The following is a 56,812-nucleotide window of genomic DNA, read 5'->3' as shown; positions in this document are numbered from 1 at the left end:
CATCGTCGAGGGCACCGTGCGGGAGCTCGTTCGCTGCAACGACGCAGGTTTCCAGGCGCTGCTGGGCGACGGACAGCGCGTCAAGGCCCGACGAGTCCTCGTCACGACCGGGCTGCACGACGAGCTTCCCAACATCCCCGGCCTGGCCGACCGTTGGGCCAAGGACGTCCTGCACTGCCCGTACTGCCACGGGTGGGAGGTCCGTGACCACCCGCTCGGCGTCCTGTGGCATGGACCGGACACCGTCCGGTACGCGCACATCGTGCGCCAGTGGACCCACGACCTGGTCCTGTTCACCCCTGAGGGTGCCCTGACCGCCCAGGACCGGTCCCAGCTCGTCGCCCGCGCCATTGGCGTCGTCGAAGGCGAGGTCGACCACCTTGTCATCAAGGACGACGCCCTGCACGGAGTCGCCATGAGCGATGGACGCGTCATCCCTCGCCACGCGGTCTTCGTCCCGCCACGGTTCGCTCCGCACTCCGACCTCCTCGCCGGTGTCGGGTGCGACCTCGACGAGCACGGCTGGGTCGCCACCGGTGCAAACGGAGCCACCACCGTCCCCGGACTGTGGGTCGCCGGCAACGTCGCAAACCCGCGAGCCCAGGTCATCACCGCCGCCGGTGAAGGGTCGGCCGCTGCCATCGCGATCAACAACGACCTCGTCGACGCGGACATCCGCGCAGCCGTCGACCTCTTCAACCAGGGTTTCGTGCCCTGACCCTGCCCGCTACACCACCCCTTCGACACCACCTCTTCGATACCACCTCACCATCACCACATCAGGAGTTCCGCCATGCCCAACCCCGCCTCAGCATCTCCCAGCGCACCCGCGGCACCGCCCCGCATCGCACCACCGACCAAGCACCAGCTCGCCCTCATGATCTGGCTCTGCGTCTTTCCCACCCTGACCCTCATCAACCTGGCCCTGGGCGACTGGCTGCGCCCGATGAACCCGGTGCTGCGCACCTTCGTCTTGGCCACGATCGCCGTCCCCATCGTCATCTACGGGCTCATGCCGCAGCTGCACAAGGTGCGGGCCCGCGTGGCCACTCGCGGCACCGGCCGCTGAGCCGCCGGCCGGACATACCGGTAGGGCGTTTCACAGACCGCCCGGACCCTCGGAGTCCCCCTGCCCGAGGGTCCGGGCCCTTGCTCGCCACCAATCATCGCTTCGTCGCGGATGTGCTTCGGCGCAGGCAGAAGCTGTTCTACGCTGCAGACAGCCAGCCGGGGTGTCGCGAACGGAGCAGGCATGTCAGGTCCCCTGCTCACCACCAAGCTCTTCATCCCTCCGCCCAAACCCGGCACGCTCCTGCGGGCCCGCGTCAGCGACCTGCTCGACCAAGGCCGGGGTGCCAAGCTGACCGTGGTCGCCGCCCAAGCCGGGTTCGGCAAGACCACCGCCCTCGCGAACTGGGTGCACCACCGCTGTGAGCCGGGGCTCGTCGCGTGGCTCTCCCTCGACGCCGGCGACACCAACCCCGGCACGTTCTGGACGTACGCCGTCACCGCCCTTGCCGGCCCCATCCCCGACCTGCGCGCCAACGTCCTGCCGCTGCTCGAAAGCTCAGCGCCCCCACCACAGGCGGCTTTGACCGAGCTGGTGAATCGGCTCGCCGAGCTTGAGCACGACGTCGTCCTCGTCCTCGACGACTACCACCTGGTCGACAACCCCGACATCTCCGACGGTGTCGCGTTCCTGTTGACGCACCTGCCGCCGCACGCGCATCTCGTGCTCGGGACCCGCACCGACCCCGGCCTGCCCATGAGCCGGCTGCGAGCTCGGGGTGAGCTCGTGGAGATTCGTGCAGCCGACCTTCGGTTCACCGACGCCGAAGCAGCCAGCTATCTGCAGCATGCCGGTGTGGACCTGGACCCGGCCGAGGCCGCCATTCTCGAACGGCGCACCGAGGGCTGGGCGGCGGCACTTCAGCTAGCCGTCCTGTCGATGCAGAACCGCGGCGACGTCAGCAGCTTCCTCGCCGACTTCGCCGGCGACGACCGGTTCATCGTCGACTACCTCGTCGAAGAGGTCCTGGGCCGCCAACCTCGGGCCGTTCGAGAGTTCCTCCTGCGCACCTCTATCCTGGAACGGCTCAGCGGTCCCCTGTGCGACGCGGTGACCGGCAACACCGGCGGTGCCGACACCCTGGAACGGCTCGAACGGGAGAACCTGTTCGTCGTCCCGCTCGACGCGCGACGCCAGTGGTACCGCTACCACCACCTGTTCGCCGACGTCCTGCGGACCCACGCGTCAGCGGACCCGACCAGCCCTCGATTGGCGACACTGCACCAGCGGGCCAGCGAGTGGTACTACGCAGACGGTCAGCCGGTCGCGGCCGTAGGGCACGCCCTCGCCGCGGGCGACCCCTCCCGGACTGCGGCGCTCATGGAGAGTGCCATCCCCGGCCTGCTGCGTGACCGTCAGGAGGCAACCATCGTGGGCTGGGTGGAGGCCATCCCGCGTGACGTCGTCCGCGGCCGCCCCGTCCTCGCCATCGGCTTCATCGCAGGGCTCATGGCGGTCAGCCACGTGAGTTCAATACCGCAACGCCTCGACGACCTCGAAGCCGTTCTCGCCGAAATGGGAGCTGCCTCGCCGGCCGAGGCTGGTGTGGTCGTCGAGGACCCCAACGAGCTCCTCCAGGTGCCCGGCAAGGTGCAGCTCTACCGTGCGGCCCACGCCTTGCTGACTGAGGACCTGGAAGGGACACAGCGGCACGTCGCCCTCGCCACCAGGACGGCAGCCGCCGACGACTTCCGGACCCGCGCGGGCGCGTGGGGCCTGTCCGGGCTCGCGCACTGGCGCACAGGGACCATCGAGGAAACCCACTACTGCTACTCCAGGTGTGTCGAGGAGCTCCTCAAGGCGGGTCACATCTCCGACGTGTTGGGCTGCATCACGACACTGGCCGACATCCGCATCGCCCAGGGCCGGCTCAGCGACGCGGAACGGACCCTGCAAGGCGGTCTCGACCTCACCTTGAACACCGTTGCGGTCCCTAGGGGCGCCGCGGACATGCACACAGGTCTGGCGCAAGTCGCTGTCGAGCGCGGTCAGCTCGACAAAGCCGACGAACACCTGCGTCGCACCCAGCAACTCGGCGAAGCCGCTGGGATGCCGCAACACGCCGCGCAGGTCAGGGTGACCATGGCGCTGGTGCGCGCAGCCCGAGGTGATGTCGACGAGGCGTTGGCCCTGCTCGACGAAGCGGAACGCGTCTACGTCCCAGACTTCAAGCCAGACGTCCGCCCGGTGCACGCCACCCGCGCCCGGCTGCTCATCGCCCAAGGGCGACTGGACGAAGGGCGCGCTTGGGCGGACGCCCACCAGCTGCGACCCGACGACGAGCTGTCGTACGTCCGCGAGTACGAGCACATCACTCTGGCCATGCTTCTTTTGGCTGAGAACCGGAGCACGGCTGCGACGAGCCTTGCGACGACTCGCTCGTTCCTGACCCGGCTGCGCGGTGCGAGCGAAGCCGGCGGGCGGCTCGGTGCATTGCTTGAGGTCACGATGCTCGAAGCGTGCGCCGCGCTGGCTGCCAGCGACCGGCACGCCGCCGCCGACCACCTCCGGTTGGCCCTGAGGTTGAGCGACCAGCAGCGGTTCGCCCGCCCGTTCACAGACCACGCAGTCGACCTGCCACGGCTCGTCGCGCTGCTGACCTCGGAGGAGCAGCAAACGCCGTGGGTGCGGACGGTGCGCGCTGCCTGCGCGCCTGAAGGGTCTGGCACCGCACCGGCCCGGACAGAGCCGTCACGGCAGAACTTGGTCGACCCGCTCAGCGAACGCGAGTTGGAGGTGCTGCGCCTGCTCGCCACCGACCTCAGCGGGCCCGAGCTGGCCCGACACCTCGTCGTGTCCCTGAACACGGTCCGGACGCACACGCGGAACGTGTACAGCAAGCTCGGAGTCAGCGGCAGACGCGCCGCCGTGACTCGCGCCCGCGAGCTCAACCTATTGAGCCGTCACAAGGACTGACTGCCGCCTCCGGAGGGACGGTCGAGCCTTCAGCGCAGCGCCTTCACCGGCAGCACGGCGAACGCCCCCGCAGCAGCGCACGCGGCGGCAACGGCGAACAGGATGCCGTAGCTGCCCGTGCCGAAGGACAGGATGGCCGGCGCCAGCGCCGGCGCAAGCGTGAACGGGATGGCTCCGGCGTAGTTGAAGACGCCGAGGTCCTTGGCGGCGTTGTCAGGGTCGGGCAGCACCTCGGTGACCAGGGCGAGGTCGACGGCGAAGTACAGCCCGAAGCCGAGTCCGCTGACGGCCAACGCGGCCAGGTACATCGGGAAGGTTCCGGCAACGCTCAGCATCAGCATGGCGAACGCGTACACGAGCGCGGCAGCGCACACGAACACCTTGCGCCGCCCAGCCCTGTCGGAGATGCGACCACCAACCAAGGACGCCAAGACGACCGCAGACGACTGGGCGACGGTGCCTTGGAAGACCAGGTTCGGGATGTCAGCCTCGGCGCGGTGTAGGCGCTCCAGGAGGAAGTACACCTGGTACGTCGTCAGGAACGCGTACGCCATGACCAGCAGGAACCGGCTGAGGAACGCCCAGGCGAAGTCCGGGTGGCGGCGCGGGTTCACGACGAACGTGGTGGCCACATCCCGCAGCGTCCACGCCGGCCGCGTGTCAGCGTGCAGCGTCCGGTCCTTGAGGGTGGCGGCGAACACCGCGATGAACAGGCCGCCAAAGGCGCACGGCAGCAGGAACATCGCGAGCTCGTGGCCGGAGAACAGCTTCACGACGAACGTCGCGCCGATGGACGCGATGGGCAGACAGATGCCGAGAACACCTGAGACCAGACCGCGCTGCGCCGAGGGAACCTGGTCGGGCAGAACAGCCACGTGCACCGCCAGGACCGCGTTGAAGAACAGTTGGGCGATGCACCATCCGAGTACCACGGTGGGCACGTTGCTCGCGGTCGCTACGAGCAGGATGCCGCCGGTCCCGCCAAGCAGGCCGCCAACCATCCACGGGCGGCGCATACCCCACCGTGAGGAGGTTCGGTCGCTCAACCGGCCGAACAAGGGGTTACCAACTAAGGACACCGCTGAGCCAGCGCCAGCGACCAACGCCAGGCTTGCGGGGGCCTCGTCCTTGCCCACGAGGTCGTTCACTTTCAGGGCCAAGGTCACCACGAGCGGAGCCAGGAACAGAAGCGACGTGCCCAAGTAGGACAGCGTGTACAGGAGCACAAAGCCCCACCCAACGCGTCCCTGTGGGGCAGGCGCTCGAACCGTGGCGCTGGACGTGTCTTGCATGTGCGGTCTCCGGGAGGAACTGCGCGGCCATCCGAGGCCGGGCGCCCATCCACGGTAGGCAGCGGCGATGGCGAGCACCAGATGCGCGACGCGTAAACCGCAGGTCATAGCGCCTGCGCTGGCCTGATACATCCCCTTTGGGGCGTTCAGGTTCAGCCGACGACTCGTCATGTTCACCGTGCGGTTTCACCAGATGCGGTGATGGCCGCTCACCACATGTGCTCCTAGCTTGCGGCGTATCGAACCAGTCCACCGCCGCCAGCGCCCACCAGGCGCACACCCTTCGGGAGAGCCAGAGCCATGACGCACCAGCCAGCCCCAACCGGGCCCGACCGCGCCTGGTACGAGATTCGCCTCCAAGGACACCTCGGCAGTCACTGGGCCAGCAGGTTCGACGGCATGACCCTGACCCCGCTCGAGGACGGCACCACCCTCCTCCGCGGGCCCGTCGCCGACCAAGCCGCCCTGCACGGGCTGCTCCGCCAACTCGGCGACATCGGCATCACCCTGCTCTCCCTGCAACAGCACGACCGCGACCCCTCAACCGCTGCAACCACCGAACAAGGAGACTGACATGACCACCACCCAGCAGGCCCGCACCATCGAACGCCCGCCGGCAACGGACCCGACGCGCCGCGCCGCCACCATCGTCGGCTGGATGTTCGTCGTCACCTACATCACCTCGATCTCCGCCAAGGTGTGGTTCTACCCGCCGCTGTTCGACGGGAACTACATCACCGGGCCGGGCCACGACTCCCGCGTCCTGTGGGGCGCGTTCGCCGAGGCCATCCTCATCATCGCCAACATCGGCAGCGCCACCGCCCTATACACGGTCGTCAAGCGCAGGTACCCCAACCTCGGCCTCAGCTTCATCGCCGCCCGAATCATGGAGAGCGTATTCATCGGTGTCGGCATCCTCGCTGTCCTCACCGTCGTCACCTTGCGCCAGGACTACGCGGCCTCGGGTGGGCAGGCCACCGCCGGGCTGCCCGTCGTCGGAGACGCGTTCCTCGCCATGCAGCACTGGACGTTCAACCTCGGCCCGCAGTTCGTCGTCGGTGTCGGCAACGGCTGCATCCTCGGCTGGATGATGTTCCGCAGCCGTCTGGTGCCCCGCCGGCTCGCCGTCCTCGGCCTCATCGGCGGTCCCCTCATCGTCGCCTCCGGGTCCGCGGCCGTCCTGCACCTCATCGAGCCCGGTGGAGCGGTCCAGAGCCTCTCGGCTGCCCCGGAGTTCTTCTGGGAACTCGGCTTCGGCATCTACCTCATCGTCAAGGGCTTCAAGCGGACCGCCCTGACCCCCACTGCGCCCCAGTCGTAGCCAGCACGCTGCTGGCTCTGCCTCCGAGAGGACCTACTCATGCTCACCGTGGAACGGCTCACCAAACGCTACGGCCCGGCCGTCGCCGTCGACGACATCACCTTCACCGCCCGGCCCGGACGCGTCACCGGATTCCTCGGCCCCAACGGCGCCGGCAAGTCCACCACCATGCGGATGATGGTCGGCCTCACAAGCCCGACCACCGGCACCGCCACTGTCCTCGGACGCCGGTTCACCGACCTGCCCAACCCCGGGCGAGAGGTGGGGGTCCTGCTGGACGCATCCGCCCAGCACGCCGGCCGGACGGGGCGCGAAATCCTCTCCCTCGCCGCGCAGACCATGGGTCTGCCGGCGAGCCGGGTCCCGGAGATGCTCGCGAGGGTCAGCCTCACCGACACCGAAGCGCAGCGGCGCGTGCGCGACTACTCCCTCGGCATGCGCCAACGCCTCGGCATCGCCACCGCCCTCATCGGCGACCCCCAGGTCCTCATCCTCGACGAACCCGCCAACGGCCTCGACCCCGCCGGCATCCGCTGGATGCGCGACCTCCTGCGCAGCTACGCAGACCGCGGCGGCACTGTCCTCCTCTCCTCCCACCTGCTTCACGAGATCGAGGTCATCGCCGACGACCTCGTGGTCATCGGCCACGGCCGCATCGTCGCCCACGGCACCAAGGCCGACCTGCTCGCCACCACCGGCACCCTCGTCCAGACCCGCGACGGCGCCACCCTCACCGAAGCGCTCGACGGCGCAGGGACCGTGTACACCGAACATGGCGTGCGCAGCGCCACGGGCATCACCACTCTGCGCGTCGATGCCGACCCCGAGCACGTCGGGCAGCACGCCGCCCGCGCCGGTGTCGCCCTGCTCGACCTGCGCCCCGCCGAAGGCGCGGGCCTGGAGGAGATGTTCCTCGAGCTCACCGCCCAAACCCAGCGAGAAGGAGCCGTGGCATGACCACCACCGTCCTGACCACCCCCGCCACACCCACCACCACGGCGAGTCCCTCCGCCGTCTCGATCCGTATCCCGCTTCGGCGTCTGGTCGCCGTCGAGCTGCGCAAGTCTTTCGACACCCGTTCCGGGTTCTGGCTGCTCATCGGCACCGGCTTGGCCGCCGTGGCCGCCACCCTCCTGGTCATCGCGTTCGCCCCGGCTGGCCAGCTTAGCTACGGCATGTTCACCCTCGCCATCGGAAAACCCATGAGCATCCTGCTGCCGCTCATCGCCCTGCTGTCGGTCACCGCTGAGTGGAGCCAGCGCAGCGGACTGACCACGTTCACCCTCGTTCCGCACCGTGGCCGGGTGATCCTCGCCAAAGGCGTCGCCATGCTGCTGGTTGGCATCGTCGCCATGGTCCTCGCCTTCCCCCTTGGCGCACTCGGCAACGTTGCGGGCACCGCCATCCACGGGGTGCACCCGGTCTGGGACCAGAACGTCACCGACTTGGCCTACTACACGCTGGCGAACACGCTCCTCATGGCGGCTGGGTTTATGCTCGGCGTCCTCATCCGCGCCTCCGCCGGAGCCATCGTCACGTACTTCATCTACGCGTTCGTCGCCCCCACCCTTCTGACGTTCTTGGCCATGGGGCAGGAGTGGTTCCGCAACGCTCAGCCCTGGGTCGACCCGAACTTCACACAGGGCGCCCTGTTCAAGGGCGGGTTCAGCGCGCAGCAGTGGGCGCAGCTCGGTGTGACGTCCGCAGCCTGGTTGGTCGTCCCGCTGGCCGTCGGCGTGGTCACGCTGCTGCGCTCGGAGGTGAAGTGACCGTGGTCACGCCACCCACGAGCGGGGGTTCGGCGACACCAGGCCAAGACTCACCGGCGACCCACACCGGAGCTGAGGCCAGCCCGGTGTCCCCCGTGCACACGACTTCCACCCGGACGACGGCCCAGAGGACAACGACGATGAGGGCTCTTGCGCAGGATGCGTACGGGTCGCCGGACGTGCTGCGTCTGGTAACGGTTGCTGTCCCTCGACCCGGACCCGGCCAGGTTCTGGTGCGGGTGCACGCGAGCTCGGTCAACGCCCGCGACTGGCACATCATGCGCGGCGAGCCCCGCTTGGCGCGGCTGCTCGACCGCACTGTCTTCGGTCGTCACGCGCCGCGAGTGCAGACTCGCGGAACCGACTTCGCCGGCACCATTGTGGCTGTCGGCGAGGGCGTCACCGGGTGGCAGCCCGGTGACTGCGTCCTTGGGGAGGCCGACGCCGCCTGGGCCGAGTACACCGTGGCATCGGCAGACGCAATCGCGCGCATCCCGGAGGGTGTGACGGCCCAAGGGGCGGCCGCTGTGCCTCTCGCGGGCACCACGGCGCTCACCTGCCTCGACGCGGCCGGCGCGCGCGCCGGCGACCGCATCCTCATCAACGGCGCCTCCGGCGGGGTCGGCACGTTCGCCGTCCAGATTGCCCATGCTCGAGGCATGCATGTCACCGGCGTCTGCAGTTCCCGCAACGCGGCCCAAGCCCGCGCGCTCGGCGCCGACGCCGTCGTCGACTATGCGACCACCGACTTCTGCGCCACCGGGGACCGCTACGACGCCGTGGTCGACCTCGTCGGGAACCGGTCAGTGCGTCGGCTGCGCCGGCTCGTGCGCGACACCGGCACCCTCGTGCTGTCCGGAGGTGGCGTGCCCGGTACCGGACGACTCGTCGGCCCTCTTGGCTTGCTGGTCCGTGCCCAGCTCCTGTCCCGCGCCCCCGGCCCGCGAATCGCCATCCCGCAAGCACGACCCAGCACCAACCAGCTGGGCACGCTGAGCGCGCTCATCGTCACACACGGGGTGACTCCGGTGGTTGACCGAGTCTTCGACCTGGCTCAGGGTGCCGACGCTGTCCACTACGTCGAGACCGAACACGCCCGCGGCAAGGTTCTCCTGACGGTCTCGCCCTGACAGCGCTCAAAGGGCGCCTCGGTTTCCTCAGCACAGGCGCCCCCAAAGCCGGCACGGGCTTGAGCGGCGCGAGGTCAGGAGCAGGCGCCGCACGCTGGGGCCACTGCGTTGCGGCGCCGGCTGCCCCAACGGCACAGCGCTGGGGGTCACCGCCAACGCTCTGCGCGCCCGGCGACGAAGGTTCGCCACACGTGACCCCAGGGCACCACGGCGATGATGACGACGACCACTGAGCAGTTCACGATGACCTGACTCATGGCGTCGTCCACCGTTCCGGCCAAGGCCCGCGGCAAGGCGACCAGTGACAGCCACAGGACCTTCCAGGCGCTTTCGAACACCAGGACTGGCAGCATCCGGGTCGGCTGCCGCAGACCGAGGAAGGCGAGTACTGACATGGCCGTCAGGAGGCACACGGTCACACCTTCGAACAGGGGCAGGGTTCGAGCCTGCGGCAGCAGCGGCCACTTGACGATGACCAGCCCGACGAACATGAGCAGGTAGCCGGCGCGCATCGCGTTCAGCCGCCGAAGGGACAGGCCGGGCGCCTCGGTCGTGGATGCCGGAGGCAGGGCGGTGGTGGTCATGGCGGTTCTCCTTCGATGAGAACGAGCGTCAACCGCTCGTGGTGCAGCGAACGTAAGGCGGTCGTGGCACCGCTCGCGTCACCATGTCTGGTGACTGCGAATGTGAGCTGGCCACCTCACCCCGAACCCGCTGACCAGCGCCTACGGTCGCTCCTACACTCAGCAGGTGGCTGTGCTGGGGACCAAACTGCATGTGCCTGCCGCGCGCCCGAACCTGGTCCCACGCCAGCGGCTCACCGGCCGCATGACCGAGGGTCTGCCCCGGGTGGTCCTGGTCTCGGCGCCAGCCGGGTTTGGCAAGACGACGCTGCTCACCCAGTGGTTGCGCACCAGCGACGCCGGCCGGCGAGTCGCGTGGGTGTCCCTGGACGGGGGCGACAACGACCCCGCCCGGCTCCTCGAGCACGTCGTCGCAGCCCTCGCGTCCGTCTGCGAACTGCCCGAGACTTCGCGCCTCATGGCCGACGGCGGCACCCCACCGACCCAGGCCGTGCTCACCAGCGTCGTCAACGAGCTCGACGCCCACAGCGGAGCCACTGTCCTTGCCCTGGACGACTACCACGTCATCGACGCTGCGCAGGCGCACGCAGTCGCCGCGTTCCTGCTCGACCATGCCCCGCCGCAGCTGACCCTCGCCATCGCCACCCGTTCAGACCCGCCGCTGCCGCTGCCGAGGCTGCGAGCTCGCGGTGAGCTCCTCGAGCTGCGGGCCGCTGACCTGCGGTTCACCGACGACGAGACCAGCATGTTCCTCAACCGCGTCATGGGACTGGTTCTGTCGCCGGAGGACGTCAAGGCCCTCGCCACCAGGACCGAGGGGTGGGTCGCTGGCCTGCAGCTGGCCGGGCTCTCCCTACAAGGCGTGGAGGACAGTCGCGGCTTCGTCCAAGACTTCACCGGCACGAACCGGTTCATCCTCGACTACCTCGTCGACGAAGTCCTGGCCCACCAACCGGAAGCCGTCCGCCAGTTCCTGCTCGACACGTCCGTCCTGCACGAGCTCACCGGACCTCTGGCCGATGCGCTGACTGGCCGAAGCGACGGCCGAGCCCAGTTGGACGCGTTGGACCGCAGCAACCTTTTCGTCGTCGCGCTCGACGACCAACGCACCTGGTACCGGTACCACCACCTGTTCGTCGAGGCGCTCCGCGCGCGCCTGCTGGCAGACCACCCCGACGCCGTGCCGAAGCTCCATCGCGCCGCCAGTTCCTGGTACGCCGACCACGACCGACCGCTGGACGCAGTGCGGCACGCACTAGAAGCACTTGACCCGGGTCACGCTGCAAACCTGGTCGAGTGGGCTCTGCCCGACCTGCGCCGCACCCGCCACGACCAGTTCATCCGCGACTGGTTGACCGCCCTGCCCGACGACACCATCCGGCAGCGCGCGTTGCTGGCCACCTACCGCGCCTGGACCAGCCTCGTCGAAGGTGACCTGGAAGGTGTCGACGATTGGCTAGCCGCAGCGGAGACCGCCTACGCAGCCAACCCGCCCATGACCCCACTAGACGCGTCTACGGCTACCCGCGAGGAGCTGCGCACGCTGCCGGCCACCGTGGCCATCTTCCGCGCATCCGCCGCCCAGGCACGCGGGGACACCGCCGCCTCCCAGCAGTACGCGCGCAAGGCTCTCGAGCTCGTTGGCCCCGACGACCACATGGCCCGCGGGGGTGCCGCCGGGTTCCTCGGCATGGCCGCATGGGCCGACGGGAACCTTCGCGGCGCCGTGGAAACGTTCAGCACTGCCATGCGCAGCCTTGCCGCTGCAGGCGATGTTGCCGACGAGTTCGGCGGCACCGTTCCGCTGGGCAGCATGTGGGTGGCCCGTGGACGACCCGACGAAGCGCGGCGCCTGTTCGAGCGGGCGCTCGAAGGCGCTGAGAAGCACCCCGGTGCCGCCCTCGCTACGTTCGCCGACCTCCACGTCGGCCTGGCCGACGTCCTGGTGGAACACGGTCACCTTGACCGTGCCAGCGAGCACCTGACGGCTGCGTCCACCCTGGGCGAGGCAGCCTCGCTGCTGGAGAACCGGTACCGGCTGCCTATGACCACGGCTCGCCTGCGCCGAGCGCAGGGCGACCTCGACGCAGCTCTGCGCCTGCTGCAGGAAGCTAAAGACCGATACATGGCCGGCTTCTTTCCCGAGGTGGCGCCCATAGCCGCGCAGCAGGCCCGCGTCCATATCAGGCAAGGGCGACTTGCCGAAGCACGCGACTGGGCGACCTCGGTGGGAGTGGACCAGCAGTCCGCAGGCGGGTACCTCGAGGAGTTCAACCAGCTGACCTACGTGCGCCTGCTCCTCGCAGAGCACCGGGTCGAGTCCGACGCAGACACGGACGTTGGGCGCCTCTACGAGGCCGAGACGCGTCTGGGTTCCATCGCTGAGGGCGCCGAGATGGGTGGTCGCGGGGCGACCGTCATCGAAGTCCACCTGCTCCGCGCCCTTCTTCGTGAAGCCCGCGGCGATCGCCAAGCGGCCTTGGCCGAGCTCACGACAGCACTCGAGCTCGGTGTACCCGCAGGGTTCGTCCGTCTCTTCCTCGACGAGGGCGAGCCGCTCGAGGAGCTCCTGGCAGCGTCGGAACGACACCCACGAGCAGCGGCGCACGCCCGCACCCTCAGGCACGCGACTTACCGGCCCGGAGCCGCCCCGAACCCGGTCGACGGTGCCGTGGAGGCGCTCAGCGAACGCGAGCTCGACGTTCTACGCCTGCTCGCCACCACCCTCAGCGGCCCCGACATTGCCAAGGAGCTGTTCGTGTCCGTCAACACCTTGCGGACCCATACCAAGCACATCTTCACCAAGCTCGAAGTGAACACCCGGCGAGCCGCCGTCGAACGCGCCCGCGAGCTCGGCCACCTCTGACGCGGCCACGCGTCCCACGGCCTCCTCACGAGCGCCGGGCGACGGTCACCAACCAGATCACCACCGATGGTGATTCGCCCTCACCCCGCCGGTTCCTACCTTCAGGTCCGTCGGCACGACCGCCGACACCACCGAGCCAAAGGAATCCGTCATGAACGTCCCCACCTCCCGTCTCGGTCAGGGCGCCGGCCTTGCCGCCGCCGTCGCCGGAGCCATCTACATCGCCGTCCAGGTCAAGCACCCCGCCATGACCGTGGAGTCCGCCACCACCGCTGACTGGGTGGTCCGAAACACCGCCAAGACCGTCATGTCCGGGCTCGTCCTGGCCGGAATCGCCGGCATGTACCTGCGCCAGCACGCCAAGGCCGGCCTTGTCGGTCTGGTTGGCTACCTCACCCTGTCTGCCGGCTTCCTGATGATGTTTGCCACCACGTTCATGGCCGCGTTCGCACTGCCGACCACCGCCCGCCTCGACCCCGGCTGGACCGGAGACGTCATCGCAGCCGCCTTCAAGGGCAATGCCGACGGAGACATCGGCGCCCTCACCACCGTCTTCGCGGTCACCGGCGGCTTCTACATCCTCGGCGGCCTCCTGTTCGGCATCGCCACCTTCCGCGCCGGCGTGCTCAACCGCTGGGCCGCAGCCCTCCTCGCCGTCGGCAACGTCGCCACCGCCGCCCTCGCCGTCCTGCCCCAGTCCTTCAACCGGCCCCTGGCCGTCCCCACCGGCCTCGCCCTCATCGGCCTCGGCATCTCCCTGTGGAACGACCAGCGCAAGGTCACCTCCACCAGCACCGGCTCCGTCGTCGCGGCCGGGCACACCACCCCGGCGGTGACGGTCCGATGAACCGCCGGCAGCGGGGATGGCGCATCCCGGCCGCACTCATCACCCTGTCAGCCATCCCCCTCATGGCCGGCACCGCGAGAGTGGTCGAGCTCGCCGGAGGACCCGCACTCATCCCATCGGACCCGCGGTTCACTGCCTCCCCGCTGCCCGTCATCATCCACATCGTCGGCGCCGCCATCTACGCCCTCCTCGGTGCCCTCCAGTTCGCACCCAAGGTCCGCCAGCGACACCCACGCTGGCATCGAAGGGCCGGCCGCCTCACCATCGCCGCCGGAGCAGCCGTTGCCGGCTCAGCGCTCTGGCTGACCGTCTTCGTCCCACCACAACCCGACTCCGGACCACTCCTGTACGTGCTGCGCCTCGTGTTCGCGCCGGCGATGCTTACCGGCCTCACCCTGGGCATCAACGCCATCCGGCGCGCAGACGTCAAGGCACACCGGGCCTGGATGACCCGCACGTACGCCATCGCACTCGCCGCCGGCACCCAAGCATTCACCGAAGGCATCGGGGGCGCCGTCCTCGGTCACGGCCCCCTCGCCCTCGACGCGTCCCGCGGGGCAGCGTGGGTTCTCAATCTCGCTATCGCCGAATGGGCCATCCGCCGTCAACCCAGCATCAGCAGCCCAACGCCGCCCAAGACCACCGTCGGGAGCCACGCATGAACACGACCTACGAGATCCGCATCGACGGCCACCTCGACCCCCACTGGTCCAGCCGTCTAGGCGGTCTCAGCATCGCGCACCGCCCGGACGGCACGACCGCCCTGAGTGGACCCATCGCCGACCAGTCAGCCCTTCACGGCGTTCTCACCAGCCTCCGGGACCTCGCGGTGCCCCTGCTGTCCATCGACACTGCGCCCGCCCCACAGCCCTCGGTGTCGGACCCGCTCAACCGGGCGACATGGCCTCGAACGACCGACCGACTCACCATCCGTCGAGCTACCACGGACGACGCCGATGCGACCTTCGCCTTCCGCCAACGTGAAGACGTCGCCCACTGGCTGACCGAGCTCCCCACGGACCCGGTCCGCTACCGCGACAGGTTCGTGGACGCGCAGCGCCTCGCAGTCACCCTCATCATCGAGCGCGGCGGTCAAGTCATCGGTGACCTCATGCTCCGGGTCGAGGACGCCTGGACCCAGCAGGAGGCCGAACCACAAGGAAAGGGCCGCCAGGCTGAGCTGGCGTGGGTCCTTGACCCAGCTCACACCGGGCACGGTTACGCCACCGAAGCCGCACGAGAGCTCCTACGTCTGTGCTTCAACGACCTCGGTATGCACCGAGTCACCGCCACCTGCTTCGCCGACAACGCTCCGTCGTGGCGGCTGATGGAACGTGTCGGGCTGCGTCGTGAACTGCACGCGCAGGCGGATGCCCTGCACCGGTCAGGAAAGTGGATGGACACCTACGGGTACGCCCTCACCGCCGTCGAATGGACCCGCGCTGACCCGCGCTGACCACGGGCTAGGTCGCACAGCTAGGTCCAGGATTCCGCGTGCGCAGTGACCGTTTGTCGGGGCGTCTCACTGCCGCGAGGGCCTTGGCCGCAGACGCGGCGCCGTTGGGGTGCCGGGCTCTTGGTCGAAGATGCCGTCGATGGGTTCGGTGGGTAGGACCCCGGCAAGGCGACGGCTAGTGCGCAGCCGGGCAAGCGCAGGCTGTCGCATCGGGTGCACCGGCGTGGTGTTGCCGTCGTGGGTGAGGCTGCACCCGTCGGCGGCGACGTCGCGCAGGGCGGCGGCGTGGGCGGCGGGCTTTGTCTGCCAGAGGGCGTCCGTGCCGGGCGTGTGCAGGTCCCGGCCGGCAGCTGTCAGGGCCCACCGGTCTGCGACCGTGGTGTCCGGGTGGTCGGTTGCTTCGACAAGGCGGGCCCGGGCTGTGGCGGCAGTGACGGTGCCGGCGGTGAGCGCGCGACGCAGTCCGGCCAGGAGGCACTGGACTTTTGCGGTGGTGGTGTCGGTGACCTCCTGGTGGTCGGGGCACGCGGTGGCGTACGGCCGGCCGGGGTCCAGCAGGTGTGCCACCACTTGTGTGAGGGCGGCTGGCAGTTCGGCGTGAGGTGGGGGCGGCCGGCCCATCGGCCCAGGATGTCGGCGGGTGCGATGACGGTGGATGTCGCCGGGACCCATTCGACGATGTCGGCTGCGTGCTGGTCGCGGGTGCGGCCGGTGCCGCGGGCGGAGGGCTGGTCGCCGGTGTCGATGACCAGCCACAGCTGAACCCCGGCAACGAGCGCGACCTGGTGGAGCTCGTCGAGGACGTAGGTGGGCATCAGGCTGACGTCGTCGATGAGCAGGTGGCGCACGGGTCCGTGGACCAGGTGGGTCAGGGCGCGCAGCAGGTGGGTTTCGCCGACGGCGCGTGGGGTGGCGACGCCGACGACGCCGATGGCGTCGAGGAGGTCCTGGCTCAGGGATGGGACGAGGCGCCGTCTAGCGTTGGGGCGCGGGTGCATCCAGGCGGCGTCGTCATGGTGGGCGGCGTAGGTGCGAAGGGTGCGGACGAGGTTGCTCATCTCCTCGGGCGGGCAGAGAACGGCAACCGGGCCGGGTGAGGCTGTGTGCCATGGCGTAGCGGTCATCGCGGACGCCGGTGACGGGTTGGCTTGTGGTCGAGGTTGGGGTGGACCCCGTCGATGCTGTGGATGGCGTCGGTTGCGTCGGCGACGGTGATGGGACCGGTGCTGCCCCAGTCGTTGGCGAGGGTCAGCAGAAGCTTTGAACACTTGCGCCATGACCCGTGGGCGTACTCGCGGTCGAAGGTGAACAGGAGCCCGGGTCTGTTGCGGCGATGTGCCGGTGGTGAGCGGTCAGGAGCTCGAGCATGCGGCCGGTGGTGTGGTGGCGCAGTTCGATGCGTCGGTCGATGCGGCTGCCCACCGAGGGTTCGGCCTTGAGGTGTTCGAACAGGTTGGACCCGGTCCCGCCTGGAATGGAGTGACCTAAGTCAGACGAGCGGACACTCCACCGGAAACCCGCACCTTGTGGCCGACCGGCGCGAACTCCGCACGGTCCGGCTCATGACGACGATCAGCCCCATCCCCGAATCCCCTTCCGCCTCGGCGACCACGCACCCATGCAACCGCGGAGCCGTCATCGCAGTGGCACGCGCTGCCCGCTGTGGTGGCATCTGCGGTGAGGACCCGCCATCGCATCCCGGGTGCGGCTGGGAGTGCGTGGAGCTTTGGGCCGCAGCGGTGACGGAGGTGCGCTTGGCTGCGCTCTCCGCGCTTCCTGAGGACTGCGCACCCCTGGTGTAGTCGGTTGCCGGGAGGGCCTGTCCATACGACAGCGAGGGAGGGACGCATGATGCGTCCCTCCCTCGAGGTGTTTCACGGGTGCAGCGTCGCCAGACCCGCGGTGAGGGCGTCGTGCAGCCTTGTGCGCACCCTGGCCCCGGTGAGCAGCAGGCTCTCCAGGTTCTTCTTTGCCGCTCCGGCGAGCCGGCCGACATCGTCGAACTCGCTCAACAGAGTCAGCGCGTGCTGAAGCTGGGCCTGCGCCTTCGCGATGTCCACGCCGTCGTCGCCGTGTTGGCGAACGGTGACCAGGGCGACCAGCTCTCGAGTCGTGAGGTACACGAGGCTGAGCGTGTCCGGGTCGTCGGCTGCGACGACGAAGGAGAGGTCGTCCACACGGGCGAACCGTCCTCCTCCTGGCACCTCAGCGGGGGTGGGCACCAAGATCAGGCACCCCGCTGCTCCGCGAACCTCCCGAGCGGTGATGGCCTCAGCCTTGAGGGCCTGCGCGGTCATCGGTCGGGACCGCTTCTTGGCTTCGACCACGACGTGCACGGACGTGCGTCCATGCCCGGTGATGGCCGGCGACAGTGTCACCAACCCGTCACCGGTGCGACGCGTCGTGGCGTTGACGCCGCGTTGGGCGCCAACCGCGGTGAACTGGTCTCCTGCAGCAGCGCAGACATCGGCGATGAGTCCCATGGCGTGTTCTTCCCAGTCGGCGCCGATGGCCCGGCTGTTCTTGGCGGAAGCCTTCGTGGTCGCCTGGGCGGCCGTCAGGAGCCCGCGCACGGTCGTCATCTGTTCGCTTAGCTCCCGACGGGTGCCGTTGAGCTCAGCGAGGATGTCGCTTCGTAGGCTCTGTACCGGTCCTTCTCGGTCGAGGGACAGGGCGTTCCGGACCGACTCGGAGTGCTGCGTCAGGGCGGCGCGGACTTCGGCAGTACCGGTGTCCTGGACGGCCCGAGCCGCTTCTGCGACAGCCGCACGCACGTTGCCTGCTTCGGCGGACAACACGCTCTCGAGCTGGGCCGGCAGCCGACTCAGTGCATCTTGGGCTGCCTTGGCGACAGCCTGTTCGCCGTCCCTGAGCCGGTCCAAGGTCTGGTTCAACCCGGCAAGGGCAGCGGCGGAACGGTCATCGACGTTGCGTGCGAAGTCGTCCAGCGTGCGCTGGATGACGGCCGTGTCGGTGGCTGCGGCCCCGGTGGTGAGGGCGAGTAGCCCGACGGGGACCGCTCGGCGGATGAGGTCGGCCAGGGCGTCTGGGCCGTGCTCGGTGAGCTGGCGGCGGGCAATGGCGACGGTCTCGGGGTGAGGGACCACGAGGTTCGTCAGAACCAAGCTGTCGGCGGTGACGTCGACCAGGTCGTGTTCTGGCGTTGGAAGGGCGGAGAGGCTCACAGGCTTCCTCCCTTGGTCGGGACGGGCAGCGGCACGCCGGCAGGGAGCTCGAGGGCCGCCCGTCGACACAGTAGGCACGCGCTGATGGGCACGCCGCTTCCGTCGTGCAGCAAGGCGGACTCCCAGATAACCAGCTCGGTCAGCAGGGGCTCGCAGGTGGGGAACCGTTCGAGGAGCGCCTCCTCGACGTGCATCTGTGAAGCGCGAAGAGAGGCTTCCTCCTCGGACCCGTGGGCGGCCGCGGAAGCGGCGCGGTAGGTCAGTTGGATCCACAAGCGCAGGAGTCTGGACTCCTCGCGGCGGGACGGTGGTGTGGGACTGGCTGCGACGCGGGTGGCGCGCAGCGGCTGGTTTGGTGTCACGGTGAACTCCAGCGGAGATGACCACAGCGTGAGGGGCTCATGCCCCCACTGTCAGTGGGGGCCTTGTTGGTGACCCGATTGCCACTGTGGAGGCGGCAGGTTCACCCACAAGGGGGACACCCATTCGGGTTATTGCTGCCTCTCAAGGGCCACCCGGGTTGGCCCCAGTCCTACAGCCTCAACCTGTCCCTGTATGCCTCAGCCACTACCCCTCCCCCGACCTTTCGAGGTCACCACCCCGGCCTCCGTGTACCGCGGGCAGGTCTCGCGCCTTCGCGGTATGACGACTGACGAGTTCGCCACCGTCGACCCTTCGTTGGGCGCCGAGTTCGTCCGCATGCGCGTCGCCCACAGGGTTGTTCGCACGGTGTAGAAGTCCCGGTCCATCTCGATGAGTGCTGGCTCTTGTATCGCAGCCAATGCCGCTCACGGTCCTGCCAGCACGGTGCTGCGTGCACCCAACACTCTGGAGGACTCGTGAACAACCTGTACACCCCGAACAAGGTCTACCTGCCGCTGGCGCGGCTCCTGCCCGACGGCTGCCCGGTGACCCTCGACATCACCCGCTTCTCCATCGTCGGCGACCGCGCCGGCATCGCCGCCCAACGAGGCGTGCACCACTCGATCTACGGCTCCGACCCGGCCATCCAGACCATCAGCGCCTGGCCCGACGAAGCCTGGGACCCTCAGCACCCCGCAGTCGGGGCCAAGTACGGCATCCGGTGGGTACGCATGCAGGACCTGCACCACAACGCCACCGGCACGGAGCCCATCGCCGCGGTTGTCCTCGTCGACGGCCACCTGGTCGTCAGCATCACCCTGTCATCGACCACACGGCACATCATTCGCGACGATGGCGACGACGAGAACGGCTATTCGCGTCTGTGCCTCGCACTCTTCAGCCACTACCCCAGCCTCACCCGGGTCCGCTGGGCCGACGACGTCACCCGGGCCGGCCGTGACGCCGCCGACTGGGCCCAGCTCAAGGCCAAGGCGCGGGTGCGTGACATCCGCATGGTTCTTGGTGGGCGCGAGTACGACCTCAAGAACCCCGGGGACGAGCTCGCCCTCGGCGCTCTTGGTCTTGTCGCGTCCAACGACGACCCGCTGCGACGCCACAAGCTGACCGGCAAGCGTCTGCTCAAGTACCGCACGGGAGGCGCTGCCCTCTCGGAGAGGCAGATGCCGCACGGGTGGCGGCTGCAGCGGGACGAGCACGGACGCCCGGTGCGCGAGGGCGATAAGGGACTGCTGCCGGAGGGACAGCCCGAGCGCGTCCAAGCACTCGCGCAGCTCTACCGCATGGCCGCGAACGGAGCACCGTGGCACGCCATCGGCGCACAGCTCATCGACCTCGAGCAGGCGGGCAAGATCGAGCGCCGCTCCCACATCGACCCCGGCGCCACGTACGCCGCCATGGCCGGCAACCCCCAAGCCACGTACGACGCTGCCAAGAGCATCTTCGTCCGGTCCAACTTCGCGCCCGGCGCCGCACCGACTCCCGAGGACATCGATCGGTACGAGGCCGGTGAGGACCCCGGCGCTCTGTTCGATACCGACACCCTGCAGTTCATCGCCAAGCCCGAACTGGTCCGCACCGGCCGGTACCACCGCCGCCTCAAGAACGACATCCGCGGACGCGGTCTCGTGCTCGACGGCGTCCCCGCCACCTACGCCGACGAGAAGGACGAGTACGGCTGGTTCGACGTGTTGTCAGCGCCATGGCCCTGGCCGGTCGACCCGCAGACAGGAATGCCCATCCCGCGCTTCGGACTGTCCGACGAGACCTGCCGCAAGGTCGGAGCCCGCCTGCTGCGGGAGCTCCGGTCCCCCTCCCGACCAACCGGTGGACGCGCACACCAGGACGGCCAGCGACGGGTGCTTCAGCGCTTCGAGAACTGGACACGCGAGCCGGGTCACCCGGACGCGCGCTACACCGACGAGGCCACCGAGCTCGGCGTCGAGGCCCGCCAGAACAACAGCGGCCGCGAGAACTTCATCGTCCTGTTCCGACGTCAGTCCGTCGGCCAGTGCAAGGGACAGACCAGCTGGCACTGGGTGGGTGCCGGCGAGCACCGTCCCGACCACATCGCCGGGACAGGCAACCTCGCAGAGCTGACAGCCTCCGTCGCCGTCTCCCTGGACGCGGCAGTGGAGAAGGCTCTGGACCCGGAGACCCTGGCCCCAGCCGAGCTCGTCCGAGCCAGCATCGCCTCGATCGACCGCCGCCCGGCGCTACGAGCCCGGGTGACGGCAGCCGAAGCGGTCGCGCAGACGGCCTCGGAGGATGCAGACGCGCTGCGCATCCAGTCGGGCCGTCGCGCTGCCGCCCAAGACTTCCTGGGTGCAGACAAGTACGACGCGATGGCGGCCGACCGGGACAGGGACGCCGAGAAGGCGCTGCTGCAGGCTGCGGAGCTGACCCGCCAGATCGACGCACTCAGCGACGCGCAGGTCTCCGATAGGGAGGCCACGGCCGAGGCCAATGTCACGGTCGCCGCGTACCTGGTCGTCGGTCTGGAACGCGCCGCCCGGACCAACGGCCGCGGCACCCGGCAACTCGGCCTATTGGCCGACCGCGTCTTCCGCGACTGGGCGTTCAGCGTCCGGGGGGACGAGATGCACTGGCAGGCCGCCGCAGCGCTACCCCTGCGCGACGGCGGTGAGGCCGTGGTCCGACTGGACGGGGTCATCCGCAACGTGCGAAGCCGCCCCGGGAAGGCCCTGGCGACACCCCACATCGTCGCCCGCTATGTCTTCGACGAGGGCCGCAGCCTCGACGACGTCGCGCAGGTCCTCGAGGTGAGCCGCAAGCGGCTGCTCAGCGCCCGCATCATGCCCTGGCTGGTGCAGCACGGCGTCACCTCACGCGGTGCGAAGAACGCCCTCGTCGATCACCCGGTACACGCTGTGCGGCAGGTTGTCCACGCCCTCGTCGCAGGCGACGCTGACACCGTCGAGTCACTCCCCTGGCCCAAGCGCTGGGTGGACCTCCTTTCATCCACCTACCTCGACCCCACCCTCCGCTGGGGCGACGCCGCCTGTCCCGACGACGTGCGCTGGGTCCAGCAGCTCGTCGCCACCCTCGACCAGAGCGGCCAAGCCCGCACCGTCAGCGTCCGCGACGCCGCACTCGCCATGGGGGTCAGCGAAGACGCCGTCCGGGCCCTGGCAAGGCCCGTGCAGCGCTCGGAGGGCGTCAGCCGGCCGCAGTACCTGCGCTACCTGCCCGGCAGCCACAAGTCGCGCGTGCAGCTCATCCCCTGCCCGCACGGCTGCCGCCGCGCGTGGGCGGCGGCAGTCGCCCTCTTGCCCGAGGTGGCCGCCTCCGGCTTCGGCGTCCTGTGCACGACCTGCCGACGCGCTCCTAGCCCAGAGGGGCTGTGGGCCACAGTTGCGTTCCCCACCGCCTACCTGGAACCGGTCACCGGCACCGGTCTCGGGGGCTCTCTCAGGGCAGAGGCCCAGACCACGCCGACACCGCGGGCTACCGCCCTGGAACTTGTCACGTAGCCATCGTGACCACCAGATCGGTGGGCTCACCGAGTGCCGCCCGGCTTCTGCGAACGGTCCGGCCCTCCACCCGTGCACGCTCGAGTGGAGGGCCGAGGCAAACTGCTTCAGCTGTCGGTTCGGAACTTGCTGACGGCCTTCATCAACTTCATGCCTGCATCCCAACCAATCTCTTCGCCCTCGTACTCACAGCGGTACAGACCCTGGAGGTTCGACGGGACCGGCAGCCGCTTGTCCCAGAGCAAGATCACACGCGTGTCATAGAGGACGAATGCCGCACCAATCTCGATGAGGACATTCTCGTTGATGGTGTACGTACCGTTCTCATGCCTGCGACGCTCATCAGCGTTCACGCAGATGATTCCGGCGTCTGAGCGACGCATCGCCGCGAGCACCTTGTTCGGCACTGGGATAGCAGTGGACTCCTCCTCCTCTGCGACTTCAGCGACGATGTCAGCCAGATCCAACATTGTCTGAACCTGTTCGACGACCCGCATGTTCTGACCGTGCGCGATGAACACCCGCAGCTTGTCCCCAGCCCGTCGCGCGCTTCCGGAGGCACCCCGGGGTGCCGCCTCCTGCTGCTCACTGTCATGCGGCACCGGGCTCGCTTCGTCAGCTGAATCGATCGGCTCTGGCGCGCCAGCCCCCGCCTCAGCTGGGTCGTCCTCGAGGGAGGGCCCGGTCCACGGCGGAACGGACGGGCCCGACTCAACGAAGGACTTCACCGCTCCCTTGTTCAGCTCCAACCGCGTCTCAGTTCCGCGACGTCCGAGGACGTAGGAACCAAGACCTGCACCTTCCGCGAGATTGAAAAAGCACGTGACAGCATCCTTGATGGAGCCTTCGATAGTGGTACCGAGCGCCTCACTGTGGTGTTGGTGCCAGTGCGCGGTCAGGTCGTTCAGCGTGAGCGTGTCGAACTCCTGATGATGTGCCCACTCCACCGCGCCGCGGTACGGGCGCGTGCGGTCTATGACTGCTGACAGCACCTGTGCCTTTTCCTCCGGTTTGCGGGCGATGCGCCACCCCTCGTTCGACAGCAACACCTTCTCTCCCTGAAGTTCCACAAGCCCCCAGGTCTTGTATGCGTTCATCTTCCGCGGGTCGAGCGGCTTCCCCGTGATGATCGCCTTCGCATCGGCGATGGTTGCGCCGGTAGGTTTGTTCTTGAGGTACCCGATGATCGTGTCGACGTCATCCATGGTCGTTTTGACCGGTAGTCCCATTGCTTCCCCCTTGGTTGTCGTACATCCAGAATACGCGGCACAAATCGAATAGGAGGCAGATTAACGCGGCGACGCGCCGCGTTAATCTGGCGGGATGTTCACCGGCTCACACCGCGCACGAGCGTGCGCGACTCGCGAGCGAAGCCAACGTGACGATGCCGCTCGACTGCTGACGCCGCAGCGAGCCTTCTGCGCTGGAGTGCGCCCGGCGACACGCGCCCTCCAGCCGTCGGCGCGCAGCCCGTGGGACACCCCATGAATCCGCTGCGGTGTGGACTCAGCCGGACCCGAGGAGTGCCGCGGAGCCACTGTGAGTCAAGTGCGAGCCCATGCGAGACCCATGCGAGGCCCATGGGAAGGCTGACATCGCTCACCCCGGCCCGTAGATTCGCGAATCGGCGCCTCCGGAAACAACTTCGCCACGGTCGCCCCCAGCAGCCAGCCAGCGGACGCCCACGGCGTCCGGCTCGAACCCGACCAGGTCATTCGCGGATCGACCTCAGACCGAGGGCGCGGATCTGCATCAGCAACGCCCTGGGGCACGTCCAGTCACGGGAGGTAGCGCGCTCCCTTGGTCCGAAGCGCTTGTGAGCCGCCCTTACGCCGGGTGAGTCACCCTGGCGAAGTGTGGGCGACAGCCCTCTTCCGAGTCTGTGGCCGTTCAAGCATCAGCGCATCGACTGACCCCGTCATCAGGCGAACTTCGCCGACACTGCTCGCCGTGTCCGCCTCGAGCTGGCCGGCCCGTATCCACGCAAGCACGACTGACGACGAGACCCGGAGACGGCTTGCCGCCTCGTTCACGGACTCGGTGCGGCTCGCGATGGCCCGCACGTTGCCGAACTCCGCCACGAGCATTCCTCGGGCCTCCTCGCTGACGAGGTACTCCCTCGTCCGCTGGTCTCGGGGAAGCTCGATGCCCAGTCGGTTCATGGCGACATAGACCTGGTGGTAGGTAGCCCCCACCTCCGCGGCGACGTCGCTCAGGTGCAGCTTGGAGGCTTCCATGGACTGAAAGTTCTCGACATCGGATATCCGGGCGTACCACTGGTCGCGCCCATTCGGGCCGGGGTGAGTCTCCCCCGGGATGACACCGGCTGCGAGCCAGGTGCGCACCGTCGATACGGGCTGGCTCAGCAGGGAGGCGACCTGGGCGGCGTCGAGAACGGGTTCGGACAGCTCGTCCGCTGCAGGCACGTGAAGGGCGAGCCAACCGAGCTCCGCCAGTGCCCCACGGACGTGCTCCCGTCGCGCCCGGATGGGATTGTCCTTCCCCCAGCTCGGCTCCTTGGCTGTGGCAACAACGGTGAGTCCGTTCAGCTCAGCCTCGACCATCTCGTGGACGCGGCCAGCGACGGCTCGGCTCGCGGCATGGTTGGGCTTGTCAAGGGTGTAGGCCAGCCCGTGGACATCGTCGCCCGGAGCGTGACCAAACATCCTCAGCAGTGCGAGGCGATGCAGCCCTTCGGACCACTCGAGGTCGGTCGTCAGGCCCTTGCGCAGGTCGTGCGGAACGACCTTGTCCTCGAGCTTTCCAAGGTCGCTGAGTCGCTCTGCTGCCAACGCCGACGAGAGTGCCGCGCGGAAGCTGTGCTGACCGCTTTTGCCCTCCTCCTGAAGTCCGGGAATCAGCCGGGCGTCACAGTCGACCGTGCCGTCCCCCGCCGTGTGGAACACACGGATGAGTCCTCGCACGAAGGCAAGCACTGTCCCGGTGACGATGATGCCGCGGTAGGACTCTCCGTTCTTCAGCTGTTCTTTCTCGTCAACGCTGACGATGTCCTCGCCGCGCCGTACGAGGAACTTCCGGCCGCCCTGCGCCCGAAGACGCACCACTGCGTAGCGGCCACCGTCGTCGAGGATGTCCGAGACCTTGATGCCGTACACCTCCGAGATGCGCATGCCCAGAAGCCGCATCATCCACAGAACGGCCTGGTGCACAACGTGCATGTGTGCCGCCAAGGTGCGGGTGGTGCCCAAGGAGACGACGGGACGGTCGACCCGTGGGGTGCGGTTCCGGGAGCGCTTGGACGTCATGCCAGCGGTGGGGTTGCCCACGATGACGACGCCGTTGTTGCGCGCGAACTCCACAACCTTCTGCAGGACCCACATGATGTTCCCGACACTGCCGGTACCGAGTCCAGCGCCCTGTCGCGGCCGCCCGCGCCGCAATGGCTCCCCGTCGAGCAGACCGCATTCGCGCAGGTCCTTGAGCGGAATCATCCACAGTCCGTCGACACGCTCTGCACCCGCGAAGCGCCCGTCGCGGCGACGGCGGTTGATGGTCGCCTTGCTGGCACCGGTCAAGACGACGGCTTCTTCCACGGACACCGAGCCTGTGAGCTCGGGCTTGACGCTGTGGTCCAGTTCGAGGTTCGGAGCGTCCTTACCCAGGAGCCGCGACCGGAGCTGCCCGGAGAGCACCAACGTCAGCTCCTCGACGCAGAACACATCGCTGCCGTGCGCGGTGCGGGCCTGCTCCTTCAGGAACGGCATGATGTGGGCGGCCCAGAGGTCCTCGACCGCCACCTCACGCGCAGCGTCCGCGGCGTCAAGGTTGCGGTAGTAGTGGGTGACGAAGAGCGGAAAGAGCGCGGCGATGTCGTGCCCGCGTCCCGGAACGAAGGCGTGCGCAAGGTGAGCCACCGGAGAAGGATCCTGCTGTGCGGGCACCTTCGCCGTCGTCACCGTGTTCACCCCGAGCGCTGTGCCTGCAGGACCTGCCGGCCGGCCGTCAGGGTCGGCGTGGCCGGGGGTAGCGCTCTTCAGGCCGCGCAGGGCCCCGTACGCGCGGGGGTCGGGAACGGGCACCCCGGCTGCCCGGGCGGCCATGGCCGCCTGCATCCACTGCTTGGCGCCGCTCTCGTCGGCCCCAAAGGGGACCTCGTCTCGAGCCTGGCCCTCGGCCGGGGGCAGCGAGGCGTAGACGCGCCCGTTCTTGGTGCGCACGCTTCCCGTCGCCGGGCGTCCGCCGGCCATCAGGCGGCCCTGCCTGCAAGCGTCTGGGCGAGGGTGTGCATGAGCGCGAGCTGCTTGTTGAGCTCCCTGATCTGTGCGTCACGGTCGGCGAGCAGCTGCGCCTTGGCCACGTTGTCGGCCCGGTAGGCGGCGAGCTCGTCCCGCAGGCGAACGAGCTCGCGCTCGTCGCGCTGGCGGGCCAGCGCATCGGAGGCGCTGCCCGAGCCGGCCGACGGGGCCTGGGTGCAGAAACCCGCGGCCTCCAAGTCACTGACCGGGATGAACCAGGGAGCGTTGGGGCTGGTCCCGTCCTGGTACGCGCCGGGCAGGCGCACCTGGCCCTTCGCCTTGTTCCCGGGGGTGGGCAGGCACCGGCGAATGGTCTTCTCGTCGCGACCGGCGAGCTTCGCGGCCTGTGCCACGGTGGCGACCTCCCCGGCGCTCTTCGCCGCGGAAGTGGTGTTCTCTGACATGGTTCCGTCCTCCTGCCGGGGCAGGGGCGCCGTCGACAGAAGGGCACCGTCCTGAGCGGAACGGAATGCGCAATCAGCTGTTTCCAGGGTGTCCAGGCGCGCCCACCGCTGTCCATGCGTGGGCAGGCGTCGTGGATGCCTGCCCACGGCCGTAGCAGGCGTGGAGAAGTCGCTAGGACATCTCCTGGACTTGGTCCGTGTGGGGGGTCGGATGTCCAGACACGCGTCCGACAAACCCCCACTGCCGTCCGACAAACAGGTCTGCACAGTCCCCCGGGTACGCCAAAACCCCCTCCCGCAGGAGGGGGTTTTGGCGGCTACGTCCGATTTCTCGGACGCACTTTGTAGCGGGGGCAGGATTTGAACCTGCGACCTCCGGGTTATGAGCCCGGCGAGCTACCGAGCTGCTCCACCCCGCGTCGGTAGACCCAACCTTACGGGACGGCCCGCGCCATCTCCAAATCGTCCCCGGCGGGTGCTGCGGGGCAGCCGCCGGAGGACTCGGGCGAGTCCCCCGGCAGCCCTCCTCACGGGGTCGTCGCGCTCGGAGCCGGCGTGGTGGTGGTCGCCGACGGGGACGGCGACACCGTCGCGCTGCCGCCCTTCGGTGACGCGGCCACGGCCCGCTTGATCGCGTCGTCGAGCTTCTTCTGCGCCTCGCCGTAGGCGGCGAAGTCGTTCTTGCGCAACGCTTCCTGGCCCGCGGCATACGCGGCCTGGAGGTCGGAGAGCGCCTGGGCGAGCGCCGCCGGGTTGGCGACACCGGTGCTGCTCGGGCTGGGCGTCGGCGTGCTGCCGCCACCGGTGCCGCTCGGGCTCGGCGTGGGGGTGGGGGTGGTGGCCCCACCGGTGCCGGAGTCGCCCGCGGTCGCGCCCGAGTTGCCGCCGAAGAGGCCGTCGAGCGCCCCGTCGAGGGTGTCGGACCACGCCAGCTTGTTGCCGAACGCCACGACCGTGGCCCGCGAGAGAGGGAACGCCGTCGTGCTGCTGGCGCTGACGTAGATCGGCTGGACGTAGAGCAGTCCACCACCGACCGGCAGGGTGAGCAGGTTGCCCAGCGTCACGCTGGAACCCGGCTGCCGCGCGTTGTTGAGGAACTGCGACAGCGTCAGGCTGAAGGCCGCCGAGGTCTGGTTGGACGACCCGATGTCGTTCTGGACCTGTCCGGGACCCTTGACCTGACTGTCCTTGGGCAGCTCCAGCAGCCGCAGCGTGCCGTAGTCGTTGCTGGGTTGACCCGCCGTCCGGCCGGCATCGGCGTCGACCGCGAGGAAGCCCGAGAGCACCTGCCGGTCACCGACCGGCTTGAAGGTCGTCGTCAGCGAGAACTTGGCGGCAGCCTGCTCCGGCATCTTCAGCGTCAGGTAGTACGGAGGCTGGTCGACGTTGCGCGCCTCCTGCGCCGGGTCCTCCGGGACCTCCCAGAAGTCCTGGCCGCCGTAGAAGGACGCTGCGTCGGTCACGTGGTACTTGGTGAGGATCTTGCGCTGCACCTTGAACAGGTCCTCGGGGTAGCGCAGGTGCGCCATGAGGTCGCTGCTGATCTGCGACATCGGCAGGACCGTGTTGCCGAAGGCCTTGCTCCACGCCTTGAGCACCGGGTCCTTGTCGTCCCACGAGTAGAGCTTGATCGAGCCGTCGTAGGCGTCGACCGTGGCCTTGACCGAGTTGCGGATGTAGTTGACCTTGCCCGCGCCGATCGCCTGCACCGCGCTGGAGCGCGCGGTGACCGAGTCGGACGTGGCCGTGTCGACCTCGGTGAGCTTGGAGTACGGGTAGTCGGCCGAGGTCGTGTAGCCGTCGATGATCCACTGGATCCGGCCGTCCACGACGGCGGGGTACGGGTTGCCGTCGGGGGTGAGCCAGGGGGCGACGCGCTCGACGCGCTCGAGCGGCTCGCGGTGGTCGAGGATGCGGCTGTTGTCGGTGACCGCGTCCGAGAGCAGGAGGTTGAGCTCGCGGTACTTGAGGGCGTAGGCCGCCTGGCGCGCGAACGAGCTCAGCGCCACACCGCCCTTGCCCGCGTAGGTGTTGTTCTTCTGCCCCGCCGTGCTGTTGTCCGGGTAGTCGAACTCGCGCGGCGATGCACCCGAGGCTCCCCCGACGATGGAGTACGACGGGGACTTCTCGCCGAAGTACACGCGCGGCTCGTAGTCGCCGAGCTTCCCGGTCGGGGGGATGTTGCGCTCGTAGAAGACCGGCTCGCCGTCCGCGGTGCGCTGGTTGCCGTAGGCCGCCACGACGCCGTAGCCGTGGGTGTAGACGGTGTGGTCGTTGAGCCAGTTGCGCTGGTTGAGGGGCACCCCGGCCAGGTCGAGCTCGCGCACGGCGACGACCGTGTCGCTGACCTTGCCGTCGACGTTGTAGCGGTCGACGTCGAGGGCGTCGGGGAAGGCGTAGTAGGACTTCACCGACTGGAGCTGCTTGAACGTCGGCGACACCACGATCGGGTCGACGAGGCGGATGCCGGGGATTGTCTCGGCGTCGTCACGCAGCTGGCCCTGGCTCGCCTCGGTGGTCGCCGTGTACGGCGTGGTCTTGACCGACTCGATCCCGAACGCTGCGCGGGTCGCCTTGATGCTGCGCTCGATGTACGGCTGCTCGAGGGACTTCTCCGAGGGCTTGACCTGGAAGCGCTGCACGAGCGCCGGGTAGATGTTGCCGACGACCAGGGACGTGATGACGAGCAGGGCGACACCGACGACGGGCAGACGCCAGGAGCGCGTCCAGATCGAGGCGACGAAGATGCCCGCGACCATGACCGCCGCGACGGCGAGGATCGCCTTGGCCGGCAGGACGGCGTTGGCGTCGGTGTACCTGATGCCGGTCAGGAGCGTGGAGTCCTTGACGGACAACGAGTACCGGTCGAACCAGTAGGTCGCCGCGCGGACGAGGACGAGCACCGCGACGAGGATCGCCAGGTGGGTGCGGGTCGCCCGGGTGGTGCGCTCGGCGCGCGTCTGGATCTGCAGGCCGCCGTAGACGTAGTGCGTGAACGCGGCCGCGAGCAGGGCCATGACCAGCGCCATGGTGAAGAACCCGAGGAGGAACCGGATCCACGGCAGGGTGAAGACGAAGAAGGACAGGTCGAGGTTGAACTGCGGGTCCTTGGTGCCGAACGAGCTGCCGTTGCGCCACAGCAGGAAGGTCTGCCACTGGCCCGCGGCACCGGTGCCGGCGAGCAGCCCGAGCACCGCCGGGACTGCGAAGATCGCGATCTTGCGCAGCGGCTCGATGGCCTCGCGGTACTGGTCGAGGTTCTGCTGCTGCGCCGTGACGGGGGCGTAGATGGGCCGGGTCCGGTAGGCGATGAGCAGGCTGGAGGCGACGAGCGCCGCCGTGATGACGAACCCGATGACGAACAGGACGATCTTGGTCACGAGCTGCGTGGTGAACACGTTCTCGTAGCCGACCGACTTGAACCACAGCACCTCGGTCCACAGCGAGGACCCGATCGAGATGAGGAAGCCCAGCGCCACGAGGATGAGGATCGTCGGCACGAGCGGGCCTCGGCGCCTGCCGAAGCTCAGGGTCGGGGGTCGCCGACCGCCGGCCCCTGCCCCACCGGGTCGCGGGGCACCGTCGCCCCGACCCCCTTCGCCGCCCGGTCCGTCCTGCCCGAACCACTCTGAAGAACTCACTCCACGCCCGATCTGCCGCGCCGCCTCCCACGATGGGGGCCTGCTGGTAGTGGGACCAACTTACCGAGCGCGCCTGTGGTTCCCACGGCAACCTCGGTCACGCCTTGGCGTCGGCTGGCAACCCGCTGGGTATGCCGCGTGCGCGCCCCCGGTCGGCGATGCGGCACGATGGGCGCGTGAGCCAGACGTCCCAACCTGTCGCCGACCCGCTGTCCATCGCCGCCCTCGACACCGAGAAGCACGTCGCTGCGTCGGGCTGGGACCAGAACCCACGCCTGTTCGCCCTCGTGCCGACCTCGGACCTGGTCGCGCGCGAGCCGCACCTGCGGGCCCAGCTCAAGGGCGCCGACCTCGCCGAGGGCGCCCTGAGCGCCATTGAGCAGGAGGACCTCCCGAAGACCTCGAACCTCGAGTCGCTGCTCGGCGGCATCGCCTGGCCCGAGAGCGTCGTCGGGGCCGCACTGGCCGTCGAGCGGATCGTCGTGCCCCCGGAGGCGGAGCGCGACCTCCCGGTCCACGCCGAGTCGGCCGTCGACGCCCTGGCCGCGCACCCGAAGCGGCAGGACGTGCGCCTCCTCGTCGCGGTGACCAGGGACGGGCAGAGCCGGTGCCTGCTGCGCCAGCGCGCCCATGACAGCGACGACCAGGTGGCGCTGGGCGAGGACATCGCACCCGGTCTGGTGCACGCGCTGCGCGCGACGCTCCAGGACTGACCAGGGCCGCCCGCCTCGCCTACTTGGTGCAGGTCGGCAGGCTGGACGCCTTGCCCGCGGCGATCGCCTCGACGGAGCTCTTCGCCTCGTCGAAGGTGCTGATCCTCACGACCGTCAGGCCGTCCGGGACGTGGCCGACGACCTCGTCGCAGTTCTGCGCCGGCGCGAGGAAGAACTTCGCGCCGCCGTCGCGGGCTCCCACGAGCTTCTGCCGGATGCCGCCGATGGGACCCACCGCCCCGGCCGCGTCGATCGTGCCGGTGCCGGCGATCTTCTTGCCACCGGTGAGGGCGCCGGGGGTGAGGCGGTCGTAGACACCGAGAGCGAACATCGTTCCGGCAGAAGGCCCGCCGACGTTCCCGGCGTCGATCTTCACGTCGAACGGGAACTCGAACTTGGTCCCGAGGAAGATCCCCACGGTGACGCGGCCGTCGGAGTCGCGCGTCTTGGCCGCGACGTCGACGGTGCTCCCGTCGCGCTGGAGCTTGAGGTCGACGGTCTCCCCCGCCTTGTGGGCGCTGACCGCCTTGCGGATCGAGTCGGGCCCGTCCACGGTCTTGCCGTCCACGGCGAGCACCTCGTCGCCGGCCTTGAGCAGGGCGGCCGACGGCGCGTCCTTGGCGACCTGGCCGATGACCGTGTGGGTCGTGACCTTCTGCCCGGTGGCCTTGAGCGCCACGGCGATCGCCTCCTGCTGGGAGTCGATCATCTCCGCGGTGCTCTCCTCCTCCACCTGCTTGTCGGTGACGCCCTTGGGGAAGTACAGCTCCTCGTCGACGACCTCCTCGCTGGGGTCGAGCTTGCCCTTGAGCACGTCCCAGATGGTGACGCGGAAACCGGGCCCACCGGAGACCCGCACGGTGGTGAAGTCCAGCGCACCCTCGGTCGGGTAGGTCTGGGCACCCGAGACGGTGATGAGGTCCTTGCCCGACAGCTGCCCGAGCGTGTTGGTGATCGGGCCGGGCTTCATGACGACGTAGGGCAGGCCCACGAGGGTCGACAACGCCCCGAGGGCGATCGCGAGGAACAGGGCGATGAGGCTCGCCGAGGAACGCCGCCCGAGGCGGTAGGGATCGGTCTGGCCGGGACCGCCACGCTGGCCGGCCTCCACGATCGGGGACGGCGTCATGCCGGGAGTGGTCACGGGAGGCCCACCCACTCGTCGGACCCGTCGGTGAACTGCTGGTGCTTCCAGATCGGCACCGTGGACTTCAGGGTGTCGATGAGGTCGCGGCAGGCGTCGAAGGCCTGCCCCCGGTGCGGGGCGGACACGGCGGCCACGACCGCCATGTCGCCGATCTCGAGGTGCCCGACGCGGTGGACCGCCCCGAGCCGCGCGACGGGGTGGCGCTCGGCGACCTCGCGGCAGACCTTCGCCAGCGCGTCGACGACGGTCGGGTGCGCCGAGTAGTCCAGCGCGGTGACCGGGGCACCGTGGTCGTGGTCGCGCACGACGCCCACGAACAGCGCGATCCCGCCGCACTGCGGGTGCCGGACGACGCCGAGCACCTCGTCGACGCTCAGGGGCTCGTCCCGGACGTCGCACAGGACGACCTCGGCACTGGTCGACAGCTCGCTGGTCGGCTCGGTCATCCGGTCGCACCCTTCCTGCGGCGACGCCGCATGATCGCCGCCGTGCCCACGAGGGCGACAGCGGCACTGGCCGCCCCGAGGGCGGCGTCCTTGCGGTCCAGGCGTCTCGCCGCGACCGCGTGTGAGCCCCGGATGGCGTCCAGGAGGACACCGAGGCACGTCTCATTGTCATGGACCGGCACCCAACCGCGACCCAGCAGGGTGTGGGAGGAGACCGCCCACGGGAAAGCCACGAAGGCCAGGTCGCTGGCGGGTGCCGGCAAGACACCAACGCGGTGGAGGCGGTCGGCAGTTCCCATCGCGGCGCCCAGGCTCAGCTCGACCTGCCGCATCCCGGTGAGGCGCTCGAGGTCCGCTTGGGTGAGGTGACCTGGGGCGCCTGCGGCCACCGCCCCCTCGATCCCGCGGGCGACCACGAGCGCCACGGCCGACCCGAGGTCGTCGACGTGGCAGAACTGCCAGGCGGGGGCGGCACCACGCACCGTGAGCAGCCGCGGCGCCTCGAAGTGCCTGGTCGCGACCGTGTCGACCCCGTCCCCGACGAGGGCCGCGGGGCGGATCACGGTCAGCTTCAGCCCGGGGTGCACGTCACGGGCGACGGCCACGAGCTGCTCGACATCCATGAGGTCGCCGACCTGGCCCTCGTCGGCCGGCGCGCGCAGCGGGGCGTCGTCGGCGAGGGGCACCGGGTTGTCCGGCAGGGCGCCGTACACCTGTGCGCCGGTGACCACGACGAGGTGGCGCACCCCCGCAGCGGCTGCCGCGGTGATGACGGTCTGGGCGCGGCGCAGGTTGCGCTCGCGGCGCGGACGGGTGCCGAGGGCGAGGTCCTGCTCGAGGTCCGTGCTCGCCGCCACGTATGCCGCGGCGTGGATCCCCGTCAGTGCGCGCACGAGGGCGGGGTCGGCCGGGTCGGCGAGGCGGAACTCGACCCCACCGACGGCCGGGCGTTCGGTGTCCACGGCCACGACGCTGCCGATGCGTGACTCGGAGCCCGGCTCCCCCGGTGCCGCGTGGCCGCGGGCGGCGGCGGTGACGAGCGCGCGCAGCACGGCGTGGCTGGCGGCGTCGGCGGTACCCACGACAGCCACGTCGATGGCGCTACGCCGCGAGCGAACGCCGCCTGCTCCGGCGCGCGCAGGGGAACTCACCATGGCCTCCGCGTGGTTGTCTAGGGAAAGCCCATCCTCTCAGGACTGCCGAGGAGCCGTTGTGCCCGACCACCCCCAGACCCCCGACGAACCCACCGAGTCGGGTCTGCCGCCCGAGCTCGAGCAGATGATCGCCAGGATCACCGGCGGACCGATCGACCCCGAGATGGCGCGCACTCTCAAGGACATGGGGATCGACCAGGTGGACCCGGCGATGCTGCAGATGATGATGGGCCAGGTGCAGGCGATGTTCGCCAGCACCGACGAGGGACCGTTCAACGTCGCCCTCGCCACCGACACGGCACGCAAGACCGTCTCGGCCGCCGGCGACGCCACCGTCAGCGAGGCGACGGCGCGCCAGGTCGCCCAGGCCGCCCAGGTCGCCGAGCTGTGGCTCGACGAGGTCACGGCGTTCGAGGCGCCCGGCATCACCACGCACGCCTGGAGCCGCGCCGAGTGGGTCGAGGCGACCATGCCCACGTGGCGCACCCTGGTGGAGCCGGTGGCCGAGGGTGTGGGGCGTGCCGTGGGCGACGCCATGCGCGCGCAGATGAAGGAGCTGGGCGACGGGGCCGCCCTGCCCGAGGGACTCCTGCCGGCGGGGATGGACCCGTCCGCGCTGATCGGCCAGATGGAGCCGATGATGGCCAAGATGAGCGGGTCGATGTTCGGCCTGCAGGTGGGTCAGGCGCTCGGCGCACTGGCCACCGAGACCGTCAGCGGCACCGAGGTCGGTCTCCCGCTGGTGGCGGACCGGTCCGTCGTCCTGCTGCCGGCGAACGTCGAGGCGTTCGCCGAGGGCCTGGGCGTCGACCTGGACCAGGTCCGGCTCTACCTCGCCGTGCGCGAGGCGGCCCGGGTCCGGCTGTTCTCCGAGGTGCCGTGGATCGGCCCGCAGCTGCTGGCGGCGGTGCGCGACTACGCCCGCGACATCAGCATCGACACCGACCGTATCGAGTCGGCCCTCACCTCGGTCGACACCAGCGACCCGACTGCCCTGCAGTCGGCGCTGCAGGACCAGCTCTTCCGCCCCGAGCCGAGCGCCAGCCAGCGTGCTGCCCTGGGACGCCTGGAGACCTACCTCGCCCTCGTCGAGGGGTGGGTCGACGTCGTGGCCGACCGCGCCACCCGCGACCACCTGCCGCAGGCAGCCGCCCTGGGCGAGGCCGTCCGCCGTCGCCGGGCCATCGGTGGTCCGGCCGAGAAGGCGTTCTCCGGTCTCGTCGGACTGGAGCTGCGACCGCGTCGCCTCCGTGACGCCGCCAACCTCTGGGCCGCGCTGGAGGACCGCCACGGGCAGGAGGGCCGGGACGGCGCGTGGGGCCACCCCGACGTCGCGCCGACCGCTGCCGACCTCGACGACCCGCTCGGGTACGTCGACCGTGTCGGTGGGTCCAGCGACTCCGAGATGGACGCCGCGCTCGACCAGCTGCTCAGCGAGGGTGAGCAGGGCCCCGAGCAGTGACCGACCAGATCCCTCCCGGCTACCTCGCCCTGCGGGACGACGCGGTCCGGGTCCTGCAGGCCTGGGCCGCACCCGACGACCAGCAGGAGATGCTGCGGGTCGAGCTGCTCGAGCACTGCCGGTCCCATCCCGACGCGCTGTCGAAACAGGGTCCACCCGCCCACCTGACGGCCAGCGCCCTCGTGCTCAACGCCTCACTGGACAAGGTCCTGCTGACCCTGCACGCGAAGGCGGGCCTGTGGCTGCAGTTCGGCGGCCACTTCGAGCCCGGCGACCGGACCGTCCTCGGAGCCGCCACCCGCGAGGCCCGGGAGGAGTCGGGGATCGCCGGCCTCGAGCTGGCACCGGAGCTGGTGCACCTGGACCGGCACCGGCTGCTGGCCGCGGGGTTCGGCAGGTGCAGCGAGCACCTCGACCTCCGGTACGCCGGTGTCGCCCGCGACGAGAGCGCCTACGCCGTCAGTGACGAGTCGCTCGACGTCGCCTGGTGGCCGGTCGACGCGCTGCCGCCCGAGAGCGCCCACGAGATCGGACCCCTCGCGCACGCCGCCCGCAGGCAGCTGGGCTGACCGACGCGCGGGACGGGTCAGTCGGTGGCCACGACGTCGAGGGCGGCCTGCTCGGCCTCCCCGTCGACGCCGTCCACGACCTCGTCGTCCTCGGACAGGTCGAGCCCTGCCGTGGCGGCGACACCCTCGAGGTAGCCGCGGGCGCGCTCGGTGCGCGGGTAGGCCTTGAGCAGGCGCCAGAAGTCCGGTCCGTGGCCGGGGGCCAGCAGGTGGGCGAGCTCGTGGAGGATGACGTAGTCGAGGACGTAGGCCGGCATGCCCTTGACCCGCGCCGAGATCCGGATCGTGCCGTCGGCGGGGGTGCACGAACCCCACCGGGAGTTCTGGTTGGTCACCCAGCGGATGCTCGACGGCTTCGCGAGGCCCCCGAGGTAGCGCTGGGAGAGGTCGGCCGCCCGCTTCTGGAGCTGGCTGTCACTCGGCCGGCGGCGCTGGTCGCCCTTGTCGAGCTTGTCGACCATGGTGGCGACCCACTGCTGCTCCTCGGCGCGCGTGAACCGCGCGGGGATGAGCACGATGGTGCGACCGTTCTCGCGGTAGGCGCTCACGGTGCGACGCCGGCGCCGGCTGCGCCTGACCTCGATGTCAGTACTCCCCATGTGACCACGATAGGTGACGGATCTGACATCGCCGGTGATCTGCGCCGCGACACCCGTGCAGGTCAGCGGGCCGGCGCCCCCCTACTTCCCCTGGAACCGCGGGGCGCGTCGCCCCGCCGCAGCGGCGATGCCCTCGTGGACGTCGTCGGTCGCCAGCGTCGTCGCCTGGGCCAGCGCCTCCCACTGCAACGCCGTCTCGAGGTCGGCGTGACCGCCCCCACGAAGGGCCTGCAGCGTCAGCCGGGTCGCGACCGGGGCCGCAGCGGCGATGCGGTCCGCGGCCACGAGCGCCTCGTCCAGGACGTCCGCGGCGGGCACGGACCGGGAGACCAGCCCCAGGCGAAAGGCCTCGTCGCCGTTGATGATCCGGCCCGTGAGCAGCAGGTCGCGGGCCACCGCCTGACCGGCGACGTCGGGCAGCGACCACGTCGTGGCCATGCCCGGGTGCAGCCCCAGGGAGGTGAACGGCACGCCCAGCTTCGCGTCAGCGGCGGCATACCTCAGGTCGCAGGCGAGGGCGATCGCGAACCCGGCCCCGATCGCCGACCCGTTGACGGCCGCGATGGTCGGCACCTCGAGGTCACGGATCGAGAGCCAGGAGCGGTAGAAGGCGAGCATCCGCGAGCGCAGGTCGGAGACGGCCGCGTCCGGTTCGGAGACGATCCAGGAGAGGTCGCCGCCGGCGCAGAACGCCGGAGGCGCACCGGTCACGACGACCGCTGCGAGGTCGGGGTCGAGGCGCAGCAGGCCCATGAGGTCGACCCACGACGCCGTCATGGCGGCGCTCATCGAGTTGCGGCGGTCCGGCAGGTCGAGGGTGACCACCGCGACCCGGCGTCCGGCGCTCTCACGGCTCGTGACCTGCAGATCTTCGAACGTCTCGTCCCGCCACTGTCGACCCGTCATGGCGCGAAGCCTAGGGGCGGAGCTGAGCACGAGGGACACACCCCCCTTGCGCGATTTTGTGCTCAGCATGGTCTACGGTGGCCGAAGTCCGACGGCGCAGCGTGCGCCGAGATCGACAAGGAGACATGGCGATGGCTGAAGAGACCCAAGAGACCTACAAGGGCGAGTTCTACTGCGTGAAGTGCAAGGAGAAGCGCGAGGCCGAGGGCCGTGTCGTGGAGACGAACGGCCGCCGCATGGCCAAGGGCGTCTGCCCCGTCTGCGGGACCAACCTCAACCGCATTCTCGGCAAGGCCTGATCCAGGCCGACCCCATCGCGAGGGGCGGGTCCGACCACACGGTCGGGTCCGCCCCTCGCGGCGTTTCGTCCCCTGTGGATGACGCCCGGCGGCCGCCATCGGCTGTGCCACCCTGTCGCAGGTGACCCGCCGCCCCCTCCTGCGCACCGTGTGGCCGGCGCTGCGACGAGGCCCCGGACAGGTGCAGTTCGGCACCGCGGCCGAGCACGCGGTCGTCGTCGGTGGGCTGACCGAGCCCGAGGTCGTCTCACTGGAGGAGCTCGACGGCACGCGTGACCTCCCGGTCGCCCTGACCAGCGGCACCGGCGCCACCCTCCTCGAGGAGCTCGTGGCCTGCGGACTCGTCGTCGAGGCCGCACCTGCCTCGACCGTGCCCCCGGTCGTGCGGGCCGTGCTCGCGCCGGACGCGGACGCCCTCGTCCGGACGAGCTGCCCACCCACCGCCGGGTATGCAGCGCTGTCCGCCCGCCGCGCGGCCCACGTCGTCGTCGCCGGCCGAGGGGACCTGCCGGCCGCCCTCACCGCCGCGCTCCGGCGGGCCGGGATCGGACGCGTGTCGCACGGTCCGCGCTCGGCCGACGACTGGGAGCACGTGGCCCTGCGCGAACGGCCGCCCGTGCCCCGACCGGACGTGGTGGTGCTGCCCGCCTCGGGCGCCCTCGAACCGGCTGCGGCGCACTCGTGGCGTCGTCGCGGCACACCCGTCCTGCCGGTCCTCATGCACGACGTGGAGGCGGTCGTCGGCCCCTTGGTCGTGGCGGGCGGACCCTGCCTGCGCTGCCTCGACCTGACGCGGGCCGACCTCGACCCGGCCTGGCCGGCCCTGCTCGGCCAGCTCACCCGACCGGGTGTCGGCGCCGGGCACGACGTCGGCGGTGAGACGACGCTGGTCGGGATGGCCGCGGGCATGGCGGCGATGGTCGTGCTCGGGGTGGTCGACGGGCAGCCCCTCCCGGCGGGTCGATCCCTCGAGGTGGGCCTGCCGTGGCCCCGCGTCCGGCAGCGTGAATGGGCCGTCCACCCCCGCTGTTCGTGCGCCGTACAGGTGACCTACGACCCACCCGCCGACGCGAATCCTGCGAGACAGGTGAGAATGGCTGGATGAACGAGCTCCCACGCCGTGCTGTCACCCGCACGGCCCGTCTGGCCAGCCTGCCCCTCGGCTTCGCAGGTCGTACGGCGGTCGGGCTCGGCAAGCGCGTCGGGGGCAAGTCCGCAGAGGTCGTCGCGGCCGAGCTGCAGGCCAGGACCGCGGAGCAGCTGTTCAAGGTGCTCGGCGAGCTCAAGGGTGGCGCGATGAAGTTCGGCCAGGCCATGTCCGTCATGGAGGCCGCACTGCCGGAGGAGATGGCCGCGCCCTACCGCGCCACCCTCACCAAGCTGCAGGAGGCAGCTCCCCCGCTCCCCGCGGCGACGGTGCACGCCGTCCTGGCGGAGGAGCTCGGCCCGCGCTGGCGGACGGCGAAGTTCGAGTCGTTCAACGACACGCCGGCCGCCGCTGCCTCGATCGGGCAGGTCCACAAGGCCGTGTGGCGCGACGGCCGCGAGGTCGCCGTGAAGATCCAGTACCCGGGAGCCGGCAAGGCCCTGCTGTCCGACCTCAACCAGCTCGCCCGGGTCGCCCGGCTCGCCGGTGGCTGGATCCCCGGCATGGACATCAAGCCGATCACCGACGAGCTGAAGTCCCGCATGTCCGAGGAGCTCGACTACAACCTCGAGGCCGCCAGCCAGCGCCGCTTCGCCAAGATCTTCCGCGACGACGAGCGGTTCGCCGTGCCGGACGTGCTGGTCAACAGCGAGCACGTCATCGTCTCGGAATGGATGGACGGCATCCCGCTGTCCACCATCGTCGCCAAGGGCACCCGCGCCCAGCGTGACGCCGCGGCCGAGCGCTACATGGAGTTCCTGCTCGTCGGTCCGGCCCGCGCAGGCCTGCTCCACGCCGACCCGCACCCGGGCAACTTCCGCCTCCTCGAGGACGGCCGCCTCGGGGTCATCGACTACGGCGCGGTCAACCGGCTCCCCCAGGGCCTGCCGCCCGCGATGGGTTCGCTCGCCGCCGCCGCGCTGTGCGGTGACGCCCGGGCCCTCGAGGCCGGGCTGCGCTCCGAAGGGTTCATCAAGCCCACGATGTCACTGGACGCCCAGGCCCTGCTGGACTACCTGCAGCCGTTCATCGACCCGCTGCTGCACGAGGAGTTCACCTTCAGCCGCGAGTGGCTGCGCAGCGTGGCGGCCCACGTCAACGACGTGCGCCGGCCCGAGTTCCTCGTCGGCATGAAGCTCAACCTGCCGCCGTCGTACCTGCTGATCCACCGGGTCTGGCTGGGCGGCATCGGAGTGCTGTGCCAGCTGAACGGCACCATCCCGGCACGCGACATCGTCATCGAGCACATGCCCGGGCTCAAGCTGCACACCCTGCCGCCGCCCATCGACTGAGCTCCACCGCACCCACCCGCGCACGCACCTGCGGCCACGGCGGTGAGGTCACCACCAGGCGCTGTCGAGCTTTCCCTCGATGCTGCGCAGGTGCTCGCGGCTGCACCGGTCGCAGGTCCAGACGTCCCGGCCGTTCTCGGTGCCCCGGGTCCAGGTGATCGTGGCGAGCGCCGGGTCCGGAGCCGTGGCCCCGCAGGTGGCGCAGACGGGCGACTCGTCCGACACGCTCAGCCCTTGCTGCCCTTGGCGGCCGCCGCCCTGGCCTTGGCCTCCGCCTTGGCGGCCTGCTTGAACTCGCGGACCTTGGCCAGCGACTGCGCATCGACGACGTCGGCCACCGAGCGGTAGCTGCCGTCCTCGGCATACGGGCCGACGGCCTCCTGCCACCCGGCAGGCCGGACGTCGAGCTGCTTGCCGACGAGGGCCGCGAAGATCCGTGCCTTCTGGTCGCCGAACCCGGGCAGCGCCCGCAGCCGAGCCAGCAGGTCCCGGGCGTCCTCGGCGTCCTGCCAGATCGACTCGGCCCGGCCGCCGTACTCGTCACGGACGACCACAGCGAGCTGTTGGACCCGCCCGGCCATCGAGCGGCCGTACCGGTGGATGGCCGGCGGCGTGGAGCACAGGTCGGCGAAGGCCTCGGGTTCGGCCTCCGCGATCGCTGACGGCGACAGCGTCCCGAACCGCTCGAGGATCTTCCACGGACCGCGGAACGCGTGCTCCATGGGGTACTGCTGGTCCAGCAGCATCCCCACGAGCAGGGCGAACGGGTCGTTGCTGAGCACCTCGTCGGCAGCGACGTCCTGGGCGATCCGGATCTGCGTGGCCATGGGACCCAGCCTAATCACCGCGCTCGTCGTGCACCGGGCGCTCGAGCGACCGCTCCCGCCGTCTGCGGTGCCTCCGAAACCCGACGACCTGCACTCCGAACAGCCCGACAGCCAGCACCACTGGCGGACCCGGCTCGTGCCGCAGGTCGTACCAGCCGACGAGATCGGCGAGGGCGTAGAACAGCACAAGTGCCGTCAGGCTCTGGGCGAGGAACCCCCGCCAGGTCTCCGGCCAATCGAACACGGCCCGCCGAAGGCGCACCCCCGCCCGCGTGACCCACCCCTGCGCCATACGCCGAGTGTGCCGCAGGGACCGACCCGTCACGGTGACGCTGCGTGAGCACGCAACCGCGCGCCCGGAGCTGCGCGAGGTCAGAGGAGGTAGACGAACCCGGGGCCCTCGTCGCGGTAGGGGATGCCGAGCGACTCGAGGACCGGGGTCCACGAGCCGGTGACGTCAGGGTCGGCTGCCTCGAACCCGTGGTCGGCCGTGAGCAGGAAGGTGACCTCGTCCAGGACACCCAGTCGCTCGAGGTGGTCCAGGAACGCCACCAGCCGCGCGTCGCTCTGCCGCAGCGAGTCCCTGGCCATCTCCGAGCGCGGTCCGCCGCCGTGGTGACCTGCGTCGGTGACGACGTTCGCCCACCAGGTCAGGGTGGGGGCGCTGTCGGCGTCCTCCCACAGCTGGAGCACCTGCTGGAGGCCGAGGTCGTCGACCTGCACGCCCCAGGAGAAGTAGGCGTCCTCCAGGTGCTCGGGGTGGTCGACGAACGGGGAGGCCGTGGGGTCCGGCAGCAGGTCGCCCAGGCCCGTGGTCGCCGCTTCGAACCCGCCCGCCTGACGCAGCAGTGCCATCGTTCCGTAGTCGGCCCCTCGGTCGATCGCCTCGTCCACGCTCGCCGTGCGCGGCGAATCTCCTTGCTGCACATGCTCGTTCACCATCTCGAACACGGTCCGCACCGAGGGCCGCAACCACTCGGCGCTGCGGTGCCATGTCCCCGCGTCGTTGGGCACGACCTGCTCACCGGTCGAGCGGTCGTAGAAGACGTTGCCGAGCACGCCGTGCCTCCCGGGGCCGACCCCGGTGAGGATCGAGGTGTGGTTGGTGAGCGTGACGCTCGGGAACTCCGCCACCGCTCCCCCGTCCAGGGCGAGGCCTCGGTCGATGAGCCGTGCGACCCCGGGCAGCTCCCCCGACTCGGCCAGGGCGAGCAGCTCACCGCAGTGCGCCCCGTCCCAGAGGATCCCCACCACCCGTGGGCGGTGCCCGGAAGGAAGGTCCTCCAGGTATGCCGTCAGCGCGCGACCGTCCAGCGGTGCGCCGTGGGCGTCGACGAGGTCGGTGGGAGGCACCCCGGACAGGACGGCGAGCGTGGGACCCACATCCACGAGCCGGGCGTGGTCGTCCACCCGGCCGAGTCGGCGTACACCCGGCCCGGACATGACGAGGGGCGCCCGCGACTGGATGACGTCCAGCGAGCCGTGCTCCCCTGCGTGCCCACCCTCGTCGGGGAAGTGGTGACGTGGCGTGTGGACCACAACGAGGTCGGGGCTGCGGTCGGGGTCGGCGAACAGCGAAAGGATGCGCTGCGCCGCATACGGGTAGGCGTTGTCGGTGGACACCAGCGGGCCCGGGGCCTGCAGCTCACGCTCGTAGGGCAGGAAGGCCATGGGACTGGTGTCGGGCACCGGGTCGATGCCGGACACGACCTCGTGGTGGCCGTCGGGGTGCAGCCGCACGCAACCCAGGTGGTTCGCCGCCATGGCCGCTCCGTCCTCCACCCACACGACCAGGTCGACGACGCGAGCGAGGTCCGGGACGGTCAGCGCGGTCACGACCTCGTCGAGCGACATGCGGCGAGCCTAGGGGGACGGCCGCCGCCGGGCACGAGGTCGGGCCCGGACGCCCCCGCGAGCACAGGCAGCGGGACAAGGAAGAACCCGCCGGGACCTCCCCAGAGCGGGGGTCCCGGCGGGTTCGCGGGCCGGGGTCACCGGGCCAGCATGCGAGGCATGGCGAGCAGCATGTCGTGCTGCGCCTGTGCCTCGAGCCGGCGCTGGTACTCCCGTTGGCGACGCTGTCGATGAGCGCGCGCCAGGTCGGCGTACAAGGCCTGGAACATGGTGGATCTCCTGGTGTGGTGACGAAGGAAGGTGGTGGTCATGCGGCCACCGGGTTCTTGCGCGGACGGCCACGCGGACGCTTGCGGGCGACGATCGCTCCCTGGACGAGGAGCTCACCGCCCCAGACGCCCCACGGCTCGGCACGGTCGATGGCCCCTGCGAGGCAGGCCAACCGGGCTGGGCACGTGTGGCACAGCGACTTGGCGAACTCGACGTCGGCCGGGCTCTCGGCGAACCACATCTCGGCGTCGTTCTCTCGACACGGGATGCCGGCGCCTGAGGTCGCGGCCTGCTCGTTCAGGTCGTGGAGTGCGCTCAACTGCATCGGGTGTCACCTCCCTCTTCTCGTCCCGCCACGGTGGTGGCGAAGGTTTTCGTTGCGTTCTGGCCGGTTGGTCCCCGGTCGGGGGCCGGCCTGTTCTCTTCGGTGGTGTCGTGCTGCTTCATGTGGTGCTGCTTCTTCCTGCAGTGCGTGGAGCGTGCGTGGAGCGGAAGAAATCCGTGGGGACAAACAAAAAGGCCGCGGATCCCGGATGTCGGGTTCCGCGGCCTTGGAGGGGCCTGCTGGCTGGTGGCCTAGACAGGTGGCTCTCCGAAGGGACGGAACGCGAGATCCTTGGTGCTGGGGGTGGCGTCGAAACCGCCGATGTAGCCCACCGGGGCCTGGACATCGGCATTCGCGCGGACGGCGACGGACGCGGGCACAGCGATCCCCTGGAACTGGGAAACCCATCCACGCGTGCTGACGAGGAGCTGACGGCCGGCCTCGGGGCACACGGAACGGACGCGGGACATGTGCGTCGCGTCGATCGTCATCGTGATGTTCTCCATGGGGCCAACCTCCTTCGTCATGTCGTGGTGACCGGGTCGCTGTACCGCCCGGGCGTGCTCGTCAAGGGTAGGGCAGCGGTTGCGACGACAGCAACGGATTTAACGAGAAATTCGGGAACAGATTGGTGAACGACTGGCTATTCGTCGGAATCCGTTGCAGCAGAACGACTTTCGAGCACCTCATCCGCGGTGGCGCCGCCGAGGACAGCCAGCACCTGCTCGCCGTACAGCCCGAGCTTGCGGGCGCCGACCCCGGAGATCTGGGCCAGCTGCCCCTCGGACGTGGGGACCCGCTCGGCGATCGCGGTCAGGGTGGCGTCGGTGAAGACCACGTAGGCCGGCACGCTGCTCGCGCGGGACACGGCCAGCCGCCACTCGCGCAGGCGCTCGAAGGTGGCCTCGTCGTACGTGGGCGGACAGTCGTCGCAACGACCGGTCTTGCGCTGGGCCGCGGTGGTCAGCTCCGTGCCGCACGAACGACAGTGCACCGGCAGCACCGGCTTGCCTGCCTTGCCCCCGGAGCGTCGTCCTCCCGAGGCGTTATTGGGCTGGGACCGCGCCCCGTCCCCCAGGATGCTGGCCGCGCCGTCGAGGAAGCGGGAGGGCCGCCGGCTGGCCCGGGCACCTGGCGTGCGGGCCCCGGACCACGAGAGCCGCAGCTCCTTGCGGGCACGGGTGACGCCGACGTAGGCCAGGCGGCGCTCCTCCTCGATGGCCTCGGGGGTGTCGGCCATGGTGATCGGCAGGTACCCGTCCGAGACGCCGGCGAGGAACACGACGTCCCACTCGAGGCCCTTCGCCGCGTGCAGGGACGCGAGCGTGACGCCCTGGACCGCGGGAGCGTGCTGCGCTGCGGCGCGCTCGTCGAGCTCGCGGAGGAAGTCGGGCAGACGCGCTTCGGGACCGGCGGCCACGAGGTCGTCCGACAAGGCGGCGAGGGCGGCCAGGCTCTCCCACCGCTCCCGCGCGGCGCCTCCGGCGTTCGGGGCCTCGCGCGTCCACCCGGCTCCGAGCAGGACGTCGCGGACGAGCTCCGGCAGCGGGACCGAACCGTCGTCCGAGCGCGCCGCACCCCGCAGCAGGAGGATCGCGTCGCGCACCTCCTTGCGGGCGAAGAACCGTTCGCCACCGCGCACGAGGTAGGGGATCTCACGCTCGGACAGCGCCGACTCGAAGGCCTCGGACTGCCCGTTGGTGCGGAACAGCACCGCCATCTGGCCGGGCGACATGCCCTTGGCGACGCGGTCGGCGATCTCGGAAGCCACCGCGGCGGCCTCCGCCGGGTCGTCCGGGTGCGCCGTGAGGGACGGCGTCGGGCCGTCGCCGGCCTGGGCCTGGAGCTGGACCGCGTTGCTGCGCATCGCCCCGGACGGCCCTCGCACGATGAGGTTGGCGAGACCGACGATCTGGGGCGTCGAGCGGTAGTTGCGCACCAGTCGCACGACCTTGGCGGTCGGTCGCGCCGTCGGGAACTCCAGCAGGTGGCGGGGACTGGCGCCGGTGAACGAGTAGATGGTCTGGGCCGGGTCGCCGACCACGCACAGGTCGTCGCGCTCCCCCACCCACAGCTCGAGCAACCGCTGCTGCAGGGCGTTGACGTCCTGGTACTCGTCGACGACGAAGTGCCGGTACTGCGAACGCACGGCGCGGGCGATGTCGTCACGCTCCGCGAGGATGCCGACGGTGAGGAGCAGGACGTCCTCGAAGTCGATGACCCCGCGCTGGGTCTTGACCTGCTCGTAGGCCTCCAGCACCCGTGCCATCGCCGTCGCGTCGAGGCCGGGCGGCTCCCGGCGCGCGGCGCGGGCCCCGGCGGCATACGTCTCCGGGGTGAGCATGGAGACCTTGGCCCACTCCACCTCGGCGGCGAGGTCACGGATGGCGGTGCGGTCGCGGGCGAGGTCGAGGCGCAACGAGGCGGCGGCCTGGGCGACGGCGGCGGCCTTCTGCGCCATCACCTCCGGCGCGGCTCCGCCGATGGCCTGCGGCCAGAAGTAGTGGAGCTGGCGCAGTGCCGCCGCGTGGAACGTGCGGGCCTGCACCCCGACGGCGCCGAGGTCGCGCAGCCGCGTGCGCATCTCGCCCGCGGCCCGCGCCGTGAAGGTGACGGCCAGCACGCGCTGCGGCTGGTAGGCGCCGGAGTGGACGCCGTAGGCGATGCGGTGGGTGATCGCGCGGGTCTTGCCGGTGCCGGCACCGGCAAGCACGCACATCGGGCCCAGCGGGTGGGCCGCGACCTCCCGCTGCTCGGGGTCGAGCGCGGCGAGCACGTCGTCCGGGGAGGGAGCGACCGCACCGAACGGCGTCAGGGGCGAGGGGAGGTTGGGCATCGCCCGCGATCCTGTCAGACGCCGCCGACGCCGCCCACGTGAGGCGGGGCCGCGCTACTGCTGCAGCCCGTAGACGCGCGTCACCCGCAGGCGCAGGACCAGCCGACCGTCGGCCACCATCGCGGCGCGGTACTCGGCCCAGTCGGGGTGGTCCTCACCGCGGATGGTGCGGAAGAGCTCCACGAGCTCGTCCACCGTCGCGTCGTCCTCCGCGCGCGCGACCGGTGACAGCTCCGCGTCACCCTCGAGGACGGCATACGACCACCCGTCGGCCGAGGTGACCAGCAACGACGCCCTCGGGTCACGACGCAGGTTCGCGACCTTCGCCCGGCCGTCGACGACCGACACCCGCACGGTGGGGCCGCCGTCGGCAGCCGGGTCGAAGGCGTAGTTGACCATCGACAGCTGCGGGCGGCCGTCACGCTTGAGGGCGGCGAGCCCACCGAGGTGGCCGGCGGCGGCGAGGGCGAGGAGGTTCGGGTCCAGGGCTGTGGGGCTCATGGGTCATCATGGACACAGACCGGCGCGCGCGGAAGATTGTGCGGCCCGTCGGCGTTGGACCCTGCGACCACTCCCGATCGAGAGAGAGCACCTCCAGATGTCGTCCCTCAAGGCCCCGGCCCCCGGCTCCGTGACCATGTTCACCACCTCCTGGTGCGGTTACTGCAACCGTCTCAAGGCGCAGATGGGGCGCGAGAACATCCCGTTCACCGAGGTGAACATCGAGGAGGTCCCGGAGGCCGTGCAGTTCGTCATGGACGCGAACGACGGCAACCAGACCGTCCCGACGCTGCTCTTCCCGGACGGCACCGCCGCCACCAACCCCTCGATCAACGAGGTCAAGAAGCGCCTCGCCTCCTGATCCCCGGGCGGGCGCGACGTGCCGCCCCCACCGGACCGACCTCGCCGACGCGCCCCTAGGGCACGTCGGCGATCTCGTGCCCGAGCCAGTGCTCGACGATCCGCCGGGCGATCGACACCCGTGGCGACACCGTGAGCGAGCCGTCGGCGACCGCCGCCAGCAGCTGCTCGCGGGTGTACCAGCGCGCCTCGGCGATCTCCGACTCCTGCAGCGTGAGCTGTGCGGTGGTGGTCCTGGCCGTGAAGCCGACCATGAGCGAGCTGGGGAACGGCCAGGCCTGGTCGCCGAGGTACTCCACGGCGTGGACCTCGACCCCGACCTCTTCGCGCACCTCGCGCGCCACCGCCCCGGCCAGGCTCTCCCCCGGCTCGAGGAACCCCGCCAGCACCGAGAACCGCCCTTCGCCCCACCCGGCCCCACGGGCCAGGAGCAGGCGGTCGTCGGGGTCGACGACCGACATGATCACCGCGACGTCCGTGCGCGGGTAGTGCTCGCTGCCCTCGACCGTGCACCGCCGCAACCACCCCGCCGACGCCGCCTCGGTCGGAGCGCCGCACCGCGCGCAGAACGGGTGCGCCCGGTGCCAGTTGGCCAGTGCGAGCGCCGTGGTGAACAGCGCCGCGTCCCGCTCGCCGAGGAGTGCGCCGACCTGGCGCAGGGTGCGGCCGTCGTCCTCGTGGTCGCCCGCCTCGGGCGGCGGCTCGCTGACGACCGCGACGTATGCCGTCTCGTCACCGTCCGCACCCAGGAACAGTCCCAGCCGGGTCAGGTCGTGCGGTGCCGGCGGGCGCAGCCGCAGGTGCAGGTCCGGACCGTCCTCGACCAGGTCGACCCGGTCACCGCGGAGCTCGAGGACCCGCGTCGACGGGTCCGCCAGGAGCTCACGGAGGAGGTTCTCGTCCGTGCGCCGGTCCGCAGCCCGGTCCAGACCGGGTCCGGCGAGCGCGAGATTCGGGAGAGTTTTCGCGTAGGAGCCCACGCCTCCACCCTAGGCGTGGCAGATCGGCATACGGTGGGCGCGTGGACCGCAGCCCCCTCTTCCTTGCCGCGCTGGCCAGTGCGGCCGTTCCGGGCCTCGACCCCGCCAGCGTCGAAGCCCTGCCCGGGGCACCCGACCACCAGTACGACGTCGCGTTCGTCCAGGACACCCAGCACCGTCGGTGGGTGATCCGCGTGCCCCGCAGCCAGACTGCGGCGGCGCAGATGGAGTCCACCTTCGCGTTGCTGGCGCTGCTGGCCCGACGCCTGCCGTTCAGCGTGCCGACGCCCAAGGGCTTCGCCGCCCTCAAGGAGGGCGGTCGCGCAGCGATCTACCCCTACCTGCCGGGCCGGAACCTCGACTTCGGGGCCCTGCCCGCCGGTCCCGGGCTGGCGGCCGAGCTCGGCCGGTCCATCGCGGCGTTGCACAACACCGACCACGGGCTGTTCGACGAGGCCGGCCTCCCGGCGTACGACGCGGACACCTACCGGACCCGCCGCCTGACCGAGCTGGACCGGGCAGCCGCCACCGGCCACGTGCCGACGGGACTGCTCACCCGGTGGGAGAAGCTCCTTGAGGACGTCGTGCTGTGGCGGTTCGCGCCCACGCCGACCCACGGTGACCTCACGGGGGACCAGGTCCTCGTGGTGTTCGACGACGACCAGGACGCCTCGACCGGCCGGGTCAAGGCCATCACGGGCTGGGAGGACGCCAAGGTCGCCGACCCCGCCGACGACTTCTCGGCCCTGGTGACCCAGGTGCCCGAGAGCGCTCTCGAGACGCTCATGGAGGCCTACGCCCACGCGCGCTCCGAACGACCTGACCCCCACCTGCTCACCCGAGCCCGGCTCGCGTCCCAGATGCGTGCGCTCGGCGACCTCATGGTCGCCGTCGGCGGCGGTGACCGACTGCTCGTGGAACGCCACGCCGCCGGGCTGCGCCGCCTCGACGAGCAGCTGCACGCCGAGGACGAGGCCACGAACGACTACCGTCGCCAGGCCGAGGCCGCCGCCCGGCCCGTGAGCCCCGTCGTCGTTCCCCCGGTGGTCGAGGACGTGGACGAGGACGACGAGGACGTCGCCGTGATGTTCGCCCGCACGGCCGACGCGGACAGCGACACGGACGGTCCCGCGACGGACGACGGTGCCGCGACGGACGACGGCGCAGCGGTCGACCAGCAGCCGCCGGCGGACGAGGCGTCCTCGGCTGACGAGGAGTCCCTGACCGACCGGCAGGCGGAGAACGACGTTCAGCCGGCGGACGACGATGAGGACACGGACGCGTTCGCCGTGCCGGTGGACGAGGACCCGACGGACGCCGACCCCGAACCGACCGTCTCCGAGCCGACCGACCCCGAACCGACCGACCCCGAACCGACCGACTACGAGCCGACCGACGCCGAATCCGCCGACCACCGCGGCGCGGCGACGACCGAGATCCCGGTGCGCACGGGCGGACCGGCCCAGCCGGACCTGCTCGAGTTCGACGAGGACGACCCGGGACCGGAGCACGAGCCCGGCTACACCAGCCGCTGACCTACTCGGGAACTGCCGACAGCAGCGTCGCGAGGTCCTGGTCGTCGGGCAGGTCCGGCCACACCGTCTCGCCGGTCCCGGCGTAGTAGAACGCGGCGTCGACCTCGTCGAGCTCCAGCCCGCGGAGCCGGGCGAAGGCGACCCGGTAGGCGGCCAGCTGCAGCGACCGCACCCGGGCCGCCTCGCCGCTCGGCTTCGCCCCGGTCTTCCAGTCCACGACGCTGAAGCCGCCGCCCTCGCGCGGGAAGACGGCGTCGATGCGGCCACGGACGGCGATCCCGTCGATCACCGTCTCGACCGCGATCTCGATCTCGCTGGGCACGCGCCCGGCCCACTCGCTGGCGAGGAAGTGCTCCTTCATCACCGGGAGCTCGGCGTCGTCACCGGGGTCGTCGTCGGCGCTGCCGGGGAGGTCGACGATGTCGACCATCGCGGCCTGGGCGTAGTGCTGCTCCACCCAGGCGTGGAAGGCGGTGCCCCGACGGGCGGCCAGCGCGGGTGGCTCGGGCATGGGTCGGCGCAGCGTCGACGCGAACCGGTCCGGGTCCTGGGCGAGCGCGACGACGGCCGAGGCCGACAGGTGGCGTGGCAGCAGGACCGTGACGTCGCTGCGCGCGCCCAGGCGGCGCCGCTCCTCGAGCAGCAGGTCGAGCTCCTCGAGCACGGTGAGCTCGGCCCCGGGGATCGGCAGCAGGCCCTGCTCGGACACGTCATCGGCGGGTGACCCGGCGGCATACTCGTCGATCGCGGCCTCCACGAGCCGGGCCCCCTCCGCGAGCGCCTCGCGGCGCGCCTCGAGGGGGTCGGCCGGCCACGGCACCGACACGGCGACCGCGGTGGCGGGGTTCTGGGTGGCCTCGGGGTCGAGGGGGTCGGGCAGGTCGACCCAGGCCAGGCGGCGGACCCGCAGGTCGGGGTCGTCCACGACCTCGGTGAGGAAGCGCGAGGTGACCTTCGGCGTCTTGCCGTCGGTCCACACCGGCGCCGTGAGCAGCATGTGGGTCTTGGCACGAGTGAAGGCGACGTAGGCGAGGCGGCGCTCCTCGGCCACCCCGTGCTCACCGCTGGCCAGCAGGAAGTCCTCGACCCGGGCGTCGATGTCCTTCCAGTCCTGCGCGCCCGGCCAGTCCAGGTGCGGGAGCCCGGACACGTCACCGCGGAGGGCGTACGGGATGCCGCCGTCCTGGAGCCCGGCGATCCACCCGCGCCCCTTGGGAGTGGACAGGGTCCACGTGCCGTCGTCGCCGACCCGGCTGGCGGCCGATGCCAGGGCCGGGAACGACCCCTCCACGAGCCCCGGGACGGCCACGGCCTCCCACTCCAGCCCCTTGGCCGCGTGGACCGTCAGGACCTGCACGGCATCGGTCGACGCCTCGATGTAGCCCTTGTCGAGCCCGCGCTCCTCCTTGAGGGCGGCGGTGAGCCAGGCGAGGAACCCTCCGAGGTTGGGGCGGTCAGCGCTCGTGGTGAAGGTGGCGGCGACGTCGGCGAAGGCGTCGAGGTGGGCCCGGGCCGCGGCCGGCGTGTACCCCTCACGGGCCAGCACCTCGATGTCGAGGCCGAGGGCGCGCTCGGCCTCGCCCACGAGGTCGGCCAGCGGCAGGCTGCTCAGCGAACGCAGCCGGCGGATGGCGTGCTGCAGGCCGACCAGCCGGTGCAGGGCGACCTCGCTGACCGCCTTGTCGTCCCGGCTGCGCCAGCCGAGCGGCGGCAGGTCGTCGACGGCTTCGACGATGCTCACGGTGTCGGCGCTGTCGGGCGACTGGTCGTGGACTGGTGCGGGGGCGCCGCTCGCCTCCCGGTGGCGGACGTCCTGCTGCTGCCGGACGTCCTGCTGGTGGCGAGCCCACGCCATCAGGCCGTCGAGGTCGGCCGCACCCAGGCGGCACAACGGCCCGGTCAGCAGGCGCATGAGCTGGTCGCCGCGGGTGGGGTCGTGGACCACGTGCAGCAGCGAGGTGATGTCCTGCACCTCGGCGGTGAGCAGGAGGCCGCCCAGGCCGACCACCTCGTAGGGGATGGTGCGCGCCTCGAGCGCGTCGATGACGGCGGCGAACTGGGACCGCTTGCGGCACAGCACCGCTGACGACTTCGCACCGGACGCGCGACGGTCACCCAGCCACTGCGCCACCATCGCAGCCTCGTCCGCAGCCGTGAGGACGCGTGCGACCTCGACCGTGCCGGGGCCCGCTCCCGGGCGGGCACCGAGTTGCTCGACAGGCACCGCGGACCTCTCGCGCAGGGGGGTGGCCACGGCGTTGGCCACGTCGAGGATCGTCGCGTCGTTGCGCCAGCTGGTGGCGAGCGGGCGGACCGGCGCGGGGTCCGAGCCGTCGCGGAACTGGTCACGGAAGGCGCTGAGCGTCGTGGCACTGGCACCTCGCCAGCCGTAGATGGACTGGTGCGGGTCACCGACGGCCGTGACGGGCACGGGTTCCCCGGGAGCCACGAACAGGGCGCGGAGCAGGTCGAGCTGCGCGGCGGAGGTGTCCTGGAACTCGTCCAGCAGCACGGCACCGAAACGCTGTCGTTCGATGGCACCGATGTCCGGGAAGGTCAGGGCGAGCTGGGCGGCGAGCGCCATCTGGTCGGCGAAGTCCATCGCGTCGCGCTGTCGCTTGAGGGCGAGGTAGCGCTCGACCATGGGCAGCACCCCCGCTCGTGCCCTGAGGGCCTCACGCATCTTCTTCGCCTCACCCGGGAGGTCCTTGGCCCTGCTGGCGCCGGGCGGCAGCGCCGCGAGGGCGGCCAGGACGGTCTCGATGTGCTCGCGCACCTGGGCGGGGGTGACGAGGTGCTCGGCCATCTCCCCGGCGAGGTCGACGACGGCGGCGGTGACGGTCGACTCCGCGTTGGGGACGTCGTCCATGGGCCCGTCGTAGGCCGCCACGACCTCGGAGGCGTACTGCCAGGCCGCGGCCTCCGACAGGAGCCGGGACTCGGACTCGAACCCGAGACGCAGTGCGTGCTCGCGCACCAACCGTCCCGCGTAGGAGTGGTAGGTCGAGACCGTGGGCGTCCCGCCGAGCACCTCGGCGTCGCTCTCGCCGTCGTCGGGGCGCGGGGTCCAGATCTCGCGCTGCTGCAGCAGCCGCAGCCTGGAGCCGATGCGTTCGGACAGCTCGGTGGCAGCCTTGCGCGTGAAGGTCAGGCCCAGCACCTGGTCGGGCTCGACGAACCCGTTGGCCACGAGCCACACGACCCGGCCGGTCATCGTCTCGGTCTTGCCCGAACCCGCTCCGGCCACGACCAGCAGCGGCGACATCGGGGCCTCGATGACGGCGACCTGCTGGGGTGTCGGCTCCGGCTGGCCGAGGGCCTCGGCGACCGCTCGCGCCGACCACCGCGGCGTCACAGGACCCTCCCCTCGGGCTGGGCCGGGCAGGAGGACCGCACCTGGCACTGCTTGCACCAGTCCCCCACGCTCGCGAGGAAGGTCGCACCGGCCATCCCCTCAGCGGTCCGCGCGACGAGGTCTGCGGCCCAGGTCGGGTCCTCGTCCGAGGCGAGCGGCTTCTGCTCCTGCAGGGTGGTCTTCACCAGAGCCGCCTTGCCCACCTGGAGCAGGGCGGCACCGACGGAGGTCGAGCCGTGCTCGGGGAAGGCGCCCTGTTCGACCCCGAGCTGGTAGGCGCCGAGCTGGGGGTGCCTGTCGATCTCGTCGTTGCGGGGCTTGCTGCTGCCGGTCTTGTAGTCGACGACGCGCAACCCGGTCGGTCCCCCTCCGGGCACGGTGACCTCCTCGAGGCGGTCGACCTTGCCGCTGAGCACCGCCCGACCGAGCGTGACCTTCATGTCCAGCTCCGCGCCGAGGCGCACCCAGCCGTGGGACCGCGCCTCGTCGAAGTAGCGCGCCAGCCTGCGGACCATCTCGTGCGCCTCGACCCGCTTGCGGTCCGAGACCCAGCCCGACGGCATGCCGAGCCTGGCCCAGCGGGCGTCGACCTCCGCGACGAGCTCGTCGGCGGCGACGTCGCCCAGCTCGGCGGCGATGTCGTGCACGAGCGTGCCGATGTCTGCGGCCCCGACCGACGGCCCGTCGCCGCCGACGGAGCCGAGCAGCCAGCGCAGGCCGCACTTCCCGAACGACTCCACCTTGCTCGGCGAGACCCGCACGAGCTGGTCAGCCGTGCGCAGGGGTCGCTCGTCGGACACCGACCGCATCACCCACCACTGGCCGGGATCGGCGCCCGGCACCCGCTCGTGCGTGAGCCGGGCGAGGGCCGCGACCGCGGTGCGGCGCGTGCTGCCGTCCTCGGACAGCAGCTGGCGGCGCAGCTCGCCCACGAGGGTGGGCAAGGTCATCGTGCGGGCGACGTCGGCGAACGGCCGGTCGCCGAGCTCGGTGATGGTGTCGGGGTCGACGACGTCGAGGTAGACCGACGGCTGCTCGTCGTCGCTGCGGACTGCGGTCATGACGACCCGGTCGGTGGCCCGGGTCAGGGCCACCAGCAGCAGGCGGGTCTCGTCGTACCGCACCGCCGCCTGGGCCGCCCGGAACGTCGAGGTGCGCCCCGCGACCACGTCGACGAGTCGCTCGGACCCCAGCAGCGAACCCCGCAGCCGCAGGTCTGGCCAGACCCCTTCCTGCACCCCGGTGACGAAGACCTGGGACCACTCCCGACCGGCGGCGGCCTGGGGGGTGGTGATGGTGACCGCCTCCCCGACGGGTGAGCGGGCCACGAGCGTGTCGCCCGGGATGTCCTGGCTTCCGATGTGGGCGAGGAAGGCCTCGGGGCCGGCCTGCGGCAGGCGGTCGACGAACTTGGCCGCAGCGTCGAAGAGCCCCACGACCGCGTCGAGGTCGCGGTCGGCCCGGGCCGCGGCCGGTCCGCCGGACAGCGCGGCGCTCTGCCACTCGGGTGCCAACCCGGTGGCCGACCACATCTCCCACAGCACCGACTCGGCGCTCACGCCGGGCTCCCAGCGCCAGGTGCCTCCCTCGGCCCGGCCGCGCGCGGCCTTGACCCCGGCGGCGATGGTCCGGGCGACCCGTCTGGCAGGGCCTCCCTCCGGCCCGAGCTCGACGAGCGAACCCGGCACGGTCAGGGCCTCCGCGAGCAGCTCGTCGCTGGTGCGGCTGCCGCCCGCGGCCAGCTCGACGCGGCGCAGGGCACGACGCAGCCGGCGCAGTCCCACGGCATCGGCGCCACCGATCGGGGACAGCAGGGCGTCGACCGCCACCTGGGGGGCGATGCGGGGAACGGCGTCCTGGGCGAGGTCCACCCGCACGATGCCGAGGACCACCTCGAGCAGGGTCAGCAGCGGACGCACCGCCACCTCGTCCCGCACGGGGAGGTCGGTGGCGCTGCCGGCCACCGGCACGCCCGCCGACATCAGGACCCGGCGCAGGGTCGAGGTGCGCCCCTGGCCGCGGACGACCACCGCCATCTGCGACCACGGGACCCCGTGCCGCAGGTGGGCCTCGCGAAGCTCGGCGGCGACGAAGCTCGCCTCCTGGCTCACCGCCCGCAGCAGCCGGACCTCGACCTGGCCTCCCGACCGGCCGGGCACGGCGCCGCGCTGGCTGCCACCACCCAGGGCGCCGATCTTGGGTGCCACCCGTGCGGCGGCGGCGTGGACGGCTTCCGGGAGGCGGTGGGCCGTGGGGAGGACGAGGGTCGGGCCCTCGCCGAGCGCGGTCCAGCCGTCGGCGAGGTAGCGCGGGTCGGCACCGCGGAACGTCTGCACGGCGCTGTCGGGGTCGCCGAGCAGGACGACGTCGATGCCTGGCGCGGCGACGGTGCGCAGGAGGCGGGTCGCCGCCGAGGTGAGCTCCTGGGCGTCGTCCACCACGACCAGGCGCAGTCCCCTGCGCAACCGGTCGAGGGCGTCGGGGTCCTCGACGAGCAGGTCCGCCGCGGCGCCGAGGATCCACGCGGGGTCGTAGGCGCCGGGCGCGGAGAAGGCGGTCACCTCGTCGTACTCGGCGAGCACGTCGGCGGCGGCCACCCACTCGGGGCGGTCGTGCTCCACACCGAGGCGGGCCAGGTCGTCGGGCTCGAGGTCGAGCTCGACGGCCCGCATGAGCAGGTCGCGCAGCTCCGCCCTGAACCCACGGGTGCCCAGGGCCGCGTCGAGCGCGGTGGGCCACGACGGGGCCGGCGTCGCCCCGGCCACGAGCCCGGTCTCGGCCGCGGCGTGGCCGGCCAGCAGGTCGCGCAGGATGACGTCCTGCTCGGGTCCGCTGAGCAGCCGGGGAGCAGGGTCGCCGCGCAGCGCTGCGGCCTGCCGCAGGATCCCGAACCCGAAGGCCTGGTGCGTCCGGGCCAGCGGCTCGGTGGACGTGCGACCGAGCCGCGCGGTGACCCGCTCTCGCAGGCTGCCGGCACCGACGCGCGAGGAGGTCAGCACCAGGCACTGGTCCGGCGTCGCCTCCCCCGCCTCGACCCGGGCCACGACCGTCTCGATCGCCACCGTCGTCTTCCCGGTGCCCGGGCCGCCCAGGACGCGCAGCACCCCGCCCCGGTGGGCGACCGCCGCTCGCTGGACCTCGTCGAGCGCGGGCGCGTCGACGACCAGGCTCGGGGCACGGCGGAGCATCAGCACGGGGCCGATTCCATCACCCCGGGCCGACATCGGCGGTCACGCCCCACCGGCGCCGGGCCGACGAACGCGATGCACTCACGCCGAGGGACGGCGGGCGTCCTTCCAGCGGGCGACGGACAGGTCCACCCGGCGGCCGTCCACCTGGCCGCGCACGAGCGGGGTTCCCTCCGACCGGTAGTGGGCGAGCGCCTCGTCCTCGAGCCCTTGGGGGAAGTACCCCCCGGAGCGCAGCACGCGCCACCAGGGGACGTCCGAGCCGTACCTCGCCATCACCGACCCGACCCCGCGCGCACCGCCGCGTCCGAGCACCTCGGCGATGTCGCCATACGTCATGACCATGCCCTCGGGGATCTGGTCGACCACCTCGAGGACGTCGTCGGCGAACTCGCTCGGCTGCCCGAATCCTGTTGCGTCCGTGACCAACTCGGTC

The 56,812-nt window shown here is 70.8% G+C and carries 49 protein-coding genes and 1 tRNA gene (1 of these 50 cut by a window edge); 22 read left to right on the top strand and 28 right to left on the bottom strand.

Features of this window, described 5'->3' with window-relative positions:
- From ACYVKF_RS04015 to ACYVKF_RS04005, 3 genes are all read left to right on the top strand, one after another.
- Positions 1–718, top strand: partial view of an NAD(P)/FAD-dependent oxidoreductase gene (locus ACYVKF_RS04015; protein WP_460965009.1) — the 3' portion only. Its footprint begins 221 nt before the window's first position; the window shows 718 of its 939 coding nt (coding positions 222–939); its start codon lies off the left edge, out of view; the stop codon is at positions 716–718.
- Positions 719–793: 75 nt separating this feature from the next.
- Positions 794–1,069 carry a hypothetical protein gene (locus ACYVKF_RS04010; RefSeq protein WP_460965007.1) on the top strand — a complete coding sequence of 92 codons (276 nt, stop codon included), beginning with the start codon at positions 794–796 and terminating at the stop codon, positions 1,067–1,069.
- A 183-nt stretch (positions 1,070–1,252) separates the two neighbouring features.
- Positions 1,253–3,985: a LuxR C-terminal-related transcriptional regulator gene (locus ACYVKF_RS04005; RefSeq protein WP_460965005.1), complete on the top strand. Its 2,733-nt coding sequence runs from the start codon at positions 1,253–1,255 to the stop codon at positions 3,983–3,985.
- Between the two features lie 29 nt (positions 3,986–4,014).
- Here ACYVKF_RS04005 and ACYVKF_RS04000 read toward each other — a convergent pair whose 3' ends face one another.
- On the bottom strand, positions 4,015–5,211 hold the full coding sequence (locus tag ACYVKF_RS04000; protein ID WP_460965003.1) for an MFS transporter: 1,197 nt from the start codon (positions 5,209–5,211) through the stop codon (positions 4,015–4,017).
- A gap of 465 nt (positions 5,212–5,676) precedes the next feature.
- On the opposite strand from ACYVKF_RS04000, the gene ACYVKF_RS03995 reads away from it, so the two are divergent.
- The 5 genes from ACYVKF_RS03995 to ACYVKF_RS03975 all read left to right on the top strand — a co-directional run bounded on the left by ACYVKF_RS03995 (position 5,677) and on the right by ACYVKF_RS03975 (position 9,497).
- Positions 5,677–5,850 (top strand): hypothetical protein, encoded by a 174-nt coding sequence (locus ACYVKF_RS03995; protein ID WP_460965000.1) that lies wholly within the window; start codon positions 5,677–5,679, stop codon positions 5,848–5,850.
- 1 nt (position 5,851) lies between these two features.
- Positions 5,852–6,598 (top strand): DUF4386 domain-containing protein, encoded by a 747-nt coding sequence (locus tag ACYVKF_RS03990; protein ID WP_460964998.1) that lies wholly within the window; start codon positions 5,852–5,854, stop codon positions 6,596–6,598.
- 39 nt (positions 6,599–6,637) lie between these two features.
- Entirely contained in the window at positions 6,638–7,555 is a 918-nt protein-coding gene (locus ACYVKF_RS03985; protein WP_460964996.1) for an ABC transporter ATP-binding protein, read from the top strand.
- Positions 7,552–8,367 (top strand): ABC transporter permease, encoded by an 816-nt coding sequence (locus ACYVKF_RS03980; protein WP_460964994.1) that lies wholly within the window; start codon positions 7,552–7,554, stop codon positions 8,365–8,367. The genes ACYVKF_RS03985 and ACYVKF_RS03980 overlap by 4 nt, the downstream gene beginning before the upstream one ends.
- 140 nt (positions 8,368–8,507) lie before the next feature.
- Complete coding sequence (locus ACYVKF_RS03975; RefSeq protein WP_460964992.1) at positions 8,508–9,497, top strand: NAD(P)-dependent alcohol dehydrogenase; 990 nt, start codon at positions 8,508–8,510, stop codon at positions 9,495–9,497.
- Between the two features lie 146 nt (positions 9,498–9,643).
- Here the strand turns inward: ACYVKF_RS03975 and ACYVKF_RS03970 are convergent, their stop codons facing one another.
- The gene (locus tag ACYVKF_RS03970; protein WP_460964990.1) at positions 9,644–10,081 is read right to left on the bottom strand and encodes a hypothetical protein; all 438 of its coding nucleotides are present in this window, start codon (positions 10,079–10,081) and stop codon (positions 9,644–9,646) included.
- Between the two features lie 745 nt (positions 10,082–10,826).
- On the opposite strand from ACYVKF_RS03970, the gene ACYVKF_RS03965 reads away from it, so the two are divergent.
- From ACYVKF_RS03965 to ACYVKF_RS03950, 4 genes are all read left to right on the top strand, one after another.
- Positions 10,827–12,947 (top strand): LuxR C-terminal-related transcriptional regulator, encoded by a 2,121-nt coding sequence (locus tag ACYVKF_RS03965; protein ID WP_460964988.1) that lies wholly within the window; start codon positions 10,827–10,829, stop codon positions 12,945–12,947.
- Between the two features lie 151 nt (positions 12,948–13,098).
- Positions 13,099–13,794: a hypothetical protein gene (locus ACYVKF_RS03960; protein ID WP_460964986.1), complete on the top strand. Its 696-nt coding sequence runs from the start codon at positions 13,099–13,101 to the stop codon at positions 13,792–13,794.
- On the top strand, positions 13,791–14,456 hold the full coding sequence (locus ACYVKF_RS03955; protein WP_460964984.1) for a DUF2306 domain-containing protein: 666 nt from the start codon (positions 13,791–13,793) through the stop codon (positions 14,454–14,456). Before ACYVKF_RS03960 ends, ACYVKF_RS03955 begins: the two co-directional genes overlap by 4 nt.
- Positions 14,453–15,250, top strand: coding sequence for a GNAT family N-acetyltransferase (locus ACYVKF_RS03950; protein WP_460964982.1), 798 nt, complete (start codon positions 14,453–14,455; stop codon positions 15,248–15,250). The genes ACYVKF_RS03955 and ACYVKF_RS03950 overlap by 4 nt, the downstream gene beginning before the upstream one ends.
- A gap of 66 nt (positions 15,251–15,316) precedes the next feature.
- On the opposite strand, the gene ACYVKF_RS03945 is transcribed toward ACYVKF_RS03950, so the two are convergent.
- On the bottom strand, positions 15,317–15,817 hold the full coding sequence (locus ACYVKF_RS03945) for a hypothetical protein (RefSeq protein WP_460964980.1): 501 nt from the start codon (positions 15,815–15,817) through the stop codon (positions 15,317–15,319).
- A 122-nt stretch (positions 15,818–15,939) separates the two neighbouring features.
- Here ACYVKF_RS03945 and ACYVKF_RS03940 point away from each other — a divergent pair, with 122 nt between their 5' ends.
- Positions 15,940–16,347: a hypothetical protein gene (locus ACYVKF_RS03940; protein WP_460964978.1), complete on the top strand. Its 408-nt coding sequence runs from the start codon at positions 15,940–15,942 to the stop codon at positions 16,345–16,347.
- 777 nt (positions 16,348–17,124) lie between these two features.
- On the opposite strand, the gene ACYVKF_RS03935 is transcribed toward ACYVKF_RS03940, so the two are convergent.
- Both ACYVKF_RS03935 and ACYVKF_RS03930 read right to left on the bottom strand, forming a co-directional pair.
- A complete protein-coding gene (locus tag ACYVKF_RS03935; protein WP_460964976.1) occupies positions 17,125–18,435 on the bottom strand; it encodes a hypothetical protein in 1,311 nt (436 codons plus the stop codon).
- Complete coding sequence (locus ACYVKF_RS03930) at positions 18,432–18,710, bottom strand: hypothetical protein (protein WP_460964974.1); 279 nt, start codon at positions 18,708–18,710, stop codon at positions 18,432–18,434. Before ACYVKF_RS03930 ends, ACYVKF_RS03935 begins: the two co-directional genes overlap by 4 nt.
- 564 nt (positions 18,711–19,274) lie before the next feature.
- Here ACYVKF_RS03930 and ACYVKF_RS03925 point away from each other — a divergent pair.
- Entirely contained in the window at positions 19,275–22,310 is a 3,036-nt protein-coding gene (locus ACYVKF_RS03925; protein WP_460964972.1) for a hypothetical protein, read from the top strand.
- Between the two features lie 107 nt (positions 22,311–22,417).
- Here the strand turns inward: ACYVKF_RS03925 and ACYVKF_RS03920 are convergent, their stop codons facing one another.
- The 5 genes from ACYVKF_RS03920 to ACYVKF_RS03900 all read right to left on the bottom strand — a co-directional run bounded on the left by ACYVKF_RS03920 (position 22,418) and on the right by ACYVKF_RS03900 (position 30,470).
- The gene (locus tag ACYVKF_RS03920) at positions 22,418–23,515 is read right to left on the bottom strand and encodes a TIR domain-containing protein (RefSeq protein WP_460964970.1); all 1,098 of its coding nucleotides are present in this window, start codon (positions 23,513–23,515) and stop codon (positions 22,418–22,420) included.
- A 636-nt stretch (positions 23,516–24,151) separates the two neighbouring features.
- The gene (locus ACYVKF_RS03915; RefSeq protein WP_460964968.1) at positions 24,152–26,488 is read right to left on the bottom strand and encodes a hypothetical protein; all 2,337 of its coding nucleotides are present in this window, start codon (positions 26,486–26,488) and stop codon (positions 24,152–24,154) included.
- A 29-nt stretch (positions 26,489–26,517) separates the two neighbouring features.
- A complete protein-coding gene (locus tag ACYVKF_RS03910) occupies positions 26,518–26,970 on the bottom strand; it encodes a hypothetical protein (protein ID WP_460964966.1) in 453 nt (150 codons plus the stop codon).
- A 345-nt stretch (positions 26,971–27,315) separates the two neighbouring features.
- Positions 27,316–27,389, bottom strand: a tRNA-Met gene (locus ACYVKF_RS03905).
- Positions 27,390–27,497: 108 nt separating this feature from the next.
- Positions 27,498–30,470: a UPF0182 family membrane protein gene (locus ACYVKF_RS03900; protein WP_235529063.1), complete on the bottom strand. Its 2,973-nt coding sequence runs from the start codon at positions 30,468–30,470 to the stop codon at positions 27,498–27,500.
- 299 nt (positions 30,471–30,769) lie between these two features.
- Here ACYVKF_RS03900 and ACYVKF_RS03895 point away from each other — a divergent pair, with 299 nt between their 5' ends.
- Complete coding sequence (locus tag ACYVKF_RS03895; protein ID WP_056915327.1) at positions 30,770–31,324, top strand: PPA1309 family protein; 555 nt, start codon at positions 30,770–30,772, stop codon at positions 31,322–31,324.
- 19 nt (positions 31,325–31,343) lie between these two features.
- Here ACYVKF_RS03895 and ACYVKF_RS03890 read toward each other — a convergent pair whose 3' ends face one another.
- Genes ACYVKF_RS03890 through ACYVKF_RS03880 form a run of 3 tightly spaced genes read right to left on the bottom strand, consistent with a single transcriptional unit; the run spans position 31,344 to position 34,008 of the window.
- Complete coding sequence (locus tag ACYVKF_RS03890; RefSeq protein WP_460964964.1) at positions 31,344–32,453, bottom strand: YlbL family protein; 1,110 nt, start codon at positions 32,451–32,453, stop codon at positions 31,344–31,346.
- An 11-nt stretch (positions 32,454–32,464) separates the two neighbouring features.
- Entirely contained in the window at positions 32,465–32,917 is a 453-nt protein-coding gene (locus ACYVKF_RS03885) for a molybdenum cofactor biosynthesis protein MoaE (RefSeq protein ID WP_460964962.1), read from the bottom strand.
- On the bottom strand, positions 32,914–34,008 hold the full coding sequence (locus tag ACYVKF_RS03880) for an NAD(P)H-binding protein (protein WP_460964960.1): 1,095 nt from the start codon (positions 34,006–34,008) through the stop codon (positions 32,914–32,916). Before ACYVKF_RS03880 ends, ACYVKF_RS03885 begins: the two co-directional genes overlap by 4 nt.
- A 121-nt stretch (positions 34,009–34,129) precedes the next feature.
- Here ACYVKF_RS03880 and ACYVKF_RS03875 point away from each other — a divergent pair, with 121 nt between their 5' ends.
- Together ACYVKF_RS03875 and ACYVKF_RS03870 are read left to right on the top strand one after the other, a co-directional pair.
- The gene (locus tag ACYVKF_RS03875; RefSeq protein ID WP_460964958.1) at positions 34,130–35,533 is read left to right on the top strand and encodes a zinc-dependent metalloprotease; all 1,404 of its coding nucleotides are present in this window, start codon (positions 34,130–34,132) and stop codon (positions 35,531–35,533) included.
- Positions 35,530–36,102, top strand: a complete 573-nt coding sequence (locus ACYVKF_RS03870; RefSeq protein ID WP_460964956.1) for an NUDIX hydrolase — start codon at positions 35,530–35,532, stop codon at positions 36,100–36,102. The genes ACYVKF_RS03875 and ACYVKF_RS03870 overlap by 4 nt, the downstream gene beginning before the upstream one ends.
- Positions 36,103–36,119: 17 nt before the next feature.
- Here ACYVKF_RS03870 and ACYVKF_RS03865 read toward each other — a convergent pair whose 3' ends face one another.
- Both ACYVKF_RS03865 and ACYVKF_RS03860 read right to left on the bottom strand, forming a co-directional pair.
- Entirely contained in the window at positions 36,120–36,701 is a 582-nt protein-coding gene (locus tag ACYVKF_RS03865; protein ID WP_460964954.1) for a M48 metallopeptidase family protein, read from the bottom strand.
- An 81-nt stretch (positions 36,702–36,782) separates the two neighbouring features.
- Positions 36,783–37,607, bottom strand: a complete 825-nt coding sequence (locus ACYVKF_RS03860; protein WP_460964952.1) for an enoyl-CoA hydratase/isomerase family protein — start codon at positions 37,605–37,607, stop codon at positions 36,783–36,785.
- Positions 37,608–37,738: 131 nt separating this feature from the next.
- Here ACYVKF_RS03860 and ACYVKF_RS03855 point away from each other — a divergent pair, with 131 nt between their 5' ends.
- From ACYVKF_RS03855 to ACYVKF_RS03845, 3 genes are all read left to right on the top strand, one after another.
- A complete protein-coding gene (locus ACYVKF_RS03855) occupies positions 37,739–37,906 on the top strand; it encodes a DUF5679 domain-containing protein (protein WP_164488415.1) in 168 nt (55 codons plus the stop codon).
- Between the two features lie 121 nt (positions 37,907–38,027).
- Positions 38,028–39,011 carry a hypothetical protein gene (locus ACYVKF_RS03850; RefSeq protein ID WP_157581388.1) on the top strand — a complete coding sequence of 328 codons (984 nt, stop codon included), beginning with the start codon at positions 38,028–38,030 and terminating at the stop codon, positions 39,009–39,011.
- On the top strand, positions 39,008–40,345 hold the full coding sequence (locus ACYVKF_RS03845; RefSeq protein WP_056915335.1) for an ABC1 kinase family protein: 1,338 nt from the start codon (positions 39,008–39,010) through the stop codon (positions 40,343–40,345). Before ACYVKF_RS03850 ends, ACYVKF_RS03845 begins: the two co-directional genes overlap by 4 nt.
- Before the next feature lie 48 nt (positions 40,346–40,393).
- On the opposite strand, the gene ACYVKF_RS03840 is transcribed toward ACYVKF_RS03845, so the two are convergent.
- The 9 genes from ACYVKF_RS03840 to ACYVKF_RS03800 all read right to left on the bottom strand — a co-directional run bounded on the left by ACYVKF_RS03840 (position 40,394) and on the right by ACYVKF_RS03800 (position 46,958).
- Positions 40,394–40,570 (bottom strand): hypothetical protein, encoded by a 177-nt coding sequence (locus ACYVKF_RS03840; protein ID WP_157581390.1) that lies wholly within the window; start codon positions 40,568–40,570, stop codon positions 40,394–40,396.
- Positions 40,571–40,572: 2 nt separating this feature from the next.
- Entirely contained in the window at positions 40,573–41,172 is a 600-nt protein-coding gene (locus ACYVKF_RS03835) for an HhH-GPD-type base excision DNA repair protein (RefSeq protein ID WP_460964948.1), read from the bottom strand.
- Between the two features lie 10 nt (positions 41,173–41,182).
- Positions 41,183–41,464: a hypothetical protein gene (locus ACYVKF_RS03830; protein WP_460964946.1), complete on the bottom strand. Its 282-nt coding sequence runs from the start codon at positions 41,462–41,464 to the stop codon at positions 41,183–41,185.
- A gap of 80 nt (positions 41,465–41,544) precedes the next feature.
- Positions 41,545–43,026: an alkaline phosphatase family protein gene (locus ACYVKF_RS03825; protein ID WP_460964944.1), complete on the bottom strand. Its 1,482-nt coding sequence runs from the start codon at positions 43,024–43,026 to the stop codon at positions 41,545–41,547.
- A 137-nt stretch (positions 43,027–43,163) separates the two neighbouring features.
- Positions 43,164–43,295, bottom strand: coding sequence for a hypothetical protein (locus ACYVKF_RS03820; RefSeq protein WP_255353222.1), 132 nt, complete (start codon positions 43,293–43,295; stop codon positions 43,164–43,166).
- 38 nt (positions 43,296–43,333) lie between these two features.
- Entirely contained in the window at positions 43,334–43,621 is a 288-nt protein-coding gene (locus tag ACYVKF_RS03815; RefSeq protein ID WP_056915339.1) for a WhiB family transcriptional regulator, read from the bottom strand.
- 251 nt (positions 43,622–43,872) lie between these two features.
- Positions 43,873–44,127 (bottom strand): hypothetical protein, encoded by a 255-nt coding sequence (locus ACYVKF_RS03810; RefSeq protein WP_056915340.1) that lies wholly within the window; start codon positions 44,125–44,127, stop codon positions 43,873–43,875.
- A gap of 137 nt (positions 44,128–44,264) precedes the next feature.
- Positions 44,265–46,457: an ATP-dependent DNA helicase UvrD2 gene (locus tag ACYVKF_RS03805; protein WP_460964941.1), complete on the bottom strand. Its 2,193-nt coding sequence runs from the start codon at positions 46,455–46,457 to the stop codon at positions 44,265–44,267.
- Positions 46,458–46,511: 54 nt separating this feature from the next.
- Entirely contained in the window at positions 46,512–46,958 is a 447-nt protein-coding gene (locus tag ACYVKF_RS03800) for a PPOX class F420-dependent oxidoreductase (RefSeq protein ID WP_460964939.1), read from the bottom strand.
- Positions 46,959–47,055: 97 nt separating this feature from the next.
- On the opposite strand from ACYVKF_RS03800, the gene ACYVKF_RS03795 reads away from it, so the two are divergent.
- On the top strand, positions 47,056–47,319 hold the full coding sequence (locus ACYVKF_RS03795; protein ID WP_056915343.1) for a glutaredoxin domain-containing protein: 264 nt from the start codon (positions 47,056–47,058) through the stop codon (positions 47,317–47,319).
- 55 nt (positions 47,320–47,374) lie between these two features.
- Here ACYVKF_RS03795 and nudC read toward each other — a convergent pair whose 3' ends face one another.
- Complete coding sequence (gene nudC / locus ACYVKF_RS03790; RefSeq protein WP_460964937.1) at positions 47,375–48,298, bottom strand: NAD(+) diphosphatase; 924 nt, start codon at positions 48,296–48,298, stop codon at positions 47,375–47,377.
- Positions 48,299–48,339: 41 nt separating this feature from the next.
- Here nudC and ACYVKF_RS03785 point away from each other — a divergent pair, with 41 nt between their 5' ends.
- Complete coding sequence (locus ACYVKF_RS03785; RefSeq protein WP_460964935.1) at positions 48,340–49,833, top strand: phosphotransferase; 1,494 nt, start codon at positions 48,340–48,342, stop codon at positions 49,831–49,833.
- A 1-nt stretch (position 49,834) separates the two neighbouring features.
- On the opposite strand, the gene ACYVKF_RS03780 is transcribed toward ACYVKF_RS03785, so the two are convergent.
- The 3 genes from ACYVKF_RS03780 to ACYVKF_RS03770 all read right to left on the bottom strand — a co-directional run bounded on the left by ACYVKF_RS03780 (position 49,835) and on the right by ACYVKF_RS03770 (position 56,805).
- On the bottom strand, positions 49,835–53,188 hold the full coding sequence (locus ACYVKF_RS03780) for an ATP-dependent helicase (RefSeq protein ID WP_460964933.1): 3,354 nt from the start codon (positions 53,186–53,188) through the stop codon (positions 49,835–49,837).
- Positions 53,185–56,376 carry an ATP-dependent helicase gene (locus tag ACYVKF_RS03775; protein ID WP_460965525.1) on the bottom strand — a complete coding sequence of 1,064 codons (3,192 nt, stop codon included), beginning with the start codon at positions 56,374–56,376 and terminating at the stop codon, positions 53,185–53,187. Before ACYVKF_RS03775 ends, ACYVKF_RS03780 begins: the two co-directional genes overlap by 4 nt.
- 81 nt (positions 56,377–56,457) lie before the next feature.
- Positions 56,458–56,805: an MGMT family protein gene (locus ACYVKF_RS03770; protein WP_056915348.1), complete on the bottom strand. Its 348-nt coding sequence runs from the start codon at positions 56,803–56,805 to the stop codon at positions 56,458–56,460.
- Positions 56,806–56,812 lie beyond the last annotated feature (7 nt).

It is taken from the genome of Pedococcus soli (assembly GCF_054782575.1).
Note: the sequence above shows the minus strand (reverse complement) of the source record. Positions and strands in the feature narration are given on the sequence as shown.

Coding starts and splice junctions, on each gene's coding strand:
- ACYVKF_RS03810 (WP_056915340.1), bottom strand. CDS start 44,127: ATGGAGAACATCACGATGACGATCGACGCGACGCACATGTCCCGCGTC.
- ACYVKF_RS03920 (WP_460964970.1), bottom strand. CDS start 23,515: ATGGATGACGTCGACACGATCATCGGGTACCTCAAGAACAAACCTACC.
- ACYVKF_RS03800 (WP_460964939.1), bottom strand. CDS start 46,958: ATGAGCCCCACAGCCCTGGACCCGAACCTCCTCGCCCTCGCCGCCGCC.
- ACYVKF_RS03775 (WP_460965525.1), bottom strand. CDS start 56,376: ATGCTCCGCCGTGCCCCGAGCCTGGTCGTCGACGCGCCCGCGCTCGAC.
- ACYVKF_RS03805 (WP_460964941.1), bottom strand. CDS start 46,457: ATGCCCAACCTCCCCTCGCCCCTGACGCCGTTCGGTGCGGTCGCTCCC.
- ACYVKF_RS03975 (WP_460964992.1), top strand. CDS start 8,508: ATGAGGGCTCTTGCGCAGGATGCGTACGGGTCGCCGGACGTGCTGCGT.
- ACYVKF_RS03990 (WP_460964998.1), top strand. CDS start 5,852: ATGACCACCACCCAGCAGGCCCGCACCATCGAACGCCCGCCGGCAACG.
- ACYVKF_RS03885 (WP_460964962.1), bottom strand. CDS start 32,917: ATGACCGAGCCGACCAGCGAGCTGTCGACCAGTGCCGAGGTCGTCCTG.
- ACYVKF_RS03970 (WP_460964990.1), bottom strand. CDS start 10,081: ATGACCACCACCGCCCTGCCTCCGGCATCCACGACCGAGGCGCCCGGC.
- ACYVKF_RS03855 (WP_164488415.1), top strand. CDS start 37,739: ATGGCTGAAGAGACCCAAGAGACCTACAAGGGCGAGTTCTACTGCGTG.
- ACYVKF_RS03815 (WP_056915339.1), bottom strand. CDS start 43,621: ATGCAGTTGAGCGCACTCCACGACCTGAACGAGCAGGCCGCGACCTCA.
- ACYVKF_RS03895 (WP_056915327.1), top strand. CDS start 30,770: ATGCGGCACGATGGGCGCGTGAGCCAGACGTCCCAACCTGTCGCCGAC.
- ACYVKF_RS03865 (WP_460964954.1), bottom strand. CDS start 36,701: ATGGGGAGTACTGACATCGAGGTCAGGCGCAGCCGGCGCCGGCGTCGC.
- ACYVKF_RS03960 (WP_460964986.1), top strand. CDS start 13,099: ATGAACGTCCCCACCTCCCGTCTCGGTCAGGGCGCCGGCCTTGCCGCC.
- ACYVKF_RS03820 (WP_255353222.1), bottom strand. CDS start 43,295: ATGTTCCAGGCCTTGTACGCCGACCTGGCGCGCGCTCATCGACAGCGT.
- ACYVKF_RS03950 (WP_460964982.1), top strand. CDS start 14,453: ATGAACACGACCTACGAGATCCGCATCGACGGCCACCTCGACCCCCAC.
- ACYVKF_RS03830 (WP_460964946.1), bottom strand. CDS start 41,464: ATGGCGCAGGGGTGGGTCACGCGGGCGGGGGTGCGCCTTCGGCGGGCC.
- ACYVKF_RS03955 (WP_460964984.1), top strand. CDS start 13,791: ATGAACCGCCGGCAGCGGGGATGGCGCATCCCGGCCGCACTCATCACC.
- ACYVKF_RS03860 (WP_460964952.1), bottom strand. CDS start 37,607: ATGACGGGTCGACAGTGGCGGGACGAGACGTTCGAAGATCTGCAGGTC.
- ACYVKF_RS03985 (WP_460964996.1), top strand. CDS start 6,638: ATGCTCACCGTGGAACGGCTCACCAAACGCTACGGCCCGGCCGTCGCC.
- ACYVKF_RS03995 (WP_460965000.1), top strand. CDS start 5,677: ATGACCCTGACCCCGCTCGAGGACGGCACCACCCTCCTCCGCGGGCCC.
- ACYVKF_RS03965 (WP_460964988.1), top strand. CDS start 10,827: ATGTTCCTCAACCGCGTCATGGGACTGGTTCTGTCGCCGGAGGACGTC.
- ACYVKF_RS04010 (WP_460965007.1), top strand. CDS start 794: ATGCCCAACCCCGCCTCAGCATCTCCCAGCGCACCCGCGGCACCGCCC.
- ACYVKF_RS03825 (WP_460964944.1), bottom strand. CDS start 43,026: ATGTCGCTCGACGAGGTCGTGACCGCGCTGACCGTCCCGGACCTCGCT.
- ACYVKF_RS03980 (WP_460964994.1), top strand. CDS start 7,552: ATGACCACCACCGTCCTGACCACCCCCGCCACACCCACCACCACGGCG.
- ACYVKF_RS03890 (WP_460964964.1), bottom strand. CDS start 32,453: ATGACGCCGTCCCCGATCGTGGAGGCCGGCCAGCGTGGCGGTCCCGGC.
- ACYVKF_RS03910 (WP_460964966.1), bottom strand. CDS start 26,970: ATGTCAGAGAACACCACTTCCGCGGCGAAGAGCGCCGGGGAGGTCGCC.
- ACYVKF_RS03845 (WP_056915335.1), top strand. CDS start 39,008: ATGAACGAGCTCCCACGCCGTGCTGTCACCCGCACGGCCCGTCTGGCC.
- ACYVKF_RS03835 (WP_460964948.1), bottom strand. CDS start 41,172: ATGGCCACGCAGATCCGGATCGCCCAGGACGTCGCTGCCGACGAGGTG.
- ACYVKF_RS03795 (WP_056915343.1), top strand. CDS start 47,056: ATGTCGTCCCTCAAGGCCCCGGCCCCCGGCTCCGTGACCATGTTCACC.
- ACYVKF_RS04005 (WP_460965005.1), top strand. CDS start 1,253: ATGTCAGGTCCCCTGCTCACCACCAAGCTCTTCATCCCTCCGCCCAAA.